This is a genomic window from Enterococcus dongliensis, from assembly GCF_031927985.1.
In the GTDB taxonomy this organism is placed as follows: Bacteria; Bacillota; Bacilli; order Lactobacillales; family Enterococcaceae; genus Enterococcus_A; species Enterococcus_A dongliensis.
Map to the genome: position 1 here is coordinate 57,672 of NZ_JARPZC010000001.1, position 57,671 is coordinate 115,342.

54 protein-coding genes, 1 tRNA gene and 1 other annotated feature (1 of these 56 only partly in view) are annotated in these 57,671 nt (G+C 38.6%); of the genes, 9 read left to right on the top strand and 46 right to left on the bottom strand.

The genetic code is table 11. From position 1 onward, the window contains the following. A protein-coding gene (gene nrdE / locus P7D84_RS00265) for a class 1b ribonucleoside-diphosphate reductase subunit alpha (protein WP_311804636.1) crosses the window boundary here: on the top strand, window positions 1-855 show its final stretch. 1,305 nt of this gene lie to the left of the window's left edge; only the last 855 of its 2,160 coding nucleotides appear in the window; its start codon lies off the left edge, out of view; its stop codon occupies window positions 853-855. Between the two features lie 73 nt (window positions 856-928). Then, entirely contained in the window at window positions 929-1,894 is a 966-nt protein-coding gene (gene nrdF, locus P7D84_RS00270; protein ID WP_137602989.1) for a class 1b ribonucleoside-diphosphate reductase subunit beta, read from the top strand. A gap of 32 nt (window positions 1,895-1,926) precedes the next feature. Here nrdF and P7D84_RS00275 read toward each other — a convergent pair whose 3' ends face one another. The 21 genes from P7D84_RS00275 to rplU all read right to left on the bottom strand — a co-directional run bounded on the left by P7D84_RS00275 (window position 1,927) and on the right by rplU (window position 24,571). Then, window positions 1,927-2,631 carry an MgtC/SapB family protein gene (locus P7D84_RS00275; RefSeq protein WP_137602988.1) on the bottom strand — a complete coding sequence of 235 codons (705 nt, stop codon included), beginning with the start codon at window positions 2,629-2,631 and terminating at the stop codon, window positions 1,927-1,929. 101 nt (window positions 2,632-2,732) lie between these two features. Then, window positions 2,733-3,440, bottom strand: coding sequence for a pseudouridine synthase (locus tag P7D84_RS00280; protein ID WP_137602987.1), 708 nt, complete (start codon window positions 3,438-3,440; stop codon window positions 2,733-2,735). A 165-nt stretch (window positions 3,441-3,605) separates the two neighbouring features. After that, on the bottom strand, window positions 3,606-4,307 hold the full coding sequence (nagB, locus tag P7D84_RS00285) for a glucosamine-6-phosphate deaminase (protein ID WP_311804637.1): 702 nt from the start codon (window positions 4,305-4,307) through the stop codon (window positions 3,606-3,608). A gap of 155 nt (window positions 4,308-4,462) precedes the next feature. Continuing rightward, on the bottom strand, window positions 4,463-5,602 hold the full coding sequence (locus P7D84_RS00290) for a mannitol-1-phosphate 5-dehydrogenase (RefSeq protein WP_311804638.1): 1,140 nt from the start codon (window positions 5,600-5,602) through the stop codon (window positions 4,463-4,465). A gap of 1 nt (window position 5,603) precedes the next feature. Further along, complete coding sequence (locus P7D84_RS00295; RefSeq protein ID WP_311804639.1) at window positions 5,604-6,041, bottom strand: PTS mannitol transporter subunit IIA; 438 nt, start codon at window positions 6,039-6,041, stop codon at window positions 5,604-5,606. 26 nt (window positions 6,042-6,067) lie between these two features. Further along, window positions 6,068-8,119 (bottom strand): BglG family transcription antiterminator, encoded by a 2,052-nt coding sequence (locus P7D84_RS00300; protein ID WP_311804640.1) that lies wholly within the window; start codon window positions 8,117-8,119, stop codon window positions 6,068-6,070. An 87-nt stretch (window positions 8,120-8,206) separates the two neighbouring features. Next, window positions 8,207-9,967: a PTS mannitol transporter subunit IIBC gene (locus P7D84_RS00305; RefSeq protein WP_137602982.1), complete on the bottom strand. Its 1,761-nt coding sequence runs from the start codon at window positions 9,965-9,967 to the stop codon at window positions 8,207-8,209. A gap of 152 nt (window positions 9,968-10,119) precedes the next feature. Then, on the bottom strand, window positions 10,120-10,491 hold the full coding sequence (locus P7D84_RS00310; protein WP_137602981.1) for a DUF956 family protein: 372 nt from the start codon (window positions 10,489-10,491) through the stop codon (window positions 10,120-10,122). A 109-nt stretch (window positions 10,492-10,600) separates the two neighbouring features. Continuing rightward, window positions 10,601-11,512 carry a PTS system mannose/fructose/sorbose family transporter subunit IID gene (locus P7D84_RS00315; protein ID WP_137602980.1) on the bottom strand — a complete coding sequence of 304 codons (912 nt, stop codon included), beginning with the start codon at window positions 11,510-11,512 and terminating at the stop codon, window positions 10,601-10,603. A 21-nt stretch (window positions 11,513-11,533) separates the two neighbouring features. Beyond that, window positions 11,534-12,337, bottom strand: a complete 804-nt coding sequence (locus P7D84_RS00320; protein WP_137602979.1) for a PTS mannose/fructose/sorbose transporter subunit IIC — start codon at window positions 12,335-12,337, stop codon at window positions 11,534-11,536. Between the two features lie 34 nt (window positions 12,338-12,371). Continuing rightward, the gene (locus tag P7D84_RS00325; RefSeq protein WP_137602978.1) at window positions 12,372-13,364 is read right to left on the bottom strand and encodes a mannose/fructose/sorbose PTS transporter subunit IIA; all 993 of its coding nucleotides are present in this window, start codon (window positions 13,362-13,364) and stop codon (window positions 12,372-12,374) included. A 77-nt stretch (window positions 13,365-13,441) separates the two neighbouring features. Further along, the gene (locus P7D84_RS00330; protein ID WP_311804641.1) at window positions 13,442-13,942 is read right to left on the bottom strand and encodes a PTS sugar transporter subunit IIB; all 501 of its coding nucleotides are present in this window, start codon (window positions 13,940-13,942) and stop codon (window positions 13,442-13,444) included. A gap of 191 nt (window positions 13,943-14,133) precedes the next feature. Beyond that, window positions 14,134-16,905, bottom strand: coding sequence for a sigma-54-dependent transcriptional regulator (locus tag P7D84_RS00335; protein ID WP_311804642.1), 2,772 nt, complete (start codon window positions 16,903-16,905; stop codon window positions 14,134-14,136). A gap of 248 nt (window positions 16,906-17,153) precedes the next feature. After that, window positions 17,154-18,593 carry a TrkH family potassium uptake protein gene (locus tag P7D84_RS00340; RefSeq protein ID WP_311804643.1) on the bottom strand — a complete coding sequence of 480 codons (1,440 nt, stop codon included), beginning with the start codon at window positions 18,591-18,593 and terminating at the stop codon, window positions 17,154-17,156. Window positions 18,594-18,605: 12 nt separating this feature from the next. Continuing rightward, entirely contained in the window at window positions 18,606-19,973 is a 1,368-nt protein-coding gene (gene trkA / locus P7D84_RS00345; RefSeq protein ID WP_311804644.1) for a Trk system potassium transporter TrkA, read from the bottom strand. A gap of 190 nt (window positions 19,974-20,163) precedes the next feature. Then, entirely contained in the window at window positions 20,164-21,507 is a 1,344-nt protein-coding gene (gene brnQ / locus P7D84_RS00350; protein WP_311804645.1) for a branched-chain amino acid transport system II carrier protein, read from the bottom strand. A 210-nt stretch (window positions 21,508-21,717) separates the two neighbouring features. Beyond that, window positions 21,718-22,911, bottom strand: a complete 1,194-nt coding sequence (gene queG / locus P7D84_RS00355; RefSeq protein WP_311804788.1) for a tRNA epoxyqueuosine(34) reductase QueG — start codon at window positions 22,909-22,911, stop codon at window positions 21,718-21,720. A 5-nt stretch (window positions 22,912-22,916) separates the two neighbouring features. After that, the gene (locus tag P7D84_RS00360) at window positions 22,917-23,414 is read right to left on the bottom strand and encodes a hypothetical protein (protein ID WP_311804646.1); all 498 of its coding nucleotides are present in this window, start codon (window positions 23,412-23,414) and stop codon (window positions 22,917-22,919) included. A 173-nt stretch (window positions 23,415-23,587) separates the two neighbouring features. Next, window positions 23,588-23,881 (bottom strand): 50S ribosomal protein L27, encoded by a 294-nt coding sequence (gene rpmA, locus P7D84_RS00365; protein ID WP_010745708.1) that lies wholly within the window; start codon window positions 23,879-23,881, stop codon window positions 23,588-23,590. A 12-nt stretch (window positions 23,882-23,893) separates the two neighbouring features. Beyond that, window positions 23,894-24,244, bottom strand: a complete 351-nt coding sequence (locus P7D84_RS00370; protein WP_137602970.1) for a ribosomal-processing cysteine protease Prp — start codon at window positions 24,242-24,244, stop codon at window positions 23,894-23,896. Between the two features lie 18 nt (window positions 24,245-24,262). Then, window positions 24,263-24,571, bottom strand: a complete 309-nt coding sequence (gene rplU / locus P7D84_RS00375; RefSeq protein WP_137602969.1) for a 50S ribosomal protein L21 — start codon at window positions 24,569-24,571, stop codon at window positions 24,263-24,265. A 20-nt stretch (window positions 24,572-24,591) separates the two neighbouring features. After that, window positions 24,592-24,663, bottom strand: a sequence feature (ribosomal protein L21 leader region). A gap of 195 nt (window positions 24,664-24,858) precedes the next feature. Here rplU and P7D84_RS00380 point away from each other — a divergent pair. From P7D84_RS00380 to P7D84_RS00395, 4 genes are all read left to right on the top strand, one after another. Further along, window positions 24,859-25,506, top strand: coding sequence for a uracil-DNA glycosylase (locus P7D84_RS00380; protein ID WP_311804647.1), 648 nt, complete (start codon window positions 24,859-24,861; stop codon window positions 25,504-25,506). Beyond that, window positions 25,506-26,174, top strand: coding sequence for an O-methyltransferase (locus P7D84_RS00385; protein ID WP_137602967.1), 669 nt, complete (start codon window positions 25,506-25,508; stop codon window positions 26,172-26,174). The genes P7D84_RS00380 and P7D84_RS00385 overlap by 1 nt, the downstream gene beginning before the upstream one ends. Window positions 26,175-26,312: 138 nt before the next feature. Next, window positions 26,313-26,386 (top strand) — tRNA-Arg (locus tag P7D84_RS00390). Between the two features lie 127 nt (window positions 26,387-26,513). Next, a complete protein-coding gene (locus P7D84_RS00395) occupies window positions 26,514-26,894 on the top strand; it encodes an ACT domain-containing protein (RefSeq protein ID WP_311804648.1) in 381 nt (126 codons plus the stop codon). A gap of 48 nt (window positions 26,895-26,942) precedes the next feature. On the opposite strand, the gene P7D84_RS00400 is transcribed toward P7D84_RS00395, so the two are convergent. Beyond that, the gene (locus tag P7D84_RS00400) at window positions 26,943-27,449 is read right to left on the bottom strand and encodes a signal peptidase I (RefSeq protein WP_311804649.1); all 507 of its coding nucleotides are present in this window, start codon (window positions 27,447-27,449) and stop codon (window positions 26,943-26,945) included. 333 nt (window positions 27,450-27,782) lie between these two features. Here P7D84_RS00400 and P7D84_RS00405 point away from each other — a divergent pair, with 333 nt between their 5' ends. Next, window positions 27,783-29,324, top strand: coding sequence for an MFS transporter (locus tag P7D84_RS00405; RefSeq protein WP_311804650.1), 1,542 nt, complete (start codon window positions 27,783-27,785; stop codon window positions 29,322-29,324). Between the two features lie 46 nt (window positions 29,325-29,370). Here P7D84_RS00405 and lplA read toward each other — a convergent pair whose 3' ends face one another. The 16 genes from lplA to P7D84_RS00485 form a co-directional block, all read right to left on the bottom strand. Beyond that, a complete protein-coding gene (gene lplA, locus P7D84_RS00410; RefSeq protein ID WP_137602964.1) occupies window positions 29,371-30,378 on the bottom strand; it encodes a lipoate--protein ligase in 1,008 nt (335 codons plus the stop codon). A 57-nt stretch (window positions 30,379-30,435) separates the two neighbouring features. Further along, window positions 30,436-31,173 (bottom strand): MBL fold metallo-hydrolase, encoded by a 738-nt coding sequence (locus tag P7D84_RS00415; protein ID WP_137602963.1) that lies wholly within the window; start codon window positions 31,171-31,173, stop codon window positions 30,436-30,438. Beyond that, window positions 31,170-31,535: a DUF975 family protein gene (locus P7D84_RS00420; protein WP_311804651.1), complete on the bottom strand. Its 366-nt coding sequence runs from the start codon at window positions 31,533-31,535 to the stop codon at window positions 31,170-31,172. The genes P7D84_RS00415 and P7D84_RS00420 overlap by 4 nt, the downstream gene beginning before the upstream one ends. Further along, window positions 31,501-31,944, bottom strand: coding sequence for a hypothetical protein (locus P7D84_RS00425; RefSeq protein WP_311804652.1), 444 nt, complete (start codon window positions 31,942-31,944; stop codon window positions 31,501-31,503). Before P7D84_RS00425 ends, P7D84_RS00420 begins: the two co-directional genes overlap by 35 nt. Before the next feature lie 42 nt (window positions 31,945-31,986). Continuing rightward, window positions 31,987-33,063 (bottom strand): M42 family metallopeptidase, encoded by a 1,077-nt coding sequence (locus P7D84_RS00430; protein ID WP_311804653.1) that lies wholly within the window; start codon window positions 33,061-33,063, stop codon window positions 31,987-31,989. Window positions 33,064-33,290: 227 nt separating this feature from the next. Beyond that, on the bottom strand, window positions 33,291-34,433 hold the full coding sequence (locus P7D84_RS00435; RefSeq protein WP_311804654.1) for an ABC transporter permease: 1,143 nt from the start codon (window positions 34,431-34,433) through the stop codon (window positions 33,291-33,293). Further along, window positions 34,434-35,528 (bottom strand): ABC transporter permease, encoded by a 1,095-nt coding sequence (locus P7D84_RS00440; protein ID WP_311804655.1) that lies wholly within the window; start codon window positions 35,526-35,528, stop codon window positions 34,434-34,436. Between the two features lie 8 nt (window positions 35,529-35,536). Continuing rightward, window positions 35,537-36,478, bottom strand: a complete 942-nt coding sequence (locus P7D84_RS00445) for an ABC transporter ATP-binding protein (protein ID WP_311804656.1) — start codon at window positions 36,476-36,478, stop codon at window positions 35,537-35,539. A 106-nt stretch (window positions 36,479-36,584) separates the two neighbouring features. Beyond that, on the bottom strand, window positions 36,585-37,697 hold the full coding sequence (locus tag P7D84_RS00450) for a sensor histidine kinase (RefSeq protein WP_311804657.1): 1,113 nt from the start codon (window positions 37,695-37,697) through the stop codon (window positions 36,585-36,587). After that, window positions 37,684-38,328: a response regulator gene (locus tag P7D84_RS00455; protein WP_137602956.1), complete on the bottom strand. Its 645-nt coding sequence runs from the start codon at window positions 38,326-38,328 to the stop codon at window positions 37,684-37,686. The genes P7D84_RS00450 and P7D84_RS00455 overlap by 14 nt, the downstream gene beginning before the upstream one ends. Window positions 38,329-38,512: 184 nt before the next feature. Next, entirely contained in the window at window positions 38,513-39,283 is a 771-nt protein-coding gene (locus tag P7D84_RS00460; RefSeq protein WP_137602955.1) for an ABC transporter permease, read from the bottom strand. Then, window positions 39,280-40,200: an ABC transporter ATP-binding protein gene (locus P7D84_RS00465; RefSeq protein WP_311804658.1), complete on the bottom strand. Its 921-nt coding sequence runs from the start codon at window positions 40,198-40,200 to the stop codon at window positions 39,280-39,282. Before P7D84_RS00465 ends, P7D84_RS00460 begins: the two co-directional genes overlap by 4 nt. Further along, the gene (locus P7D84_RS00470) at window positions 40,197-40,532 is read right to left on the bottom strand and encodes a DUF1048 domain-containing protein (protein WP_137602953.1); all 336 of its coding nucleotides are present in this window, start codon (window positions 40,530-40,532) and stop codon (window positions 40,197-40,199) included. The genes P7D84_RS00465 and P7D84_RS00470 overlap by 4 nt, the downstream gene beginning before the upstream one ends. Window position 40,533: 1 nt before the next feature. After that, window positions 40,534-40,857, bottom strand: a complete 324-nt coding sequence (locus tag P7D84_RS00475; protein ID WP_137602952.1) for a PadR family transcriptional regulator — start codon at window positions 40,855-40,857, stop codon at window positions 40,534-40,536. Between the two features lie 327 nt (window positions 40,858-41,184). Then, complete coding sequence (locus P7D84_RS00480; protein WP_311804659.1) at window positions 41,185-43,197, bottom strand: FtsX-like permease family protein; 2,013 nt, start codon at window positions 43,195-43,197, stop codon at window positions 41,185-41,187. After that, on the bottom strand, window positions 43,187-43,945 hold the full coding sequence (locus P7D84_RS00485) for an ABC transporter ATP-binding protein (protein ID WP_311804660.1): 759 nt from the start codon (window positions 43,943-43,945) through the stop codon (window positions 43,187-43,189). The genes P7D84_RS00480 and P7D84_RS00485 overlap by 11 nt, the downstream gene beginning before the upstream one ends. A gap of 367 nt (window positions 43,946-44,312) precedes the next feature. Here P7D84_RS00485 and nrdD point away from each other — a divergent pair, with 367 nt between their 5' ends. Continuing rightward, entirely contained in the window at window positions 44,313-46,505 is a 2,193-nt protein-coding gene (gene nrdD, locus P7D84_RS00490; protein WP_311804661.1) for an anaerobic ribonucleoside-triphosphate reductase, read from the top strand. A 103-nt stretch (window positions 46,506-46,608) separates the two neighbouring features. Beyond that, window positions 46,609-47,211 carry an anaerobic ribonucleoside-triphosphate reductase activating protein gene (gene nrdG, locus P7D84_RS00495; RefSeq protein WP_311804662.1) on the top strand — a complete coding sequence of 201 codons (603 nt, stop codon included), beginning with the start codon at window positions 46,609-46,611 and terminating at the stop codon, window positions 47,209-47,211. On the opposite strand, the gene dinB is transcribed toward nrdG, so the two are convergent. The 8 genes from dinB to P7D84_RS00535 all read right to left on the bottom strand — a co-directional run bounded on the left by dinB (window position 47,203) and on the right by P7D84_RS00535 (window position 57,550). Then, window positions 47,203-48,324, bottom strand: a complete 1,122-nt coding sequence (dinB, locus tag P7D84_RS00500) for a DNA polymerase IV (RefSeq protein WP_137602947.1) — start codon at window positions 48,322-48,324, stop codon at window positions 47,203-47,205. The genes nrdG and dinB overlap by 9 nt on opposite strands. Window positions 48,325-48,448: 124 nt before the next feature. Continuing rightward, entirely contained in the window at window positions 48,449-48,979 is a 531-nt protein-coding gene (locus P7D84_RS00505; RefSeq protein WP_137602946.1) for a type II toxin-antitoxin system Phd/YefM family antitoxin, read from the bottom strand. Between the two features lie 175 nt (window positions 48,980-49,154). Then, entirely contained in the window at window positions 49,155-50,201 is a 1,047-nt protein-coding gene (locus tag P7D84_RS00510; protein ID WP_311804663.1) for a DeoR family transcriptional regulator, read from the bottom strand. Window positions 50,202-50,290: 89 nt separating this feature from the next. Further along, window positions 50,291-52,378 carry a heavy metal translocating P-type ATPase gene (locus tag P7D84_RS00515; RefSeq protein ID WP_376716902.1) on the bottom strand — a complete coding sequence of 696 codons (2,088 nt, stop codon included), beginning with the start codon at window positions 52,376-52,378 and terminating at the stop codon, window positions 50,291-50,293. A 12-nt stretch (window positions 52,379-52,390) separates the two neighbouring features. Next, window positions 52,391-54,565, bottom strand: coding sequence for a heavy metal translocating P-type ATPase (locus P7D84_RS00520; protein ID WP_311804664.1), 2,175 nt, complete (start codon window positions 54,563-54,565; stop codon window positions 52,391-52,393). After that, on the bottom strand, window positions 54,566-54,775 hold the full coding sequence (gene copZ, locus P7D84_RS00525) for a copper chaperone CopZ (RefSeq protein WP_137602943.1): 210 nt from the start codon (window positions 54,773-54,775) through the stop codon (window positions 54,566-54,568). It abuts the gene before it with no gap. Window positions 54,776-54,868: 93 nt separating this feature from the next. Then, complete coding sequence (locus tag P7D84_RS00530; protein ID WP_376716903.1) at window positions 54,869-55,312, bottom strand: CopY/TcrY family copper transport repressor; 444 nt, start codon at window positions 55,310-55,312, stop codon at window positions 54,869-54,871. A 186-nt stretch (window positions 55,313-55,498) separates the two neighbouring features. Beyond that, window positions 55,499-57,550 carry a heavy metal translocating P-type ATPase gene (locus P7D84_RS00535; RefSeq protein WP_311804666.1) on the bottom strand — a complete coding sequence of 684 codons (2,052 nt, stop codon included), beginning with the start codon at window positions 57,548-57,550 and terminating at the stop codon, window positions 55,499-55,501. Window positions 57,551-57,671: the final 121 nt, after the last annotated feature.

Consider the following 57,671-nt stretch of genomic DNA (forward strand, 5'->3'; position numbering starts at 1 on the left):
CTGACTTTTGTGACAGATGAATCAGATATCGACGTTGTTCCTTCAATCCAAAATGGTAACAAGTTAAATCATACAATCGGACTTGGAGCGATGGGCTTGCATAGTTTCTTTGCTAAGCATTTGATGGAATATGGTTCAGCAGAATCCATCGATTTTACAAATATCTATTTTACATTACTGAATTATTGGACGTTAGTAGAAAGTAACGAACTTGCCAAAGAACGGCAAACGGTCTTTCATAACTTTGAAAAATCAGCTTATGCCGACGGTTCATATTTTGATAAATACACAGCCGGCGAGTTTGTACCAAAAACTGATAAAGTCAAAGAGATTTTCAAAGAAATCTTTATCCCTACAGCTGAAGATTGGCAAGCCTTAAAAGAAGCTGTCCAAAAAGATGGTTTGTATCATCAAAATCGGTTAGCCGTTGCTCCAAATGGTTCAATCTCTTATATCAATGACACGAGCGCTAGTTTACATCCCATCACTCGTCTGATTGAAGAACGCCAAGAAAAGAAAATCGGCAAGATTTATTATCCTGCGCCTTACTTAAATAATGATACACTGCCGTATTACACTTCAGCTTATGATATGGATATGCGCAAGGTGATTGATGTTTATGCAACCGCACAACAGCATATCGATCAAGGCATGAGTTTGACTTTATTTATGCGTTCTGAGATTCCTGAAGGCTTATATGAATGGAAGACAGAAAGCAAACAAACGACACGCGACTTGAATATTTTACGTAATTACGCTTTTTACAAAGGATGCAAATCAATTTATTACGTCCGCACCTTTACCGATGATGCAGAAGAAATTGGTTCGAACCAATGTGAGAGCTGCGTCATTTAACAACGTCCCTCTTGAGTAAATCTCAAGAGGGAAAAATTTGTGTGTTAGCAAAAGAGTGATAGGAGGAAAAAACATGGCAGAAACTTATTATGAAGCCATTAACTGGAACGAGATTGAAGACATCATCGATAAATCAACCTGGGAAAAATTAACGGAACAATTTTGGTTGGATACACGGATTCCGTTATCAAATGACTTAGATGATTGGCGGAAACTATCAGACTTAGAAAAAACGGTTGTTGGATATGTTTTTGGTGGATTGACACTATTGGATACTGTCCAATCTGAAAGCGGCATGGATCAGTTACGCAAAGATGTCCGTACTCCCCATGAAGAAGCCGTTCTTAACAATATTCAATTTATGGAATCTGTTCACGCCAAAAGTTATTCATCTATTTTCAGTACATTGAACACTAAATCAGAGATTGATGACATTTTTGAATGGACCAATACGAATCAATACTTGCAAAAAAAAGCGGAACGAATCAATGAAATCTACAAAAATGGTACGCCGTTAGAAAAAAAAATCGCCAGTGTCTTTTTAGAAACATTTCTATTTTATTCTGGTTTTTATACGCCGTTGTATTATTTAGGAAATAATAAATTAGCCAATGTTGCAGAAATCATTAAATTGATCATCCGTGACGAATCGGTACATGGAACGTACATTGGTTACAAATTCCAACGCGGTTATAACGAATTGCCTGAAACCGAACAAGAACGTCTGAAAGAATGGATGTATGATCTGCTTTATGAATTGTATGAAAATGAAGAACATTACACCGAAGAATTGTATGACGAAATCGGTTGGACAGAAGAGGTTAAAACATTTCTGCGTTATAATGCCAACAAAGCTTTGATGAACCTTGGGATGGACCCATTATTCCCAGACACCGCAGATGATGTGAACCCTATCGTTATGAATGGAATCTCTACCGGGACGAGCAATCACGACTTCTTCTCACAAGTGGGCAATGGTTACTTGCTTGGTCATGTTGAAGCGATGAATGACGATGATTATTTGATTGGTTTAGACTAAAAAAAGAAACTCCTTTTCTGGAGTTTCTTTTTTTAGATATTAATCATTCGTAATTTTGTAATGTTTTTATACATCGATAAATCTTCGATCACATCCGTGTAATTCATCCCACGTGGCATATCAATGGTATAAACATTGGTATAGATTCGATAATCATCCATAAAATCGACATCAAAATCGACATCTTCTACTTCGATTTTTTTACTGTCAAAGTAGTTCATAATGAACTCTTTCGTTGCTTCTCGATGAATATAGCGTATCTCAAGTTTTTTACTAGCATTGATTCTCACGACACGTTTTACAACAGTCAACGCCAAAATGATTCCAACAAAACTGCAAACAGCGATTGTATAATAGCCCATTCCTATCGCAATTCCTAATCCAGCCCCTGCCCAGATCGAAGCAGCTGTCGTCAATCCTTTGACCGACCGATTGCTGACCATAATCGTCCCAGCACCGAGAAAACCGATTCCGCTAACGACTTGTGCAATCAACCGAGCTTCATCTGCTCGAACGACTCCAACATATTCTGGCTTCGCCGCGGCGTATTGCAATGCTTGATCGGCAATCTCTACTTGGATCAACGCAATGATGGTCGCTCCCATACAGACCAAAATATGCGTTCGGATTCCTGCTGGTCGGTTTTTGTATTCACGTTCCATTCCAATGGCGCCACCCATGATCATGGCTAAAAATAAACGCAACATAATTTCATAAACAGATAATTTCAGATCCATTTGAGCATCGCCTCCTCGTTTCTGCTAACAACATCTTTATTAGATATGTTCCAACTCGCTGATACTTTTAGTATAGCACGGTCAAGAAAAAAATGAGTATCTTAACCTTTTAACTGGTCTACTTCAGCCGCACTCAACGGTCGGTAGGTTCCTTTCGTCAATGCATTTGGTAAAGTCAGCTCTCCCATTCGGATTCTTTTCAAATAGGTCACTTCTTTTCCACAAGCTTTGACCATCCGCTTCACTTGATGAAATTTTCCTTCGTGTAAAATGATTCGAACTTTGGATGTTTTTTCTGACGTTTCATCGATCAATAATGTTGCCGGTAACGTCAACGTCCCATCCAATACAATCCCCTCAATAAACCGTCGTTGATCTTCTTTGGTCATTACGCCATCAATCTCAGCATAATATTCTTTTTCTATATGTTTTTTCGGTGACAATAGCTCGTGGGCCAATTTACCGTCATTTGTAATCAGCAATAAGCCTTCGGTATCTTTATCAAGTCGTCCAACCGGAAACAAATCACTACGAAAATCTTTTTCATCAAATAAATCGATGACTGTTCGATCGCGCTTATCTTCCGTCGCACTAACGACCCCAGCAGGTTTATGCAATAAATAGTAGTAAAATTCTTGATAATGCAATCGTTCATCTTGAAACATGACGAGATCTTTTGCTGGCTCAATCTGCCGCTTATCTGATTTTTCAAGCTGTTGATTGACAGTAATCTGACCTCGTTTGATCAATTGTTTAACTTCTTTGCGACTTCCTAAACCAACTTCGGCTAAAAATTTATCTAAACGCATCGCTTCTGCTAGCCTCCTAAAAATTTCTCTAGTTTTCACTATAGCCAAAGAAAGAATAAGAAGCAAGGTGTTCTGTTTAAACATTTTTACTAAACGGTTGTTTGTCATCGGATTTTTTAAATAAAAAAGTACCAAGGAAATATCCTTGGTACAAACCGTTACATTTTATAATTTGCTGGCTGCATCTTCGTCAACGATTACTGTTACATCAGCATGATTTTGCAGCACACTTGCTGGAACATCTGTTGTTACTGAACCGTTGATCATATCTTTGATTGCGTCGGCTTTATCAGTACCAAAAGCCATCAACAAGATTTTTTTGCTCTGCATGATTGAACCAATTCCCATTGACAATGCATGAGTTGGAACATCTTCAACTTTCTCGAAATTACGTTTGTTGGCTTCAATAGTTGATTCTGTCAATTCAACGACATGAGTAGTCACGTCAAATGGTGTCCCTGGTTCATTGAAACCGATATGAGCGTTGCGGCCAATCCCTAATACTTGTAGATCGATTGGATGATTAGCAATCACGCCATCGTATCGTTTGCATTCAGCAGCTAAGTCTTCAGCTTTACCATTAGGAACAAAAGTTTCTTTAAATGGTTTTTGGTTGAATAGTTGATCATTCATGAAGTAGCGATAACTTTGAACATCGTCGCCAGCTAATCCAACATATTCATCTAAGTTTACAGAAGTCATTTCTGAAAAATCTAACTCACTAGACGTCATTTCTTTATATAAAGTTTCAGGAGTACTACCAGTTGCTAATCCTAACACTTTTGCACCGTTTGCCATTCCATCTTTGATGATTTCAAATGCTTTTTTTCCGCCTTCATTGGCATCTTTCACGCGAATTACTTTCATGGGTAAACGCTCCTTTATCATTTTGGTATACACCAATCCTATCATCATTTCCTATTTTTTTCAACAAGTCTAGACCAAAAATTAATTTTTTATCATTTTTACAACTAGACACAGAAAAACTCCCGCTCAAAATATTGAGCAGGAGTCAGAGAAGTTTATTTTTGATAGTTTGTCACGATCTCTGTAATCAGTTGATCATCTTTTAAGGCAGTGACTTGTTGAATGACTTCTGAAACAGTTTTTTCTTTTAATAAGCTTTGCAATTCAACACTTTGCTCGTCTTTTGGATCATCGTATTTCAAGATCATCGCTACGACATCAACTAGATTCCCATAGGACAAATCCCGTTCTTTTAATTCACGAATCGGACGAATAAAGCGTTCGTCATAGCCTAATTTACGAATCGGCGTGCGAGCGACACGACTGATACTGTCTGAAATATATTTGTTTTCAAAACGGCTAACAATTTTATCAATATAAGCAAAATGTTTTTCCTTGTCAAAATCCCATTTATTGATTAATAAGCTGCCTGTTTCGCCTAGTACGGCACGTAATTTTTCTAACACTGTTTCATCTGCGATTGCTTCATCGATTGTTTCGTACCCTTTGTATGCACCAGTATAAGCTACTGTCGCATGACCTGTATTAACTGAAAATAATTTTCGTTCAATATACGGTTCTAAATCTTCGACATATTCCACATCCGTTAGACGCAAGTTTTTATTTTTGCTTTGCGTTGCATCAATGACCCATTCGCTGAAAGGTTCGACAGAAACAAATAACGGATCATCATGATGTTGGACCGGTACAATCCGGTCAACAGCTGCATTGGGGAAACCTACATATTGTTCAACATACGCCAAATCTTCAGCAGACAAGAATGTTTGCACTTTTTCAAACAAAAATTGGCTCCCGCCGATCATATTTTCACAAGCAACGACATCTAAAAAAGCTGTGTTCCCTTCACTACGACGTTTTTGGATGCCTTTTGCAATCAATTCTGCGATAAACGGCAAAATATTTGGTCCGATTGCAGTCGTAACAATATCGGCTTTGCTGACAGAATCGATGACTGCCTCCGGATTAGTTTGATTATTCAAGCCATCCACGTTTGTGACCTGGATTTCTTTTTGACTTTCATCTGCTAACTGGATTGTATATTCTTTTCGCTCCTTCAACGCATCGATGATTGTTTCATTGATATCGACAAAATCAATGGAAAAACCATTCTTCGCTAAAATCTCTCCGATAAATCCACGTCCAATATTTCCTGCACCAAAATGTGTTGCTTGCATGTTATTCTACCTCCTGAAGATAGCCAATGACTTCTTCTTTTGTTTTTGCATCTGCTAATTTTACTACATTTTCAACATCTGAACAAAAAATCGCAATCTTTTGCAAAATGTCTAAATGCTCATTCTCAATCCCGGCGATTCCAAATAATACCATCGCTACGTCCTCTGTATCATCTTTCCCAAATTGAACACCTTTTGGAACTTGGATGACTGAGATTCCACTTTTTTTCACGTAATGTTTTGCTTCATCTGTTCCATGAGGAATCGCGATAAAATTGCCCATGTAAACAGAAACCAATTTATTTCTTTCAATCATCGCATCGACATAACCTTCTTCAACGCAACCAGCTTCTACCAACAACTGACCGCTTGCACGAATCGCGTCTTCCTTATTTGTGTATCCTTGATCTAATAAAATCATTTCTGGCTTTAATTCCATTACAATTCCTCCCGCTTTTTCTAGCTCTACTCTTCTCGAATCTCTTTAACAAATAAAGAACTTAATAATTGATAAATGATCTCTTTGTTCCCGAATTTATAGATTTCTGTATTCAAGTCACTTTCGATCACTGAACTACTGATTTTTCCTAGTAAACTTTGTTGACTTTCTGGCATTGGATCAGGTGCGAGCAATAACAATACTCGCGTCAATTCAATACTTTTTTTATCCATCCCTTGGATCATAAATTTCTGATCTAAATCATAAATGGTAAATAGCGGCTCTTTGACATGGACATCTGCACAATGGAACAATGCAAAATTTGTTTTGGGGACACCAATCGGCGCAACCAAATATCGATCAATCACTCTATCTGTCACTTTTTTAGCATCGGTGACGATCGTTCCTTGTAATTGTCCAATGATATCAGCTAATGTCTGCTCAATCGTTTCTTGCGATTTTACAGATCGGACATCAAAATTTTGCAATAGATTATTTGCGATTCGCATCGTTTCATAGATTTCATCAAAGGCTGCGCTTGGTTCTTGTTTGAGCTCATTGATATTTTCGTTGATTTTATCTGGATGCAATGACTGGATATATTCTTTAATCTCTTTGATTTCATCTTCTAGCAGCAGCGGTGAAATCACCTTATATGGCAAATGAAAACCCGGTAGAAAGACCGTTGCTAATATCAGGTCATAACTTTTATAATCCAACTGATTCATTTCAGAGATTTTAGCTACTTGAACATTTTGAATCTCATCTAAATATCTGTGAATCCGACTCTCTAAGATCCGTGCCGTCCCGATTCCGCTTGAACATAACACCAAAGCTGAAAGCGCATGGCCGCTAGGGTGACGTTCTAAAGATGTCGCAAAATGGATTACGACATACCCTAACTCATCAAGAGTAAATTGATGATCAGGAAAAACTACTGCTAATTCTTGGATGATTGCGGTAGTCAATTGTTGATATTTTTCGCGGATCTTTTGCAACAATGGATTATTCGCACCTTGGATGACCGTCAAATTTCGTTTCAATGCTGCGGCCATATGTGCTGATAAATCATTAAACAATTGTTCATCTTTCCGAAAATCGATTGCTGTCGTTTCAGAAACCAGCCGAATCAATTCTTTGATTTTATACGATAACTCCACATCAAAACTATCAATAAAGATATTTTGAGGTTTTTTATAATTCACGCCTTCTAATTGAAAAGCAAAGAAACGAACTTCTTGCGGGGGAATTGATTTTTCGATCGTTGTGGCTACTTGAATCATCACCTGACCTGCAATCTGCATACTGTCAGGCTTGGCCTTGTTTTCTTGTTCAACTTCTACAAAGCGCTCTTGTTTCATTCGATCAATCGACAAAGCAAGTAAAATCAACACACGCTGCAATTGATTGTCCGTCACTTGTTCAAAAGCTTGTTGAGAAATTTTTTCAAAGATCTTACGTGCCAATAATAAACTTGATTGGCTCAGTAATTTTAAAAAGAAGTTATTGGTCATAGTTTCTGATTCATCCAGTAAATCAATGAAATGGAAAAAATCAAATTCACTGACACCGTTGTAAATCAAATTACTCAATAACTGGCGGCGCTGTTTCTCACGTCCAATGATTCGAATCCCGCGACCTTTTAGCCGCTGCAATTCTAAACGATAGTCAATCAAACTTTTTTCAATCGCTGCTAAATCGGAAGTAATCGTCGCCGGGCTGACCTTAAAATCAAGCGCCAGTCCTTCAATCGTCTCTTCTTCGTCCATTAATAATAAAGAGCAGACAATCGCACTTTGTCGTTGAACATTATCTGTGAATAATTCTGCTTGTTTTTCACCAAGCTGCTGCTGCAACTGTTCCAGGTTCAGCGATTCTCCAACGATACGATAGCCTTCGCCTCGTGGTTTGATGATTTGGATGTCTTGCGATTTGATGGTCTTTTCAATACTTGAAATCTCGCGATAGACCGTTCGCTTGCTGACTCGTAAAATATCTTGCAATTCCTCCGGCGTGATACCGTTGGGATAATCTAATAAAAGGGAAAGTATCTTTTTTTCACGAATCGAAAAATACACATTATCTCCTCCAATAATGTCAAAAGGATAAAAGCAGTGAGAATCCTCACTGCTTTAAGAGTAATACGATTCTGTGAAAAAGACTACTTATTTCTTTAAGTTTTGAATGACTTTGTCGTATTTTTCCGAAGCAACGAAATCGGTCAAAAGTACATGTGTCGCACTTGGTGCTTGTTGTTCTGCTTTGACTGTCTCACTTTCATTAGTGATGATTAACGCCGTTGTTTCATCTTGCAATTCACTGATCGGCACTACTGTTACAGGATAGTTCAATTCATTTTCTTTCAATAGTTTTTTCAAAGTCACTGCCCCCATGTTTGCGGAGCCTTTTACTTGATCATAACCAAAGACAATGTGATCTATTTTTGAATAATCAGCAAGACCTTGAACTACATCATCGGTCAAAGGTTGTTTTTTCACTTCTTCTGCAACCGGTGCTGAAGATAACGTTTCTACGATTTCATCATAACGTGGGGAGTTCATAAAGTTTTCAACTTGGACAAAGGTTGCATTCGGTGCTTTTTGTGCCGCACGTTCATGCAATTCTTCTTGCGTTACGATTAGTGCATTTGGATCATCAGTCAGATTATTGATTGCTGAATTAGAAACTGGCAACGATAATCCTGCTTTTTTCACTTTGTCGCGTAAAACTGAAGCACCCATTGCACTTGAACCCATACCAGCATCACAAGCAAAAATGATTTTATTTACTTTGCCAAATGTTGCTTGATTGTCTGCTTTTAATCCATCTTGCCCTTTACTTTGAGCTTTCGCATTGGCAACTGCTTCTTGTGTAGCTGCTAAATCGTCATCTTCACTGTGGTCTGATTTAATGATGACCATCGCTACTAAGAATGAAACCACACAGCCAACGATAATCCCAGCTAAGTTTGCAACAATACTTTCGGGAGGTGTCATTGCCATGATGGCAATAATCGAACCGGGTGAAGCTGCAGCTCGTAAACCAGCTCCTAATAATTGGAAAGTAAAGGTTCCGGCAACACCGCCTGCCATAACAGCTAAGAATAAAAGTGGTTTCATCATTACATATGGGAAATAAATTTCATGAATCCCGCCTAAGAATTGGATAATGATTGCACCGGGTGCAGAAGATTTTGCTGCTCCTTTACCAAATAACGTGAAGGCCAACAAGATCCCTAGACCTGGTCCAGGATTTGCTTCTAGCAAGAATAGAATCGATTTCCCCGTTTCTGCTGCTTGTTCAATTCCAAGCGGTGTCAAGATTCCATGATTGATCGCGTTGTTTAAGAATAAGATTTTTGCAGGTTCAATGAAAATATTGGCTAATGGCAATAGATGCATATTGATGATCGATTCAACACCAGATGCCATTAAATTCGTCAACGCTTCAACAACTGGTCCGATTCCATAAAATCCAAGTATTGCTAACGCAAAACCAATCAATCCAGAAGAAAAGTTATTGACTAACATTTCAAATCCGGCCTTGATTTTTTCTTGGAAAGCCTCGTCAAATTTCTTAATGCACCAGCCGCCTAATGGTCCCATCATCATAGCTCCGATAAACATCGGTACGTCTGATCCGACAATCACTCCCATCGCAGCGATTGCTCCCACGACTGCACCACGTTGTCCATGTACCATGCTACCACCGGTATAAGCGATTAATAATGGCAATAAGTAAGAAAGCATTGGTCCGACCAATGTGGCAAGTTGTTCATTAGGGATGTAGCCATCTGGGATAAATAGTGCCGTGATTACGCCCCAGGCAATAAAGCCTCCGATGTTGGGCATCACCATTCCCGACAGGTGACTACCTAGTCGTTGGACTTTGGCTTTTAATCCACTTTTCTGTCCAGCATTTTCCATTTTCATTTCCTCCTTGATATAAAATGATTTCGTTTACATTTTTATCATACCTTGTTGATAATCCGCTTTCAATTAATTGTACCTAGAGCTTTGGCACAGAGGTCTGTGCCAAAATTAAAAAGCCGTCTATCTTTAAGATAAACGACTCCTTCTTATTTATTTAATTTGTTACGGACACCACGTTTGATGACATCAAAAAAGCCAAGTGATCGAACCATGTGATCAGGATCGACGTGTTCACGAATCGCACGCAACACTTTTTTAGGTTCTTTTGACGCAAACGAGTACGTGCCGTTCTTTTTTGTTTGGATCGCATAACGCGGTATCCATTTTCCCTTAAACACAACAGAAGCAACGACATAATCCACTTCTTCCCATGGGATCTGAACGAATTTTCGGGCATCGCGATTATTGAAAAATTCAAAACCTTTATCACCGATCATGATTTTTCCGTAATCAGCAACACCGAGGTACGAGGTAGCATCGATCGTCAAATCGACCTTTGTATTGATTGACTGAACCATTAGACCTACTCCATTTCCATATATGTATCTGTTTCTCATTATACTTATTTTTCAGCTATTTAGCAAAAAAATGCCCGGGCAAGCCCGAGCATTTTACTGGTTGTTTCTCTTACATTACGCCTAATACGTGTAAGCCAACACCGACTACAAACAGACCAAGAATGATGATGATTGGAGAAACTTTTTTCTTCAATAACCACATGCAAAGTAATGTCAATAGTAATGCAGCAAGACCAGGAATCAATTGATCCAAGTTGTCTTGTAAAGTTGTAACTTTATGACTATCTAATGCTAGACCAGAAGCTTGTTGTGACAAAGCTTCTTTGATTCCTTGAGCACCAGCAGGTAATTTATCCCATTCGATATATGCACCTTCGTCTAGCTTAACAGTAGAAACAACTGGCGTGAATTTCACGTTTACCCAACGTTCTACTAAAGCTCCTAGCACGAACATCCCTAAGATTGATGCACCTTTAGTAACTTTTTGTAACAAACCGCCTGAAAGGTCATCTGTGATTTTAGAACCAGCTTTGTAGCCAAATTCTTGTGTATACCACATGAATGCCCAACGAATGATATTCCAAGCAAGGAAGAAGATGATTGGTCCCATGATGTTACCAGCTAATGCTAGAGAAGCTCCTAGAGCACCTAACATCGGACGGACAGTAAACCAGAAGACTGGGTCACCAACACCGGCTAAAGGTCCCATCATACCAACCTTAACCCCTTGAATTGCTACATCATCAACTGGTGCACCATTGGCACGTTCTTCTTCAAGTGCTAATGTAACCCCAAGAATTGGTGAAGCGATATATGGGTGCGTATTAAAGAATTCCAAGTGACGTTGCATTGCTAACGTACGGTCTTCTTTAGTTTTATATAATTTTTTGATTGCTGGCATCATTGCATAACACCAACCACCATTTTGCATACGTTCATAGTTCCAAGAACCTTGAATGAAGGTAGAACGCCATGCAACGGCTAAACGATCTTTTTTCGTTAATTCGATTTTTTCTGCCATTTTATTTCTCCTCCTTCAAGATTAATAATCATTCAAAATGTCGCCTAATGGGTCGCCAGTATTGCCTCCGCCACCATTAGATGAACCGCCAGAACTTTCTTGTAAGTTCAAGTAAATCAAAGCGAATGCGACTGCGATAACACCAAGTGCGATCAATGTTAATTGAGAGATAGCTGCGATAGCAAAACCAATTGCGAAGAATGGCCATACTTCTTTTGTAGCCATCATGTTGATAACCATTGCGTAACCAACGGCAACAACCATACCACCACCGATTGCCATACCGTCTGTTAACCATGCAGGCATTGATTCTAAGAATCCACGAACAGTATCAGCTGGGATAACTAATAATGCACCAGCTGGGATTGCAATACGAATCCCTTGCATACATACAGCGATGATATGCCACATTTCAACTTTGCGCATTTCACCTTTTTCAGCAGCAGTATCCATAAAGTGAACGATTGGCACAGCCAATGTACGAACGATCATTGTTAAGAACAAGCCGGCAACAGCTAGAGGAACAGCGATTGCGATAGCTGAAGAAACACCCTTAACTCCTTGACCACCTAAAACTAAAATAATTGCAGATGCAACAGATGCCAACGCAGCATCCGGTGCTACGGCAGCCCCGATGTTTGCCCAACCTAAGGCGATCATTTGAAGTGAGCCGCCAAGGACGATCCCAGCTTCTAAATTACCGGTTACTAAACCAATTAATGTACATGCTACTAGCGGTTGGTGGAATTGGAATTCATCCAAAATCCCTTCCATACCTGCTAGAAAGGCAACGATTACTACTAATACCATTGAAATACCAGACATTATAAGCCCTCCTATTTAAGTTAATTTTCGTTACTTAAGCTTTTTTCAATTCAGCTTTTGCTTTGTTTAGGATTTCATCCATGTTGTCTTTAGAATCATTTGGTACTTTACGTACATCAAATTTGATTCCTTGTGCTTTCAATTTTTCGAAAGTATCAACATCTTCTTGTCCCATTGACAATACTTTGCTTACTACGACTTTCCCAACTGAGTGAGCCATTGAGCCAACGTTGACTTCTTTAATATCAACACCGCCATCTACAGCTCGTAATACATCTTCAGGGTTTTCAAATAACAACAACGCTTTGGTATTACCGAAACGAGGGTCTTTTGAAATTTCAATCATTTTTTCAACAGGGATAACATTTGCTTTAACACCTGGGGGAGCAGCTTGTTCGATCAATTTTTTACGAAGATCGTCTTTTGCTACTGCATCTGAAACAACGATGATCCGGTTAGGACCTGTTGTTTTTGTCCAAGCAGTTGCAACTTGTCCATGAAGTAAACGAGAATCCACACGAGCCAATACAAATTTGATGTGACCATCACCAAGGACTGTTCCTTCTGGGATTGAACCTGTTGGTTGATTGCTTTCTACTGCAGCTGCAGGAGCTGCTTCAGCTGGTTCTAATTCCTCTGGACGAATTCTTACGCCTTCTTTAGCTGTACCTAAAATATGTGCAGCAATCTCATGCGCAGTTTCCATTGAGAAACGTGAAGCATATGCTTCAATCAACATTGGTAAGTTCATACCAGCAACGATTGCCCACTTGTCTTTGTGTTCTTCAAACAAGCTGTTTGCTTGGTTGAACGGAGTTCCACCCCAAAGATCGACTAAGAACAATACTTCGTCTTGGTTTTCGAAAGAGGCGATTGCTTCTTTCATTTTTGCTTTAATGTCATCCGGTCCTTCACTTGGCATCAAAGTAACAGCTTTGACATTTTCTTGTTCTCCAAAGATCATTGCTCCGGATTGCAAGATACCATTAGCGAATTCACCATGACTAGCAATGATAATTCCTACCATCTTTATACCTCCTACTTATTATTGTTACAGCTCAAAAATATAAATAAGTTCTTAAAAAACCTGTAACCAAAATTCATTTACTGCAGCATCTTTTCTTTTTTGATCAATTGTATCAAATCGGTCTTTCTGTCTGTCGGTACTTGGCGAATCTCTAATTCAATCCCTGCTTCTGCTAATCTAAGAAAAGACTGGATATCTTTTCCATCAACAGAAATAAAATTAGTGATCATTTTCTTGCCTTCACTAAATCGCATCCCGCCAATGTTGATTATTTGTAAATCAACACCTGCTTCAACGACATCCACCACATCTTGTGGCGAAGCAAACAGCAACATAATCTTCATACCATCAAACAATTGATCTTGATACACTTCAATCAGTTTTCTTTTTGTGACAACATTGGACTTGATTCCAGGTGGTGCAGCTTGTTTCAATAGGAACTTACGCAACTCATCATTTGCAACCTCATCACTGACTACTAAGATTCGCTCAATCCCTGTTGCTTTGGACCAAACCGTTGCTACCTGACCATGAATCAAACGATCATCGATACGAGTAAGTCGAATATCCATTACCATCCCACCACCTCCTGTTACTACAAGGCCAGATGCTAAAAGACTTGCTACAATTTTGAGCACTCTGTTAGCGTACTCACTTATAATAAAGCAAGTACTGTGCCAAAATACACTAATAAGAAATTCTTCAGCTAACGCCTTTTATAGCGATACACAAAAAGGATACAGTATACTGTATCCTTTTTGTGTATCATTTATGCGTTTATTTCATCATTGTTTTTTAGTAATTGGTAAATATAATAGCGCTCGGAAGTAGGAATTGTAATACGCAACTGGCTCTCCAATTCATTCAATCCCCGATTCATCGCGACATTATCTGTCACATTTTGATAGAGCTGTTTTGCTTTTTCGTCAACCTTCAATGGTTGTTTCAATATTCCGCGTTCAAGTGTCCCTGCCATATGCATCACAAAATTCACCATCAGTGCATAATCGGCGGAGTCGCCATCGTTTTTGATTACTGTTTTAGCTAATCGCCAAAGCGGCTCAATCAACTTATTGGGGTTGATGAAAGTAAAACTTTCTTCCATAAATTTGATACACAACTCACGCGCTTTATTCTCATCTAACATGACTTCTTCTTGTTCAGCTAAATCATTTTCCAGCAGCAATTCATCCAATACTTGATCGGCATTTTGATTGATGAATTTTTCCATCGGGATATAAGGGGCACCGACCTTAGGATCCACGATCCCAGTTGTTGCTAAAATCTTGAACTCTTGTTTGAAAAGAGGGACTTTTGTTTTGATATCTGTCACTGCTAACGTCAATACTTCGATGTGTTTTAAATTACGTTGTTGCAACGGCCGTTCAATAATTTCTTTCAATCGTTGCGCAGTTCCTTCACCAGAAGCACAAATTGCTAAAATCGCTTGTTTTTCTTGCGGTTCTTCTTTTTCTACGATTTGTCCGTAGCCGCGAAAGCCTTGTAACGATTCATACAATTCATTTACACCAGATCCTAAAACACTTGATTTACGTGCTGCTTCAATCAAGAGTGGGGTCGTGACCATGTCTAAGGTACAAACTTCAATCCCTGTTTCTTTTTGGATTTCTTCATTGAAAGTCGCCAGTGAACCCATATCCACCATGATTAAGACACCGCTGCCTTCATCAATCTGAGTGACTGCCTCTCGAATTTTTTCATAAGCCACGCGCGGATGCATATCCAATGGCATATCAACAGCAATGATATTTGTCACATCCAACAATTCCCGAACAACTTGAGCCATCGAGGACGCTGTACTGTTTCCATGTGCCGCTACTACTACCCCGATTTTTCCAGAAGATTGATCTTCTCGCAAAGAGACTAATAATACCGTCAAATAGTAATCTTCACTTTCCGGAATCTTTACTTGAAACTCTTTTTCGACCATGCGACGAATCTCTTGAGCCGCAGAAAATTCAGTTGGATAGTCCTTTGCCATCTCACGAATATTGGCATTGGTTTCACGGGTCTCACCGACGTGAATCTTTTTCAAAAAAGAAGAGATATGCAAACTCATCGCATAAATAAAGTTTTGTTGAAAGTGTGTTCGCAAACGTTCACTAACTAACACGGCAATTTTATTGCTGACTTCGATTACATGTTTATCGACAAACTCTGTCAAACGTGTCTCAGTGTCAAAAGTAAACCCATGATCTTTATAAAAAGATTTCAAATGGACATTGATATCTGTTGAAATAAAGTGGTTGATTGTTTCTTGATCCAGCCCCTCTGTTTTTAACAAAGCCGCTTTGTCGCCAATAATATCATACAGATTATAAGGCAGTTCATAAGTATCAGTTTTGATTAATTCATCAATTTCGTTAGGTGTGACGACCATCTCAGGTTCAAGATAAGGCGAAATATCAGTTGATTTGATTCGGTCGGCAGAAAGTTGGACTAATCCTGCTTTGATTCCTTCTGTCAAATCATTCAATGTGATATGGATTTCTTCATTCATCATGTGATTCATAAATCCCCGTGCACAAATCAATTGAACATTGGATTTTAATTGCCCAACATTTCCATAGGAGACACTGCCTAACAAAGCCTTTACAACATCTTCTGTCAATGTGATCTTGCGTTGAATCCGATTGGCTTCCATCGCCACCATCACACGAACCAGATCCAACTGTTCAGCTGCTGGTCGACTGCTAAAAGCCGGCATTTGAATATTGATTGGGATACGCCGCACAAAGGTATCTAATAACGCTGAATGAGGATCTTCTGTCGTAGCACCGACGATTCGAACGTTCGCAAAACGATTTTTTCCTGTTTCACCCAGTCGGCTGTAGGTTCCATGATCCATAAAGTAGAAGATCATTTCCTGACCTTCCGGCGGCAAACGATGAATCTCGTCTAAAAACAACATCCCGCCATCTGCTTGTTGGATCAACCCATCTTTTTCTGTATCAGCACCGGTAAAGGCGCCTTTTTCATAACCAAATAAATGGCTCATCAATAACTCCGGATTATTTGCATAATCCGCACAGTTAAAGACTACCAACTCTCGATCAGCTTCTACTACACCTTCTGTTTGAGCAAAACGAAACATGGCGTGCGCAAAAAAAGTTTTACCAGAACCAGTGGGCCCTGTGATCAAACAATTTAAGCCACGCGGCGGATATAAGATTGCTGCTTTTGCTTGTTCCACAGCGTTTCGCATACTACCAGTCGAACCGATGATTTGAGTAAAGACATTGTTGGAATTCTGTTTTAAGATTTTTTTTTCTGGCGACACTACTGAAGTTGATTTTACAGGAGCAGTGTTTGTGTCAAACGACGTATTTAGTGATTGGCTCGAAACAAAATAGCGAACAGGCCGGCCTTCGCTTTTACTTAATCGGCCTTCTTTAACAAGGAGATTCAAATCTTTACTAGCATTTGTTCGTTGGATGTCCAATGAATCTGCTACATCTTTTGTTGTGACATTTGCATTCTCCAAAACAAAGCGATAAATGCGGTCAATCCGTCGTTCCATTTAGCCACCTTCTTTATTAGTGTATTCATACTACCAATCATCTATAGTTTTCATTAAAATGTCAACCATTTCGCTGTAAAGCAATACACTATACGTTTTTATGTATTTAACTATTTGATTGAGTTTCTACTATTATATATTCAAAAAAGCAACTCGAAATTTTCTAGCAAGCAGTAAAGCAATAAAAAAAATTATTACCAGCTGGTAAATTATACTAAAAAATCTTATCCAAAAACAGGATAAGATTTTTAACTTTTCCAAAAGGGTTTGGAAAAGAGCAATAACATAGGAAACATCTCTAAACGACCCGCTAACATCGCAAATGATAGTGTCCATTTAGAAACATCAGATAAAAAGCCGAAGTTTCCAGTCGGACCAACACTCTCAAAACCTGGGCCGACATTATTGATACAGGTAGCAACAGCCGAAAAAATCGTTTGAAATGAACTATTCTCCAGTGATAAAATCAGCAATGAGCTGATAAAGACCAATGAATAAAGAACCAAATACGCATGGATACTTCCCATCGTTTTTGCTGAAATCGTCTCACCTTCATAGCGTAAAGATGTTACGCTATGAGAATGAAGAATTTTTTTCAATTCTTGGACTGCGTGTTTAATCAAGATCTGGATTCGTGAAACTTTGATTCCACCACCGGTCGAACCGGCACAAGCTCCTACAAACATCAATAAAAGCAAAATCACCTGTGAAAACATCGGCCAAAGATCATAGTTCGTCGTTGTAAATCCTGTTGTCGTAATAATGGACGCTACTTGAAATGCCGCATACCGAAAAGCTTTTAGATATGATGGATACTGCGACGAGATGTTGATAGTGATTAGGAGCGTCGAGATTGCAATGATTGCTAAATACCCGCGTAGCTCTTCACTTTTTAATACTAAAAGGATCTTTCCAAAGATAAAAAAATAGATCAAATTGAAATTAATCCCAAATAAAATCATAAAGATTGTCAAAACACCATCGATATATGCACTGTTATAGCCGGCAATTCCGGCATCACTCATGGCAAATCCACCTGTTCCTGCTGTTGCAAAAGAATTCAATATACTATCAAAAATCGGCATATCACCAAGCATTAAAAGAAGGATCTGAATCAGGGTCAACACGGTGTAGATTACATACAAAATCCGAGCAGTCACACTAACTTTTGACACTAATTTACCGATGATTGGTCCAGGCATCTCAGCTTTTAAAATATGCATCGTTCGACCAGAAGCTATCGGAATAAACGCCACTGTAAACACTAAGATTCCCATTCCACCGATCCAATGAGTGAAACTGCGCCAAAATAAACTTGCCTGACTGATGCCACTTAATGTTGGTAAAATTGATGAGCCTGTCGTGGTAAAACCAGAAACAGTTTCAAAAAAAGCATCTGTAAATGAAGGAATCTCCCCAGATAACATGAAAGGAAGTGCCCCAAACAATGACAACAAGGTCCAACTAATCCCGACGATAAAGAACCCTTCTTTAGCAAAGATATTTTGATTTTTAGGTTTTTTCCAACTCAATAGCGTTCCTACCAAAAAAGTAAAGACTGCTACAACTAGATAAGCTATCGCCGCTTGCTCATGATAGATTACCCCGATGATACAAGGCAATAGTAACAACAAGGCTTCTACTTTCAACAATTTGCCGATCGTAAATACGACCATTTTTCTATTCATAGTGATCCACCGTTATCTCCTCACTAGATCGTTCAGACTGCTGATTTTTCGATCTGTCGTAATAATTACGATATGATCTTTTAATCGAATCTCTGTATCCCCTTTCGGAATAACAAATCCTCGTTCTCTAGAAATCGCCGCGATCAATATATTATTTTTCAGTTTCACGTCAGAGACTTTCTGATTCAAAAAACAGGTTTGCGGTGTAACGACAAACTCCATCGCATCCATGTCATCATTGAATAGGTGATGCAGCGTTTTAACACTGCTGTCATCATCTTTATTATTTTTCGCTCGAACATATCGCAAAATATGTGTAGCGATGATATTTTTCGGTGAGACCACACTGTCGATATCCAGTTGATCTAAGACGTTCATAAAATTGGTTCTCGTTACTTTAGCAACCGTCTTTTTTGCCTTCATTTGCTTGGCATATAGCGAAATAACGATATTCTCTTCGTCAAGACCGGTCAAGGCAACAAAGGCATCCACTGACTCGATTCCTTCTTCAATCAAGACTTCTTCATCACTTCCATCTGATTCAATAATCGTTGCTTTTGGCAGCATGATGGAAAGTTCTACACAACGCTTAGGATTATTTTCAATGATCTTGACTTGGATACCATGCTCGATCAATTGATGCGCTAAATAATACGCGATCCGGCCGCCGCCGACAATAATGATCCGTTTGGTTTTTTGTTCAAATAAATTGATGTCTTGACAAAAGCGGACTAAATCACGGTGTTGCCCCATTACGTGGATACGGTCTCCTTGTTCAAGAACGACATTCCCATCAGGAATAAGCAACTCGCCTTTTCGCCGAATTGCACAAATCAGGACATTGGCTTTAGATACTTTGTCCAGTCGATTCAACGAGACACCGATTAGTCGGGCATTTTCTTTTAAGCGAAATTCCGCCAATTCAATCTTTCCGCTAACAAATGTATCTACTTTAAAAGCAGAAGGAAAAAGCAAAATCCGACGAATCTCGTTAGCAGCCTCTAATTCTGGATTAATAATCATGGATAAGCCAAGCTGATCACGCATAAAGGAACGCTGTTTCAAATATTCCGGATTCCGAACACGAGCAATCGAATTTTGTGCTCCCATTTTTTTTGCCATTAAACAGGCCAAAATATTCAATTCATCTGACTGTGTTACTGCGATGATGATATCTGTTTTGTTCACACCGGCCTCTAATAAAATATCATAGGTCGCGCCATCACCTACCACACCTAAGACATCAAACTGATTGACGATTGCCTCAACTTTTTCCGCATGCAAATCAACGACCACTACATCATAATCATACTCTTCATTTGACAGATACTGCGTCAGAGCTTTCCCGACTTTTCCAGCACCTAAAACAATAATTTTCATTTTATTCTCCTACATATTACTAATGTTCTCGTTTCCCCATTCTAGCTCTTTCCAATTGAAAAGACAACGACAGTCCAAGAAAGATTTCTTCCTTCATCCAAGTCAAAAAAACAGATGATGACCTTTCAGCAAATCATAAAAAAAAGCCCATCACATGATGGACTACTAATTGCTAGATACTTAAAAGAACTTATTGTTTTTGAATGACCCGTGAATATATCAAGCCAAGCAAAAATCCTACCAATGCTGGTAAGATCCAGCCCATCCCAATGGTGAAAAAAGGCAAGTATTTTCCAGCAAACGTTAAAAGTGTTTCTACTAACGGCAGTCCTGAAATCCCGGCTGGACTTGCTGCTAACGCATCGAAAATAGCAGCGATAACTGTAAATGCGGTCGTTGTTTGATACACAATTTTTTTATGTTTGAATAATGGGCTGATAATCGACAATAAGATCAACGTCATCGCCAAAGGATAGATAAACATCAAGACTGGCAAAGAGATTTCGATAATTTTTGTCAATCCAATATTCGCAAAAAGACAAGGGAGCGCACTAGCTATGACGATAAAAAATTGATAACTCCGCCGAGGAAATAATTCAACAAAGGTTTCAGAAAATGCTGTAACTAAGCCAATAGATGTTTTCAAACAAGCGGAGATAACAATCAAGGCTAACAAAATGCTCCCAGCAGTTCCAAGATAATAATTCGCTATTTGTGCTAAAGCAACACCACCATTTTCACTAATAGCAAATTTTCCTAGACTCATCGCTCCTAAATAAGCCAAAGAGGTATAGATAAGTCCCATCAAAACAATACTGATTGCACCCGATTTAATCGTGTCTCGTGCAATTTGATTTGGATTTTTTATCCCCATGGAACGGATCGTCGTTACGATGATGATACCAAATGCCAGAGAAGCCAATGCATCTAATGTATTATATCCTTCAGTGAATCCTTTAAAAAATGCCGTCGTTTGATAGGCCGGTTGGATTAATGCTGTGTCTACTGAACCTAAGGGATGTGAAAAACCAAAAACGAGCAAAATCCCTAATAATAGCAAAAAGATCGGATTTAAAAATTTCCCAACATAATCCAAGATTTTCGTTGGTTTTCGTGAGAAAAACCAGGTCAGCACAAAGAATACAATACTGAAAATCGTCAGTGTGATTCCACGCTGATCACTTGAAACAAAAGGGGCAACACCAATTTCAAATGATGTTGTCGCTAACCGCGGCAAGGCAAAAAAAGGACCGATTACCATATAAATCAAAAATGTAAAAACAAACGCATATTTTTTACCGATTTTAGATGCTAAGTCCAAAACACCTTCACTTTGAGACACGCCGATTGCGATTACTCCTAAAAATGGCAACCCAATTCCTGTAACTAAAAAGCCAAGATTGGCTAAAAATACATTACTTCCAGCAAGTTGTCCCATATTGACCGGAAAGATCAAATTTCCAGCACCAAAAAAAAGACCAAAAAGCATTGAACCGATGTACAAATATTGTTTTAATGAGAGTTTTCTTTCCATAATGTCTCCTGACTAAGTATTTGATTAAAGTTGTATTAGCTAATTGTACACAAATGTTTTCACTCTGACAAAATATTACTATCAAAAAATTTATTATTCTCATAAACAATCCAACTTTTAAGCTGATTTACTCATGTAAAAAATAGCGGTACTCTGCCAGTGATGGTCAGTACAAAAAAAGGCAGCTCAGAGCCACCTTCTGCTTAAAATTTATTCGTTATCGATCTTTTTCTTTCGTGTTCGTTCTTTTCTTGCTGTTTTTTTGTGCAGTTGTTCCATCGCTTGTTCAATTTCCATTAAAGCTTCCGGATCAGTCTCCTGCTTTTTCAATTCTTCTAGCTGGGCAAACCATTTTTCAGGCTCTCGTTTGCCTAAACGACCAATCGCCCAAGCGGCAGTACCACGAATAACTGGACGAACATCTTTTTGTGCACAAGTCAATATTTCTGGCAATGCACTGCGATCACCTAGATTAGCCAGCGCAATCAACGCGTTTCGTTGCAACGTTTTTTTCCCACGCCACGAACCCGCCAAATGACCAAACTGACCATTGAACTCTTTGTTAGAAAGGGTAAGAATTGGTTTTAATTTAGGATAAACTTCATCGACTTTCGGCTCCATCTCTGGATGAAAATGGAAATCTTTCCCTTGATTGTATGGACAGACTAACTGACAGATATCACAACCGTAAACGACATTTCGAATTTTTTTACGATATTCTTCCGGCATCATGCCCTTTGTTTGCGTTTGATAAGAAAGACAGCGTTTCGCATTCATCCGGCCATCTCCTAGCAAGGCATTCGTTGGACACGCCGTCACACATCTCGTACAATCACCACAACCAAACGGAACTGGTTCATCTGTTTCAAATTGAATATTGGTGATGATTTCTCCTAAATAGACAAATGAGCCATATTCTTCTGTGATCAACAGACCATTTCTCCCGATAAAGCCTAGCCCCGCGCGTTGTGCGACCGCTACGTCGACCAATTCACCCGTATCTACCTGCGGAGCAAAACGCCAATTTTCTTGTTCTTGCAGATCGGCCGCTTGTTCTTTGATAAATGCGATCAGTTTCTCCAAACGATCGCGTAAAATATCATGATAGTCAATCCCCCAAGAGGCACGTGCGAACATCCCGCGTTTTTCATCATTAGGGATTTCTTCATGGATTTTTGTCGGATAAGCTAGTGCGATCGCAATGATTGTCTGGGGATTTTCAAAAGTCTTTTCAGGATAGATTCTTTCTTCTACGACTTTATGTTCGAACCCAGAGTTGTAGCCGCGTGCTTTTTGCTCATGCAAAGATTCTTCCAATTCATAAAAAGGTTCTGCCGAAGCAAAACCGATCTTATCAATCCCAATCCGTTTACTTTCTGCAATAATTTTTTCCTTTAAAGACAACATGTTCACACACTCTTTTCTCTTCTTTGATATCGCTGAAATATTTTAATCAACGGTTTGTTCAGTAACATATAAAAAACAGCAGTTCCAATTCCATGCATCACGTCAAAAGATACACCTGCTAAGTAATAAGGCAGAAACTGTTTAATCCCCCAAAACGGGGCCAACATAAGCGAAACAAGCAGTCCATACAGCAGACTCAGCAGAAAACTAACTACAACTTCACCTAGTAAAAAAGATTTTAACGGTGTCCACTTTTCCAATGCACCCATCAATAAAATAATAATAGCAAAAGAAAAAATCTGAGCAATCGTCCAAATCCCCATCCCTAAATAAAGATTTGTGATCACAATCGACAATGAACCAATGAGCAACGCCGGCAATACGCCAATATTTAACGTAACAATCAACAAGATTGCAGTGATTGGCTGGACATTAGGAATCAATGAAGTCAATAATCGGCCAACAACACAAACAGCTGTTAGTAAAGCATAGAGTGCCAATTCACGAGTAGAAAAAAATTGTTTTTTAATGGTTTATTCCTCCAAATCACTTTGAACTTATTTTAGCATAAAAAACTAGCTAGTAACTTTTTAAACGAATCCGATTTTCGAAATAACCAGCCAAACAAAAAAAGCTCCATCCCTTGAGCAACAAGGGATAGAGCCGATTGTAATTAAGCTTCTTGAGCGACTGGGTATACAGACACTTGTTTTTTGTCGCGACCTTTACGTTCGAAACGTACTACGCCGTCAACTTTAGCAAACAATGTGTCATCGCCACCGATACCTACGTTAACACCAGGGAAAATTTTAGTACCACGTTGGCGATAAAGAATTGATCCACCAGTAACAGTTTGACCATCAGCACGTTTAGCACCTAAACGTTTTGATTCTGAGTCACGACCGTTAGAAGTTGAACCGCCACCTTTTTTGTGGGCGAATAATTGTAAGTTCATATTCAATAACATGAGCTGCACCTCCTATGATTTAGATTCTGTTTGGATCATGATGTAATCCAAATATTCAGTTTCGATTGATTGCAGACCTAACAATAAATGCTCTAACAAAATTTGCGAGATATTCATCTGCTCTTGAGTCATCGAATCATCTAAGTTCAATGTTACATGAAGATAACCACCTTCACGATCATTGGTTTCGACGGTAGGAATGACACCTGCTAGTGCATCTAAGCTATTTACAGTGCTGATGGCCAGTGCAGAAACAGCGGAACAAACGATATCACTACCGTAAGGCCCTGCTTCAGCATGACCGGTCAATGTAAATTCATTGATTTGACCTGCTTGATTTCGAGCGAATGTACCTTTGATCAACTTAGGCACCTTCTTTTTTTATGCTTTGATTGAGTCAATGACAACTTTAGTGTAAGGTTGACGATGACCTTGTTTACGGTGTGAATGTTTTTTAGGTTTGTATTTGAAAGTAACGACTTTCTTTTGTTTGCCGTGTTTTTCAACAGTTCCTTCAACAGTTGCACCTTCAACGATAGGAGCTCCTACTTTTGTAGTTTCGCCGCCTACTAAAACAACTTGATCGAAGACAACTTTTTCGCCAGCTTCAACGTCTAATTTTTCAATGTAGACTGCTTGACCTTCTTCAACTTTAATTTGTTTACCGCCAGTTTTGATGATTGCGTACATGCTTGTGGCACCTCCTTATATTAGATACTTAGACTCGCCATCCCAAGTGACCGAAGTTCTTACTAACTTGTTCTGTGCGGTTGTAGCTGTGGGTTCCACAATTACAACATTCATAGTTTACTAAAAAAGATTAGTCAAGTCAATGATTAATTATTGACGGGCGCGCCGCTTTTTTCTACTATTAGTAAGACAATCAATTCATATCATCTACTTGCTGTCTTAATAAGTATGGCAAGATGATCCGCATAAGGATTAAAAATTTTGTGATCAATAAGTGAGGAGACATCATGGATTATCCAACAGAGCTAGTCGATTTAGTAGCAAAACGATCAAAAGATTTCCAGCTTGAAGGTTTTATCGCAGGGCAAGGACCACTTCAGCCAAAAGTGATGTTAGTGGGTGAAGCACCAGGACGAAATGAAGTCATCAATCATATCCCTTTTTCTGGCGCAGCTGGAAAAGAATTGATCCAAGTGATGGCATCAATCGGTCTGACTCGAGAAAATACTTATATCACCAGTGCGGTCAGAAGTCGTCCGTATAAAATTATTGAACGGATTAATAAGAAAACAAAGGAAAATGAGACTGTTTATCCAAATCGAACCCCGAACAAAAAAGAAATACTAGCACATGCCCCGATTTTAGATTATGAAATTGCCACTGTTCGCCCAAAGATCATTGCAACCTTAGGCAATATCGGTCTACAACGACTGCTTGGACCAAAGCGGCAAATCAGCGAATGTCATGGTGAAATTTATCAGGGTCCTATATTTGAATTGACCACTGAAAAAAATAATTATCAATTATCTGAAAAAACTTACACTGTCGTCCCCTTATTTCATCCAGCAGCGATTTTTTATAATCGTTCTTTAAGTGAGACAATCAAAAAAGATTGGCTGATTTTAGGGAAATTACTAGAAAAAGAGGAAAAATAATGCGTAATGAAATGATGTACCGCCCAATAATCAATGAAGATATTTTGCACTATTTACGAACAGAACAAAAATCTCTAACTGGTGCTTTAGGAGAATTGGAAGAGCTTGCCCATGAAAATGGCGTCCCTGTAATCCCTCATGAAACTGTCGTCTTCCTACAATTTTTATTGCGACAAAAACGGCCGAAAACTGTTTTAGAGATTGGTACTGCGATTGGTTTTTCAGCTAGTCTAATGGCGGAAACCCTTGGAGAAGACGCAAAAATAACGACCATCGATCGTTTCCCTGTGATGATCGAAAAAGCAAAGAAAAATTTTGAAAAACTTGATTTAACTGAGCAAATTACTCTATTAGAAGGAGATGCGGCAGATTTACTCAGCAGTCTAGAAGGGCCTTACGATTTTATTTTTATGGACAGTGCCAAAGCAAAATACATCACCTTCTTGCCTGAATGTTTGCGTTTGTTAGCAGATGATGGCATTTTGATGGTGGATGATATTTTTCAAGCCGGGACGATTTTACAACCTATCGAAGAGATTCCCCGTAAAAACCGTGCAATCCACCGCAAATTAAATGAATTTTTAGCAGAGATCACTAAATCTCCCGAACTTTCATCGACATTGCTTCCTTTAGGTGATGGTGTTGCTTTGATCTCAAAAAATAAATAGACCGTAATTGGAAAAAATTACTCTAATTGTTATCTTTCTCTATGATATCTTTCAAAAGCTGCTTTTAAAGTAAAAGCATGGATTGGGATTGACAAGTAATGGTAGTTTTTCTATAATAGCAGTTGTTGCAAAACTACTGTCACAGTAGCTCAGCTGGATAGAGCATCCGCCTTCTAAGCGGACGGTCGGGGGTTCGAATCCCTCCTGTGATATAAAAAACCGCTAGAGACTCGATCTCAAGCGGTTTTTTAGTATTTTTTGAACTACTAAAACGTAGACAGCAACAATCAGAGGAAACTATCTTTGATTAATCTGGCTATGACAAAAAGGAGTTTTTAAATGAATCTAATAACCTTACCGCAAAAATTATCTGTGTACCAAGTGAGTAATCTACATGCAGTTGATCTGACACAACAGCCGCTTTTTATCGGTATAAATGATGAAGAAATTTCAGTTGTTTCTGCTACTGATACGGTACCTGCCGATACGATTGAGCGCGAGGATGGTTGGAAAGCTTTTAAAATCGAAGGAATTTTAGATTTCAGTTTGGTTGGGATCTTAGCAAAACTCGCTACTTTATTAGCAGAAGTCAAAATCAGTATTTTCGCTGTCTCAACATATAATACGGATTATATTTTAGTCAAAGCCGACGACTATGTTGCGGCCATCACGGTCTTGCAAGAAAATGGATACACTATCAAACAAACATTATCAGACTAAGTTTGGCTCGCTTTCTCTTTTTTACATTCTGATATTAAGACAAAAGATTCAATCAATTGGCTGCCGAAACTTTTGTCTTATCTCAGTCTGAAAAAACAAAGTTGAAAGTGTCATTAAAATAGCACCGACAAATAAACCTATCTTTAAAATATTCATCACTTTTGTATTTGCTAAAAATCCTATGTACGGTAAATAAAAATATGGACGACCAATCAAGTTTCGTTCATGTACTAAGCCCATCTCAGCTTTATCAGAGTTGTCGCCTTTGACAAAATACCCATCAATTTTATTATCGATAGCTAAGACGCGTCGTGTTTTAATCGTTTTCCCTTGATTTTCATAATAAGTGATGGTATTCCCAACATGAATGGGCTCTGAGACATCTTTTACAAACACTAATCCCCCTTTACGATATCCCGGTGCCATTTTATTGTCTGAAATCACATAAGGTGTCACATTCAATACTTTTGGAATAACAATTGTTAGGATAGCTAATAAGAATAGACAAAAAATTAATACAGCATAAACAAATGTTATTTTTTTATTTCTTGGCACTGACTTTCGCCTCCTCTAAAAAAAGAAATCCTCTTTATATCCATCATATCATATTACTCAAATTTTTCTATTTTTTAACGAATCATTGAACAAAATCTGCATTTGATTTGACTAGAAAGCGCAATATGTTACTATCATTATAGTTTATAGATAATTTATTTTATTTTTTTAATAAAAGGAGGCGCCTTTGTCATCAAATTTTTATTCCACAAAAATACTTTTCGATTGTCTAATAAAACGAGATTCCTTTTTATAATATCAGTTATTTTAATATTTATTTTAACCATTGGTTTTAAAGTGATAGAAGAAATAAAAAAAACAAGTGTCGTAGAATTGGATAAACATTGGACCTTTATCGTCAAGGGTCATTCTGATCATTACATCGTGGGGCAAACAGATCAACGGCTAAAAAATATCCCGCCTAATACTGCTTTGATCATGCAACAGCCTTTAGATATGACACTAAAAAATCCGCAAGTCGTCTTACGAGCCAATCATCAATGGGTATTCGTCTATATCGGGGAAAAACTTATTTACAGCTATGATGCTACAAATAAACAGAGCAGACCTGGATTATTACAAACAACGATTCATCTGCCAGATAATTATCGCCAACAAAAACTGCGAGTCGTTACGAAAACACCTTATGATTATTATTCTGGCATTCCTGCACAAATTTTTATTGGAGAAGCAGCTGCTGTCAATCGCTTTTTTATTCTACATGCCTTACCTCAGTTTTTACTTTTCAGCCTGTGCCTAACGTTAATTGCACTGATGTTTGCAGTCATTTGTTTGAAACCAGCGCAATCAAAAAAACAGCTCCTTTCGTCGCTGCTTTTGATTGGTTTTATTTTTCTTATCGGTTTGCAATCGCTTGCTTTGAATGTTCCTGCCAGTGCCTTGTTTGATCCAATCATTTTATCAACGCTCTATAATCTGACATCCATTCTTATTCCGGTTTTTTTGACTAGTTATTATTGGTTGCGGACAAATAAACATCGCCAGTATTACCTTTATGGCGTTGGATTGCAGATTTTATTGCTTATTTTTGGCTTAGTTTCTCTAGCAGTCGGTAAATTATCTTTACCTGTTGCGATGCAGATTTTTAGTGGTTTTAACGTCTTTATGACTTTATTTACTTCAGCGATTGCTTTAGCCGAATCTGCCAACGATAATCGCTTTTATACGATTTGTTCGCCGGCAATTATTATGGCCGCATTCGTCCACTGTTTCTTCTATATTCAACTTTTTGCCGGATCAGCTAATTTGACTACGGATTGGCCGTTGATCTTATTCAGCGGACTAATGATCTTGATTTCCGGCTACCACATAACAGAAGAAATAAGTGTTAGTTATTATCAGCGAGTCCAGCAACAAAAGCAGCTTGAACAAGGATTGATAATGAGAGAAAAACAAAAAAATTTATTAGAAACCTTCAATTTAATGGCAGAAAAAGAGGCGGATGAAGTAGATCAAACGCCTTCTTTGACCCATTTCTTGTATCAAATGGAGAATTATTATCAAAAAAAAATTCGTAAACAAGCAAAATTCTTTTCTTGCCAGTTTTTAACTAGTCCAGAAACGAAGAAGTTAGATGATGAAAAACTCACCTTTTTGATTCAATTATTTGAAAAGTTTCTGACAGATCCGATCTTCGGCACCATCGATATTTCGATCCAACAAAAACAGGACCAATTAGTGATTGAAAGCAAAACTAGCACTTTGGCGCGCCACTCTTTCGACCAATTTGCCGCCACGTCTACTATGATCGAGCCATATCAAGAATTGGAACAAGCCGTCAAACGTTCTAATGGGCAATGGCAGTGGCAAGAAAAAGAGAAGCAACAATATTTTAAGATTATTTTAGATCTATAATTTTTTAGTAACGCTTAAAGGCTGCGATAGTTATCGCAGCCTTTTTTTAATAGATTAATTCTAAAAATTCTTCTTTTGTAATATTTCCAAAGTAATGAGTTAAATCGATTTGATCAATACTATCTGCTAAAGCTTTTTTCTCATAACGAGTACCAATCAATTGATTTTCAACATCTTTGATTTCGCCTAGGCCGAAAAAGTCACCGAAAACTTTGGCTTTTTCAATCACGCCATTGACCACAGCAAGCCGTACTTCAATCGAACCGATTGAAAAACGTTTTTGACGCTCTAGATTGAATTCTGGTGAACGTCCATAATTCCAGTCCCAATTTTTATAATATTCATCAGAAATTTGATTGATGGCTTTCCAATCTGCTTCGTTCAATTCATGGGTCTTGATCTGTTCGACACTATCCACACCAAAAATCTGCAATAAAATCGCTTGACGGAATTCTTCAGTTGTCATGTCTTGTTTATCCGCAGGTAAGAAATCTTTGATATTCGTTACTCGCGAACGGATTGATTTGATTCCTTTTGATTCAATTTTGTCTTTTTTCACTTTTAAGGCATTAACGACTTCATCGATGTCACTATCAAACATCAGTGTCCCATGGGCAAACATCCGACCATTCGTTGAGTACATCGCATTACCGGAGAATTTCTTATCATCAATCACTAAATCATTCCGGCCCTTTAATTGTGCTCCTTCGATTCCCAATTTATGAAGCGCTTCAACAATTGGTTCCGTTAATTTTTTAAAATCTCTAAAAGAATTACCGTCATCAGGCATGATGAAACTAAAGTTTAAATTCCCAAGATCGTGATAAACCGCACCGCCGCCGCTTAGACGTCGAACAACGTGGATACCATTTTCGTCTACATATTCTTTATTGATTTCTTCGATCGTATTTTGGTTACGGCCGATGATAATAGATGGTTGATTAATATAAAAAAGTAAAATCGGCTCATCTAAAGGCATGTTTTGCAATAGATAGGTCTCGATGGCTAGATTCACTCGTGGGTCGCGTTCTTTATCATTTGGTACATATAACATCGTGTCAGCTCCTCGTTTTCTAATAAAATACTCTTTATTATTTTATCTCTTATTTTTCTAAATTTCAAAAATTTTGTGTGGTTGGGCTAATTCAACGGGAATTCCTCCACTTGTAGCTAACGCTTGTTGACGTAATTTCTCTAAGTCGCCATGCTGCGGCAGATGTGTCAATACTAACTTATTGACTGCTGCCTCTTTAGCAAAAGTTCCTGCCTCTCCTGCTGTAAAATGGGCTTTATGCCGTTCATTACCGTCAAATAAATAGGTATCTGCTAAAAACAAATCCGCTTCTTTAGCAAACTCATTGAATGACTCCAAATAACCCGAATCACCAGTAAAAACAAAAACAGCTCCCGTTTTTTCTTCAACAAAACGCATCGCATAACAAGGGACCGGATGAATAGTCTTCATAAATGTCACTAGAAATGGCCCAAGTTTTAATTCTTCCGCTTCAAAATAAGCATGTCCTTCAGTGACGCCTGCTAGTGTTAAATCCTCAAAATGGAACGAATCTTCGGTATGACCATAGATTGGCAAGATAGGCTTAGGCGTTTTAGTTGGATAAAGCTGCCAATAATATTGCAAGACACCAAGATCTGCGATGTGATCATGATGATAATGCGTCAAAATCACCGCATCCAAATCTAATGGGTCTATTTCTTTTTCTAACTCCACCAGTGTTGAACTGCCGGCATCTAATAAAAGATTGAATCCTTCTGATTGTAACAAATAACTAGTAGTTCCTTGACCTTTATACGGATAAGCACCCAAACAACCAAGAACGGTTAATTTCATACTGATCCCTCCTGATCCATTTTTTCTTTCAAGGCTTGATCATAAAAAGCTGCACTTGCTGTATTTACGTAGACAGCAACAAAAAGCAAGCCGACGAGTAATGCAACGATTCCTAAAATATACCAGCCAATAAAAGACAATTGTAATAGAATATATTTTCCCCAACGATCACTTAGCAAAAACCATGCCCGTTTGATACATTGACCTACACTTAATTCGGGGTAATCAAATTTCACCCAGACAGCAAATCGAAAAAGAATGCTGATGATGGCCGTCACTAGTAAAAAGACGAGCAATAAAATAAAATACAGTGTGAACAGGCCGATGTTAAACAACGTCCCCATATTCTCTACATTTGTCACACCACCTGAAGAAACAAGAGACAAGTAAACACTGCTTCCTGCTTGGTAGCAACAACGGCAAGAAAAAGAGCGCTGCTAAGACGTATTGGACAACTTGTGCGAGAATATTAATCAGCATTAATGGCACGTAATAACCTTTTTGAAAAACAACAAAGATTTGTCCCAGCTGGGCTCTGCCTCCGCGTACAACATATAAACTGATATAGTAAAGAGCAAAGCTAAATGCAAACAAGACAAAAATATTCAATAGAAACGTTATTCCCAACTGAATATTCTCATTACTAGAAACGGATGAGACGCCGCCGATTGCTCCTGTCAATAATCCGATGATCACGATCAATCCTACGTTGATTCCCCATTGATTATTTAAACGTTTTTTGGCTAATTGACGATAGTCACTAAGACGCATATGTTCACTCCTTATTTGTAAGAAATTATTCTCTTACGATTTTTAATAATTCTTGATTTCACCAACTGTATCATAGTCCAAACGTGCTACGACCTCTGTGACTAATTTAACTGTATTGAAATAATCTTCCTCATGGATGATTGATGTATGTGAATGCAAATAACGAACAGGAACTGTGATAGCTAATGAAGGAACTCCATCACGCGTCAAATGCATTTGACCAGCATCTGTCCCACCACCGGCGATTACTGTATATTGGAAGGGAATCTCTAATTCTTCTGCAACATCAATAACAAAATCTAATAGTTTTTTATACGGCACCATCGATGCGTCATAAATCAAAATTTGCGGACCCTTTCCTAAAATCGAATCTGCTTCTTTAGGCGTCATTCCTGGAGTGTCGCCTGCAGTTCCTGTGTCTAACGCAAATGCGACGTCTGGATTGACGATGTGAGAACTCGTTCGTGCACCGCGCAACCCGACTTCTTCTTGTACATCACTGCCAGCAAACAGTACATTGTGATGTTCACGCTTAGCTAGATTTTCCAAAACTCGTAAAGCTACAGCAGTACCAATACGATTATCCCAAGCTTTTGCTAGTAAAAATTTTGAGTCATTCATCCGTTGATATTTGATGTACGGGGTTACCATATCACCTGGTCGAATGCCCCAGTTTTTGGCTTCCTCAGCACTAGTTGCACCAATATCGATGAACATTTCTTTGATCTCAAATGGTTTTTTGCGGGCTTCAGGGGTCAATACATGGGGCGGTTTTGATCCAATCACTCCATGAATCAGTTTGCCTTTACGCGTTTTGATTTCTACTTGTTGTGCCAGCATCACTTGATTCCACCAGCCACCAATCGTTTGAAATTCTAAAAATCCTTTTTCTGTGATCTTTGTGACCATGAAACCAACCTCATCCAAATGACCAGAAATAAAAATTTTTGGGCCACCGCTGCCCTGCTTAGCGATCACACTACCTAAGCCATCAAAAAAAATATCGTCAGCAAATTCCTTTGCATAATTTTTAAATACCTCTCTGACTTCTTCTTCATTGCCGGCGATTCCTCGTGCTGAAGTCAAATCAATCAATAGCTGTTCTTCTTTTTTTTCCACACTTACTCCTCCTGTTTTACTTTGACTAATCTTACTTGTTGCAGATTCCTATTCATAAAAAGCGAAATAGCAATCTTTTTCATAAGCTCAGTATACCATTGTCAAAAAATTCTGCGTAGTAAGTTACTCCCTGTAAAAGAATCGCTGGCCGAACTTTTAAAGCAAAAAAACACCTCGCGATATCAATTATCGCAAGATGTTTTTCTTATTAACGATTTTTATTGTTTTTAATCAAAGACTTCCAAATTTTTCTTTTTCATGAAGCCATAGGTGGAAATACTGAAGAATAACAATAAAAATGCAGTCAAAACGACTAAGTTAAGCCATATATTGGCGTTGTTTTGATTTTGTAGTTGTTTGATTCCATCTAAAACCCAATATTGGGGGGTGATTCGTGCGATTTGTTGCATGAAATCCGGCATGATTTCATTAGGAATCAATGCTCCAGAGATCAAACTCGTAATCGTAAAAAGAATACTTTGTACGCCAGAAGCAAAAGATTGACTAGGTGAATTGATACCAATTGCGATTGACCAAGCGACAGCTACTAATCCGAAGGCTGCTAACATACCGATGAGCTGAATTGCGGCTAATCCGATATCGATGCGAAAAGCTAGGGTCATCAAACTGACAGTAAATACGACTTCAAATATCATCGCTAAAAAAGCAAACACAGCTGTTCCAATAAAATAAGCAGTTTTGGATACAGGTGTCGTCATCAATCGATGATAGATTTTGTTTCGTCGTTCATTTTGAATAGAATTAGCCCCAAAATTTCCGGATTGATAAAGCAATATCATCAACATGAAACCTAAAATTTGTAGTGTCATTTCCTTGCTGACGCTGTCTTTGGCAAAGGAACGAAAACGAATCGGTGTATTTTCTGCAGCAAAGTCAAAAGCAGTCTCTTCATCGCTGGCTGCGGCAAACTCAGCAATCGTCTGGACCTCATGGTAGACAGTTTTGGTTGTTTCTTTCAGAGAATCGATTGCTTCGCCTGCTTGAAAAGAACGAAATCTCACTGGAGCTAAGTCACCTTGGCGGATTTTCTCTGAAAAATCTTTTGGTAAGAATAACGTCGCTGTGACTTGCTGATCGGCTAATGCTTTATCCGCCTGTTCTTGATTTTTAAGCTCTTTTACCTGGATTCGTTTATCAAATGTATCGATAAAATATTGACTGTATGACGACTGGTCTTGATCAACGATTCCGACCGTCAAAGAATTGGCCGAGCCTGTACCAGAAGAGTTATAAATAAACAAATACATCACGATACTCAGTAGAGGAACACCGAGTAAAAATAAAACTTGCAAGGGATGATTTTTCCAAATAATGAATCGTTCACGAATGATCCACAAAATATCTTTCATTTAGAATTCCTCCCTACGATTTAGTACAATCGACATGCTAAGAAACATCAAAACGGCAAAGAGTAGATTCAAAATGATTCCCCGCCATTGTAATGCATTATTGGTCCATAACGCTTCTCGGATTGGCCCCATCACCCAGCCCATTGGTGAAAAATTCATCATTTCTTCGCTGACAGGAAAATACCCACCACCTAAAAAAGCAGCTATTTGAATGATGATTTGGGTGATTCCCATACCCACTTCTTTGCCGATTGTTTCTAAAAATGCCCCTAACGCTAAAAATAAGATCATCAGCGAAGACAAATTGAGAAAAGAAAAGCCAAATTGTTGCTGCCACGGTACATCAAAGACTGTTTGAGTAATCACCATCAAGACAAAGACTGCACAAAGCCCTAATAACACATGACCTAAAAAGGTAGAATTGATGATCGTTTGACGACTTACTGGACTGATTGCTTCTCGTTGAAGCGTTTTGTGACGACGGCTTTTACCAAACATTTCTAAGCCATTTTCTGCCATATACAAGATAAATAATGCAATCATCGCAACAGAATAATATTGATAAGATGTTGCCGGTTTTTTCAAATTGGTTTGATCAACAACGAGTGCTTTATCCAATTTTTCAGACACGTCAGAAATCTCTTCCGGTGCTTGACCGAATCGCTGAGCCCCTTCTAAACGGTGCATAGTTTGGAATAGTTCGACTAGATAGCTTTTCAATAACGTAAATTGGATATCTGACAGTTCATTCATTTCAACATCAATGTTTTTTCCAATTGATAGATACACATCTGCTTGTTTCTCTTTCAGCGCGTTGATTGCCTGTTTTTCATCCGAACTGGCTTTAAAAACTAGCTTAGGTGTTGAGACTTCTTGTAAGATTGCTTCAAATTGCGCACCTTTTTTCTGATCTGTGGCAACATAGCGGATTTGAATCGGATCGATCTTGTTTTCAATTTCAGAGGTCCCAAATGCCCCTTGTAATATCGAACCTAAGACTAACATCAGTGCCAATGGAAAGAGTAAAAAATAAATATAAGTAGATTTGTCACGGATCTGCTGAACAAATGCGCGAATAATAATTGTTCGATTCATCGTCTCACCTACTTATCCCTTAATTTGCGACCAGTCAAATTCAAAAAGACTGTTTCCAGATCGATCCGTTGTTGTTCAACACTATCAACTTCGACACCTTGTTTGATTAACTGCATCAGTAAATGATTCAGCGCGTTGCTTTCGACAGACACGGTAACGACCAACTGCTGATCTTGCAAACTAACTTGCACTACCCCTGCTTGCTGCTCCAATTCAGCTAAAACAACGGCTTCTGGATTGGCAACAGTGATCCAAATATTTTTTTGATCCGTCACAAGATTGACTAGCTCCGCCTCAGTCCCTTCGGCAATGACTTTGCCATGATCGATAATAACAATCGTATCGGCTAAACGTTCAACTTCTTCCATATAATGACTTGTGTAGATCAGAGACTTGCCTTCTTGACGCATTTTTTCAATCGTTTCCATGATATAGTTTCGTGACTGAGGATCGATCCCTACCGTCGGCTCATCCATAATGACTAATTCCGGACCATGAACGATTGCCATTGCGATGTTCAATCGTCGTTGCATCCCGCCAGAAAAAGTCGCCGGTTTGGCTTTTCGATGTTCCCACAATCCAACAACACGCAGCGCTTGTTCGGTGGCTTCTTTTAAATTTTGTCCGCGCAATCCATAAAGGCCGCCAAAATAACGAACATTTTCCTCGGCACTCAGATCATAGTAAAGAGCCAATTCTTGCGGCACAACGCCCACTTTTTTTCGTAATTCACGATTTTTTTCGGAAACAGCTTTATCAAAAAGCTTGATCTCTCCAGATGTTTTTCGCAACAATCCAGTGATCATATTGATCGTTGTCGATTTGCCTGCACCATTTGGGCCCAACAAACCTAAAATTGTTCCTTTTGTCACTGTAAAACTGACATTGTCGACAGCAATATGTGTACCAAATTTTTTGGTTACTTGTGTAAGCTCCACGATATGTTCCATAGTTGTCCCCTCCAACTTTTCTTACACTAAGCATACGCAAAAAAAAGAAACCACACCAGTGTAGTTTCTCATCATTTATCCATGAGATTTCTCATGTTAGTAACAGTCATCGTATTACTATTGGCAAAATCGTCGTTACTGTGAAGCCATTAGTTGTATCGATTACTAATTGTCCAGAAAGCATTGCGGTTCGCTCTTCCATCCCTAAAATTCCCAAACCTTTTTTATAACTTTTAGTCGTTTTGCCGTTGTTGCTGATTTCAAAACGCAAAAACCCTTTAAAGACATGTAACCGAACTGCTACCTCGGTGGCTTCGGCATACTTCAATGTATTTGTCAGGCTTTCTTTTAGATTTCCTAACAAAACTTGCCATTGAAAACTGCTCAGCTGATCAACTTTGCCAAAATAATGAAACGATGTTTTGAGTTGATAGCGTTCAGTAAAGCGTTGCAGTTCTGTCTTGAGTCGATTCAAGTTTAATGTTTCTTGCTCAGGCGCTTCGGCATGCAGAATTTTTCGTATGTCGTCAATACCTTCTCGCGTCGTGACAATCGCCTGATCCAATAATTTTTCTGCTTGTTTTTCATCTTTTTGATAGACAGCTCTGGCTGCTTCCATCTGAATCAATCCACCAGATAATTTATGCCCCAGTTCATCATGAATCTCGTGAACCAATCGCTGACGTTCCGATAAGATTGCTTCTTTTTCTCTAGCCTCACTATTCATGATACTTTGTTCAAATAAACTCGCCAATCGGTTGCGCTCTACTCGCAGCATGTCAGAAGAATCATTGAGCCCTCTTTTTTCTTGTGACAATTCCGCAATTGTTACTGATACATAAAAAACAAAAAGTGCCCAAAGGAACCCGCTAATCTGCATAGCTGAATTTGGCAAATGAATCCCATAAAACAAGAGCAAGGCACTTCCTGCAAATAGTATCAGCCGCTGATTTTTTTTCAGAATTAGGAAATTCATAATCGTTCCTGGTAAGAGATAAAAGGACCATGGTTGAAAAAAGGAGACAATTAAAACAATCCCCAATTGAAGCAATAGAAAAATAAATCGATATTTTTTGAAACTAGCACTCAATAACAATAAACTCAACCATAGTAAAAGCACAATGATAGCAGTCGTCAAAACAGGTGACTGCTGTACAAAAAGCAGCGTCAGCACACTTCCAACAGTCAACACACTGAAAAATAAATTAAAACGTTGCATCATGATCTCCCGCTTTACCAGTCAAATAATAAATAGCTACTTGGGTACGATGCTCCAGTGCCAACTTGTGAAGAATCGTCGATAAGCTATTATTAATCGTTCCTTCAGTCAAATACAATCGATTAGCGATTTGTTTGTTACTCAACCCGGCTGCGACTAGTCGTGTAATTTCAATCTCTCTTGGCGTTAAACTAGATAAATCTGCCGTCTTTTGTGCTGGATGGAATCCTTGCTTGGCTTTTTCCAATACATCTTGGGAAAGGATACTTTGACCTTTCATCACACTTCTGATTGCTTGGACCAATTGTTGAGGTTCAGTATTTTTCAATAAATACCCAACCGCACCATTTTTGATACCTTCGATAATATACTTATCTTCATCAAATGTCGTCAAAATGATTACTTTGGCGTTCGTCGTCTCAGTGATGATCTTGGTTGCCTCAACACCACTCATTCCTGGCATGCGGACATCCATTAAAACAACGTCGATTGGTTGGTGTTGGCAAAGTTCTACTGCCCGTTCTCCACGATCTACACAGTCAACGATGGTAAGATCTGTTTCGACACCTAATAAAACAGCCAATCCCCCAGTGATCAATTCGCTGTCATCTACCAATAATAGTTTGATCATATTTTTTCTCCCGCAGTTTTTCTTTATTGTAACGAAGTAGGGCCACTTTGCAAACGATTGATTGTAGTAAAAAGAATTTTTTATAATAAAAAAAGAATCAGAAAAACCACTACGAGACCAAACGATAAGATCAATTGATGATCCTCATAACATTTGTCAAATAGTGATCGTTCTGATTTTTTTATTAAAATACTTTTTGATATTTCCGATAAGACAAGATAGCAAAAATCACAACTAGTGCCATCAACCAGCCAAAGGCTTGCAATAGATTCCCGTTGTTTACTCCGATGTCCATCAATAATGCACGTGCGGCTTCCACGATTGGTGTCATTGGTTGATGATCAGCAAAGATCTCAATCGGTTTTGCCATTCCATCTGTCGGAACAAATGCTGAGCTGACAAACAGCAGCATGATTAGTAAATAAGAGAAACTGCCGGCACTTTCCCAACTTTTAGCTGAAATCGAAAATGGGATAGAAATCATTGTCATAGCAAAAGCAAACAGAACCGAAAGCAGTAAAAAGAGGAAGAAACTGCCAATCGAAAGTTCTGGACGAAAACCCATGATCAGTCCAATGACAAATGTCGTCAATTCAGATAGCAGCATAAACACAACCGAAGCCACGATATGCGATCCTAAAACAATCCACCGTTTGATGGGCAGTGTATGCAATCGATCCAAGAAACCACTTGTTTTGTCCATGTTGATACGCAGCGACGTATAAGCCGAACCCATCGTCATCGTAATCAACATAAAGCCTGGCAATGCATAGTTCAAGTAATCCGAAGTATTGGTCTGAGTACCGTTTAAACTGATACTGCCGCCAAAAACATAGACAAAAAACAATAACATAAAAATCGGTGTTCCAAAAACAGTGATCAATGTATCTGTGTTTGTCAAATTTTGTTTTAAAATCCGCTTGGTTAACGCGAATAATTGGGTAAAAGTTTTCATTTGTTTTGCTCCTTTGTGATCATTAAGAATGTTGTTTCTAAACTGATTTCTTCTGCTTTGAGTGCTAAGATCGTCAATTCATGAGCAACAAATAATTCAAGTGCTTGTTGTTGATCGGCTTCTGAGATGATTAGCCCTTCCTCGTCTGTAAACTGAATTCCAGCTTCTTCCAACAATGCTTTTCCTTGTTCTTGTTGAGCTGTTTCAAGTGTAATCTTAATTTCTTTACTCGTATTTTTTTTCAGTTCAGCAGGGGTGCCGGTCAAGACGATCTCTCCTTGATGTAAGAAAGAAATATGATCTGATAGACGATCTGCTTCATCTAGGTATTGAGTCGTCAAAAAAATAGTTTTTCCAGAATCACGGATTTCCCGAATAATCCGCCAAATCTCTAAGCGATTTTTAGGGTCGACGCCTGTCGTTGGTTCATCTAAAAAGACGATCTCCGGATCACCGACAAGTGACATGGCAATATCTAGTCGGCGCCGCATGCCTCCTGAATATTCTGCAACTCGTCGGTCGATAAATTCTTTTAATCCCAGTCGTTGAGTCAATTGTTCGATCTCAGCTTTAACATCTTTTACTCCTCGTAGACGTGCGATTAGCTGCAAGTTTTCATAGCCGCTAAAAAACATATCCACAGTTGTTTCTTGGGCATTTAGACTAATCAATTCTCGAACTTTGTCTGGCTGATCCTTCACTGACAATCCAGCGATGAGGATTTCACCACTGTCTTGTTGGAGCAAGGTAGTCATCATTTTGATTAGAGTGGTTTTCCCAGCCCCGTTTTCTCCTAATAACGTATAGATTTCACCTTTTTGTACCGACATAGAAATATCTTTTAAGACACTGACTTGATCGAATTGTTTTTTTGCATGCTTGATTGTAATAATAGGTTGTGATGAGAGTATGTTCATTTATCTTCGATCCTTTCAAATTCATTTTTTAATTTTTTGCGTGTTTTGCTGTACCAAAGAACTTCAGGATATTCTGCCATGATTTCATCTGCAAATTTCACTGGATCATTTCCTACTAATTCACTGATTGATCGTCCTTCAGCAGCGCCATCTGCAAATAATTGCAATAGATCTTCAAAAATCCCCATGAAATCTCCGCTGCCGACAAAATTCATCATATAATGATCCAATGCTGTCAAGGCTTGCCCGTACTCTTTAGGTAATTCCTCTTTTGCTTTTAAATAATCTTTGTATCTTTTTTTCTCATTGCGCATTTTTTTATACCATTTCATCTTAGTTCTCTCCTTTTAATTCCCGCAGTCGTTCTTCTAAAAAATTCCATTTTTCCCAAAATTCTTTTAAGTAGGCGTGACCAGCTGCATTCAACGTATAGAATTTACGTGGGGGTCCTAATTCAGACTTCCGTTTTTCAACAATCAATAATCCTTTTTTCTCCAGTCGAAGCAAAACGGTATAAACCGTTCCTTCAACGATGTCTTCAAAACCAAGATCTACTAAATAATTGGTGATCTCATATCCATAAGTCTCTCCTTTAGCGATTTTTTGAAGAACAATCCCTTCTAATACACCTTTGAGTAATTCTGTTAATCCTTTCATCAACATTTCCCTTCTTTTAGCCAATTTGATTACATCTCGTATATAGTTATACTAAGTAGTGAACATACATCAAATACTTTGTTTCAGTCCGTATTCCCGGTACTCGCTATTACTAGGTTCTGGTATATAATATTACTATGTAGTAGAAAGGTCAAGGACTTTGCTTAAATTTTTTTGTTTTTATCTTGCTGTACAGCCTCTAAATAATTTAAACAAAGTTTTGTTTCTTTGCTTTGACTGGAAAAAATTTATTCAAAAAAAATAAGCGTTCTTATTAAGATACGCTTATTTTTTGTGTCATTGGTATCAAAAACAACGAGTCTTTTTTTAAAGCATTTTTTTCTGATAAGCACAAGCTGCCCAGTAAAAAAATGCATATACGACTAGCATCAAACCGCAGAAAAGATAAACAAATCCATAATTTGCATTTCTTGCTACGTGAGCAATCACCGAAAGTGCCAACATACTGTGGATCAGTGCCAACATTGCCGGTATGAAAAATACGACACGATTTTCGCGGCGGATCTCTTGATAGATTGTTTGGTTCGGTATTCCCATCTGCCGCAATAAATGATATTGTTTTTTCTTTTGTTTAAACTCTGAAAGCTGACGCAAAGTCACCATGCTAGCTGTTGTAATAATAAATGTCGTCGTGACAAATGTCACTACAAATAAAACTAACCCTACACTACTTCGCGTGTTTCGATACGTTTCTTGATAAGATGTATATTCTGTACGATAAACAGTTGTTTCTGTCTTTTTAGTTGTTTTTCCTTCAACGATTTCTCCGATGATCTGCTGATTTTTCCAAGCTAGCTCATAATGGATCGGATTATCCCACTCGCCTTTTAGATTTTCACGAATCAATTGATTCAATTTATTTTCATAGTGATCTTCTACATCAATCACTTCAGTCGCATAAGATAAGCCAGTTGTTTCGTTAAATAGTTTATCTGAAACTACGATCAACCCGGTGCCATAACGTAAATTCGGATCCCCAAAGTAGTTAGGAAAAATAGCCTGAACAGTCAACTTTTGTTCTTTTAAATTGATAGTTTCGCTATAACGAGTATAGTCATTCAAATAACGCTGATAAGAACTCAAAATAACGGTCGAATTCTCAGCATTTAACTGAATATCAGGCAAAGTAGAATTTGTTTTTTGAAATGCTCGATAATCTGAAATAGCCACCATATCCATAACTTCTGGTCTGTCATTCACACCTTCTCCCCAGATTTTAACATTTTGTTTAGCAGGTATTGCTTTAAAATGCAGCGTTTGCCGCTGATAAGGAAGCGCTTCTTGCAATTTCGGTGCAAACTTTTCGTAACTTTCTTGTGTGATCATCAATGAAGCTGGCGCACTTTCGTCAACTGACCGCATCTCTAGTGAGACAAGGGCGGTCATTCCTCCCAGGAAGGCTAAAGCTAGACCTAAAGCGACAGTAATTGAGCCAAAAAAGCGCCATTCACTGAACAACCGCAATTGCCATTCGCTTCTTGATAACATGCCAAGATTTTTATTTAATCGTTTTGGACGATAGGAATTGTACCAACGCAGTGTAAACGCAAAAAAGAGATAACTTCCTACTATACATAAAAATAAGATGATCCCCATTACCAATAGATTTCCTTGCAGTAAGCCGAAGGAATCGCTCAATTTACGGTTAAAAACAACGTACGTTACAGCCATCGTCCAACCGCTGAGTAAAAACAAGCCACCAAGGAATCCTAACATTTTTTGCCAAATCGAGATCTTCATTGCTTGAACCTTACGAAGTCGTTGTTTTTTTAGATGAGAAAATTTATATCCTGATACTAACCACAAAATTTGAAAAGAGACGACACCAAGAATAAAAAGAACGACGATACCAGTCGTGAGGATCGCATCGGGGGAAAAAAAGAAATGGACTTGTAATGCCAGTCCCATCGCTTTGACTAAGATCATACTAAAAAGTTTGGATAACAATACACCCAATCCGATCCCAATCCCAAAAGAGAAGATCCCGATTAAAAAAATCTCTGAAATAAACCAAAGACAGATTTGATAATAATTCAATCCATATAAATGGAAGATGCTGATGTCTTTACGGCGATTTTCGATAAAAAATCGATTGGTATTAGCCATAAAGAATAATAAAATCAAAACTACCGCAAAACTACCAAATCCCAGCATCCCTACAAGTTGAGTATTCTTACCAGCACTGCGGATCAGCGGCTGTTCGTAAGTCATCGCCGTAAAAGAGTAATAGACCATCACCGCAAAAATCAAACTGAAGAAAAAAACCAAATAATTGGTTAATTGTTTTTTGAATCCTCGCCAGATAATCCTAATCAGCATTGGCCTTTCCACCTCCACCGATAGTTGCTTGCATATCGATCACTTTTTCAAAAAATTCCTTGCGAGAAGAACGACGAACGACTTCGGAAAAAAATCGGCCATCTTTGATAAACAACACTCGATTGCAATAACTAGCCGTATAAGGATCATGAGTCACCATTAAGATCGTCATTTCCTCATGAAGATTTACTTCATCCAAGTAGTTTAAAAATTCTGTAGCCGCCTTTGAATCTAGTGATCCTGTGGGCTCATCTGCAAAAAGAACCAACGGCTGACTAATCAATGCCCGCGCAGCAGCAGTACGCTGTTGTTGTCCAATGGAAATCTCTTCTGGGTAACGAGCCAAGATATGTTCGATTTTTAAAATTTTCGTTAGACGAAGGACTCGTTCTTCCATTTCATCATAAGAAAGTTTACTTACAGTTAATGGTAAGATGATATTGTCTTTTACTGTCAAACTATCAATCAAATTAAAATCTTGGAAAATAAAACCTAATTTTTCCCGCCGAAAATCGGTTAAGCGATGCTCCCGCATCTGAGTGATATCAGCTCCTGCAATTTTAACAGATCCCATCGTCGGCAATAAAATTATCGACAGGATATTCATCAACGTTGTTTTTCCTGCACCACTTGGTCCCATAATGCCGACGAATTCCCCTTTTTCGACGGAAAAATTCAAATCATTTAAAACTGTGACTTTATTGCTACGAGTGCCAAAACTCTTACTAAGATGTTGTACATCGATCATTTTTTTTACGGTCTCCTCCTAACTTTGAACACTCAGTTTTGATTAGTAAATTATAAAAGAATAACAAATCAATTTTTATCATCTAAATTTTTTCTTTTATGGTATCATATAAAGGTCGGTTTCTTCTGTGAAACGTCCTTTGATAAACTTACAATTTTTTCACTTTTTGTCAAAATTCTTTTTTAGTTATTTTATCTTGGATAGAAACTTGACCTTATCAGCTTCTTTTGATTTCTTATAAAACAAACACACTATATATGGTGTGTTTTTCTTTTTATATAAAAAAATAATACTATATATCGTTGCAACGATATCAGAAATACTATATGATTGATAGTGAACTTTAAAGGAAACGGAGTTGTTTGTAATGATGGAAATCCACACTAAAGATTCATTAATCAGTAAGTATCAACCGTCACTAAAAAATATCAAGGTCATCAAACGCGATGGTCGACATGCCTCATTTGATGATCAAAAAATCTATGACGCCTTGATCAAAGCAGAGACTAAAATCAAGGGATCGGTTGATCCATTAGCTCATGAACGGATTCAATCGATCGTTGAACGAGTAGATGCCGAAATCTCAGAGCGTTTTACAAATGATGTCAAGATTTATGAAATCCAAAATATTGTGGAACATACCTTATTAGAACACAACGAATATGCTTTAGCCGAAGAATACATCAATTATCGGACACGTCGCGATTTCCAACGGAGCAAAGCTACAGATATTAATTTCACAATCGGTAAATTGATCAACAAAGATCAAACGGTTGTTAATGAAAATGCAAATAAAGACAGCGATGTTTTCAATACACAACGAGATTTGACTGCCGGAATCGTCGGCAAATCGATTGGATTGAAAATGTTGCCGGCTCATGTTGCTAACGCGCATCAAAAAGGGGACATCCATTATCACGATTTAGATTACCATCCGTACACACCCATGACCAACTGTTGCTTGATTGACTTTAAAGGCATGTTGAACAATGGATTTAAGATCGGCAACGCCGAAGTCGAAAGCCCTAAATCGATTCAAACAGCCACTGCACAAATTTCTCAAATCATCGCCAATGTCGCTTCTAGTCAATACGGCGGTTGTTCATCTGACCGAACCGATGAATTATTAGCTCCTTTTGCACGCTTGAATTACCAAAAACATTTAAAAGATGCAGAAGAATGGATCGATACTCCTGAAAAACAAAAAGCCTTTGCAAAACAAAAAACACGCAAAGATATTTATGATGCGATGCAAAGCTTAGAGTACGAAATCAATACTTTATTCACTTCAAATGGTCAAACCCCATTCACTTCTTTAGGTTTTGGTCTTGGGACTGACTGGTTTGAACGAGAGATCCAAAAAGCTATTTTACAAATCCGAATCGAAGGATTAGGCAGCGAAAAACGGACAGCGATTTTCCCTAAATTGATTTTTTCATTACGTCGCGGAACCAACTTAGAGCCAAATGATCCAAATTACGATATCAAACAATTAGCTTTGGAGTGCGCCACGAAACGGATGTATCCAGATGTCTTGAATTATGATAAATTGATTGAATTAACTGGAAGTTTCAAAGTACCGATGGGCTGCCGCTCCTTTTTACAAGGATGGAAAGATGAAAACGGCGAGGAAGTAAATGTCGGCCGGATGAATCTAGGCGTTGTAACTTTGAACTTGCCGCGAATTGCTATGGAATCTAATGGCAACAAAGATAAATTCTGGTCTTTATTAGAAGAACGGCTACAAATCGTTAAAGATGCATTGGTCTTTCGAATTGATCGCTGCAAAGAGGCCACTCCAGCAAATGCACCAATCCTTTATCAATATGGCGCCTTTGGCAAACGTTTGAAACGGACAGATTCTGTTAACGAACTATTCAAAAATAAACGTGCAACGGTTTCTTTAGGTTATATCGGTCTTTATGAAGTCGCTAGTGTCTTTTATGGTGGCGAATGGGAAACAAATCCTGAGGCAAAGGAATTTACTCTAGCTATCATGAAAGATCTAAAAGAACATGCTGATACTTGGGGAGATGAATACGGATATCATTTCAGTGTTTACTCAACACCAAGTGAAAGTTTGACTGATCGTTTCTGCCGTCTAGACACTGAACGTTTTGGCCTTGTAGAAAATATTACCGATAAAGATTATTACACAAATAGTTTCCATTACGACGTTCGGAAAAATCCGACCCCATTTGAAAAATTGGATTTTGAAAAAGATTACCCGACGTATTGTTCTGGTGGATTCATCCATTATTGTGAATACCCGGTATTACAACAAAATCCTAAATCATTAGAAGCTGTTTGGGATTATGGCTACGACCGGATTGCTTATTTAGGAACAAATACACCAATCGATCACTGCTATGAATGCGGCTTTGAAGGTGATTTTAAACCAACCAAACGCGGCTTTGAATGTCCGCAATGTGGCAATCATGATCCAAAAACTTGCGACGTTGTCAAACGGACTTGTGGTTACTTAGGAAACCCCCAAGCACGTCCGATGGTCCACGGCCGTCATGAAGAGATTGCTTCTCGTGTCAAACACATGAAATAAACTTTATAAATAACTTCAGTACTTGCAAACCCAGCAAGTGCTACTAAAAAAGACGGGGACGGCGCGCTTTGCCGCTCCCTGTTTTACTTGAAAGGTGAAAAATATGCGGAATCCAAAACCTAAAGAATGGCTGGCTAGCGAACTCAGTCAACAATACATCGCTGATTACAAACCCTTTAACTTCGTTGATGGCGAAGGTGTCCGCAATAGTTTATACGTCAGTGGATGTCCTTTTGCCTGTGAAGGCTGCTTCAATGCAGCGGCTCAAAATTTTCATTATGGCAAACCATTTACTCAAGAATTAGAAGATCAATTACTCGCTGATACTGCTCATGATTATGTCCAAGGCATCACTTTTTTAGGTGGTGAACCTTTTTTAAACACTCAAGTTTGTTTGAAAGTAATCGATCGAGTTCGTAGTGAATTTGGTGATAGTAAAGATATCTGGTCATGGAGCGGTTATACTTTCGAAGAGTTATTACTAGATAGCGATGACAAATTAGAGATGTTGCGTAAGATTGATATTCTCGTCGATGGCCGGTTTGAGCTTACACAAAAAAACTTGATGCTGCAATTTCGCGGCAGTGCTAATCAACGCATCATCGACGTCAAAAAATCATTAGCACAAGGTGAAGTCGTGATCTGGGAAAAACTCCATGACTCGGAACAAGCCTTTGAACAAATCAAAAAGAGCGCTCTAATTTGAACGCTCTTCCCATAAAGGTAAGACAATGTTTTCATATGCAATCGGATCTAGATTGGTCAAAGTAATCCCGACTAATCGGATCCCTTTTTCAATTCCACCGATTTCTTCCCAAATTAAACTCGCTTGAGAAAACAATTCTTCTTTTTTTTCTATGTAATAAGGCAACGTCACTCGTCGTGTCACGGTAGTATAATCTGCATAGCGAATCTTGACGACAACTGTTTTACCATGGCGTTGTACGCGCCTCAAAGCAGTCTCGACTTTTTCTGCTAATTGGCGTAACTGGCGCAATACTTCCTCTTCAGTTGATAACGGACGGCCATAAGTATGTTCTTTCCCAACTGATTTTCGTTCCCGAGTGACACTGACAGGTGAATCATGAATCCCGCGGACTTTTCGATATAAGGAATAGCCCATCTTACCAAACTCTTGAATTAAGAACATCTCACTTTTTCCATAGAGATCGGCCCCTGTGAAAATACCTAATTCATTCATTTTCGGTACCGTCTTTTTCCCCACACCATGAAATTTTTCAATCGGCAATCGTTTTAAAAATACAACTGCCTCCTCTGGTGAAATCACCGTCATGCCTTGCGGTTTTTGGTAATCAGAAGCCAGCTTAGCTAGAAATTTATTATAGCTAACACCAGCAGAACAAGTTAATTGTAATTCCTGCCAAATATCTTGTTGGATCAAGCGAGCTACTTTGATCGCTGAACGTGCGTTTATTTTATTTTCAGTCACATCAAGATAGGCTTCATCAATCGAGACTGGTTCAATAATTTCTGTATAGCGGCTAAAAATCTCGCGAACTTGTTTTGAGACGGCTCGATATTTCTCGTGATCGCCTGGCTTAAAAATTGCTTGCGGACATAATTCAAAGGCCTTTTGTGCACTCATCGCCGAATGGATACCATAGATTCGCGCTTTATAATTTGCTGTTGTCACAACACCTTTACCGCCAGTATCCGAGGGATGACGAGCGATCACTAGCGGATGTTTTGCCAACTCAGGATCATCCCGCTCCTCCACTGATGCAAAAAAAGCATCCATGTCGATATGGATAATTTTTCGTGAGGTGTCATTTTTTAACGGAAAAATCAACTCAGCCATCCAATTCGTCTCCTTTGAAAACTTTTTCTCCATCCATTATAACCGAACATCCGTTCACGAACAATCACTTGCCAGTATCATTCAATAGCAAAAAATCAAATAAAAAATAGACAGTCCTCACTGTCTATCGCTCGATCAAATTTACTTTACGAATCATCAGTTTATCAGCTGCGGCCCGTTGGAATTCCTGCAACTCGCCAAAGATCTCGGCATAGATGATTTTGTTGTGCTCACGACGACGTAATTGATAGATGATCTTTCCTGTATCTTCCAATTCTTTCATCATCTCTGTCACGCCGCCAAATCCCGTCTTCTTAGTAATAAATCCGGTCGCTACCATGCGTTCATCTAAATAGCGTGCTGTGATGACCGATCCTTTTACCAATGTTGTTCGTAAGGCAGTCGCCAGCTCTTCTAATTCTTCTGGAACGGGTAATTCGCGTTCTACAGGCTGATACAATGTGTCACGTAATGTATCCAGCTCTTCTACTAGCGCTTCATATTGTTCTTTAGTCAGCATCACACCAGCGATCTTTTCACGATTAAAGATATAAACACCAGTCTCTGCTTTACGAGCTTGAGCAAAAACATCCATTGGTGATTTCTTTACCTCAGTAATTGAAGATGTCGGAACATCTAATTTTCGTAATCCCATTCTGCTCTCCTCCTGCTTTTTATTAAATGGAATTAGTTTTTCAAATGAAAGAACTCACTCCGGTCTTTATCTGTGGGCCATCGTACTTGCTGAAAGAAAATCTGCAATGTCACGGCTACTTTCAACTTAGTCTTTATTATTATAGCATAACCTTTCTCTAAGAAAAATCTTCTCCTTACTTTCCCTCGCTAAATGGTAAAAAAGCTTGATACCGCTCTTGGATCAATAAAGAAGATTTCAATTCTGGATTCAGCGCCAGGACACTCCAATGACTAGCAGAAAAAATAGTATGCATTACCACGGCTAATTCATCTACCCGACAATTTCTTAATATCGGAAGTCTTTGTTTCATTTTCTTGCTCAGCAGGCAAAAAATCTCAGCAACTTTCATTTCTTTCAACGGATAATAACTGATAGTCAGCGGCAGTCCTTGATATATTCCTAAAAATAATTCAAACAATTTTGTTCTAAAAATCGTTTTTGTCAATTGAATCTCCCAATCTACTACTTGTTCAACTATCGTTAGTGCCTGTGATACTTCCTGATACAGATTTGTTTGATAGCGTTGATGGTCTAAATAAAATGTGGAACAAATTTGATAATGATAGCGCGTATAATCTAAGAAAAAATAGCTGGCAACCAGATCAAGCAATTCAAATTTTTTTATAAATGTCTCTAGTCTTTTAGTATTAGGAAAGAGTTCCTTTTCTAAGAAATTTGATGAGCTGAAACGATGATATTCTTGCACTTGTTGATAAATTTCTGCCTCATTGCATGGATAAAAATCTCGTAAATAACGAATCTGCAAATGAATGATTACCGCTTTTTCCCCCATCAAACTCCCTGTTTGAAGATTGACTGAAAGATTCCACTCAAGTAAGAGTTGATTTAATTTCTTCACCTGTGAATAATTCGTATTTTTTGATCCACACTGCCAAAGATATTGTTGAAACAGTTGAAAATACGGATCAGACAAAATTATTTTTCGATAAAGTCTTTCATATGTTCGTTGCTGCGGCCAATTAATTTGCCATAATTTTTTCTTTATCACATAGTTTTTCTGCTGCAATTCACGCAGGTCGCGAAGAATCGTCTTAGAACTTACTTTTATTTTTGCAGCTAGTTCACTGACGCAATAACATTCTTTTTGTAATAACTCGATCAGTTGCAATTGGCGTTGACATTTTTTTCTCGTTATTCTTTGCCAAATCACGCGTCTCACCTACTTTGACACCTTTTCTTTCAAAATAGCATAAGTCTCGGCATTCATTATGATCAATTTTTTTACGAAAAAAAGAAACGCCTGAATCATCAGACGTTTAAGGTCATCGCATTGATTGCTACAATGATTGTACTTAATGACATCAAGATTGCACCAACTGCAGGACTCAACAAAATCCCAATTGGGGCCAAAACACCTGCAGCCAACGGAATAGCTAAAATATTGTAGCCAGCTCCCCACCAAAGGTTTTGGATCATCTTGCTGTGTGTTTTTTTGGCTAGACGAACAAATTTCAAAATATCTTGTAAATTACTGTTGGTCAAGACAACATCAGCTGAATCGATTGCAATATCTGTTCCTGCACCGATAGCCATTCCGATGGAAGCTCGCGCTAAAGCAGGAGCATCATTGATTCCATCACCGACCATCATGACTTTCTTGCCTTTATCTGTATACTGTTTAATGATTTTTTCTTTATCATCTGGCAGTAATTCACTATAAAATTCTTTAATTGATAAATATTCTGCCACAGCTTTTGCAGCTTCTTGATTGTCTCCTGTCAACATCACAGGTTCGATTCCAACTGCTCGCAAATTTTTAATAAAGTCTTGGGCTTGGTCTTTTAACGTATCTCCCATCGCAAAAAAGGCGATTAATTTTTCATCAATCAGTAAGAAAGAGATCGTATTCCCTTGTTCTTGATAAGCTTTCAATTTTTCCTGGTCAAAGCTCAACTGTCGTTTTTCGACTTCTTTTTGATTAGCCAAAACAACCTGATGCCCTTCGACCGTTCCGCTTACTCCAACGCCCTTGATTGTTGAAACATCTTCAGCTTGGTAAGGATCAATTTTTTCTGATTTCAAATAATTCATGACACCAACTGCCAAAGGATGGTTCGTCTGTGCTTCCAAAGCACCGATATATTTTAGAGATTCTTCCCGACTGCTATCAGCCAATACTTCAACACCAGTCACTGTAAACTTGCCTTCTGTCAGTGTTCCAGTTTTATCAAGGAAAATATAATCCAATTGATTGCCTTGTTCTAGAGCTTGGCGACTTTTTAGCAACAAACCATTTTTAGCTGCTAACGAAGTGGAGCGAGCAATTACTAATGGAATGGCTAAACCTAACGCATGGGGACACGCAATAACAAAAACAGTCACCATTCGATCAAGTGCTTGTGGCAGATCTTCTAAAATCAACCAGGCCGCAAAGGTTACGATACCGGCTATCAATGCGATATAAAACAACCACTTTGCCACTTTGTCCGAAATAGATTCTAATTTTGATTTTTCTTGCTGTGCCTGTTTCACCATCGTCATCACTTTAGCAAGATAACCATCTGCACCAGTTCCTGTTACTTTCAACTTGATGGTACCATCTCCATTGACAGATCCGCCAATAACTGAATCCCCAATATTTTTTTGTACACCTTTTGATTCACCAGTGACCGCAGACTCGTCTGCTATTGTAGAGCCATCAATAATCTCACCATCTGTAGGCATCTTATCCCCTGCACGAACAAGCAACTGATCTCCATGATGAATCTCTTGGAGTTTTACTTTTTTAGTCGTACCGTCTGCCTCAATCTTATTGACTTCATCTGGCAATAATTCCGCCAATTTTTTCAATGCGTTGCTGGCATTTGAAACAGCATTCATCTCTACCCAATGACCTAACAACATGATCACGATCAATGTCGCCAGTTCCCAGAAAAAGTCCATCACATGTTCATGAGGATTGATTTTATTGGCAATAAATGAATACACGCTATAAATATAGGCTACCGAAATCCCCATTGCGATCAATGTCATCATCGCAGGACTTTTCATTTTCAATTCCATCTTCGCACCACTTAAAAATGGCTGTCCGCCGTAAATGAAAAGAATCGTCGCTAATACCAATACTACCCACTCAGAACCTGGAAAAGTAAATTGGAAAGGAAGCTGGATTCCCATCATCGGTGAAAGGATGATGATGGGAATCGACAAAACAAGAGAGAGCCAAAATTTCTGCTTAAAATTTCCCATGTGCATCGAATGATCCATATCACCATGATCGTGTCCATTCATTTCATGTGTCATTTCGTGGTGTTTGTGTCCGTCCATTGAAGAATCTGGATGATGCTTTGAATGGTCCATTTCCATCGAGTCATCCTTTTGTTCTCCTTGTCTCATGCTAAACGCCTCCTATAATTTTTTTTGATTCAAGCTAAGAGAATTCAATAGTACACTGACTGAACTAAATGCCATCGCACCGCCAGCAATGATTGGATTCAAAAATCCAGCTGCGGCAAATGGAATACCAATTACATTGTATAAAAATGCCCAAAACAAATTCTGTTTGATTTTTCTGAGCGTTACTTTTGATAAACGAATACTTTTTTCAACTGATAAAAGATCGCTATTCATCAATGTAATATCGGCTGTCTCCATTGCGATGTCCGTCCCGCTGCCCATTGCAATTCCGATATCGGCTAAAGCTAGTGCGGGTGCATCATTGATTCCATCACCGACCATCCCAACAGATTCATTTTCAGTCTGTAACTGCTTAACAACCTGTGCTTTATCTTCAGGCAGCACTTCAGCGATGATATCGTCAGCACCTAAGCCGACTTGTTCGCCGATATATCGAGCAGTTTGCGGATTGTCCCCAGTCAGCATCTTTACGTTAATCCCTAATTGATGCAATGCGGCAATCGCTGCTTTAGAGGATTTTTTCACTTGATCAGTCACTGAAATCAGCGCAAGCAGCTTCACTTGATCAGCCAGAAACATCACTGTTTTTCCTTCTCCTTCTAACGCTACCACACGTTCTTTAGGAAATGAAATTTTCCGCTCTTCTAACCCGCGTTTTGATCCGACAAAATACTCGACGCCTTCAATCGTTCCAATTACACCTTGACCTGTTAAACTTTCAAAATTTTCAACTGGCAAGATTGCGGCCTTTTCTTTTCCATATTGATAAATTGCTTTTGCTAAAGGATGTTCTGATTGTTGTTCTAGACTGGCTAGATAAGACAACGCTTGTGGATCAAACGATTCAAAATCGGCGACAACTGGTTTGCCTTCTGTGATTGTGCCGGTCTTATCTAAAACAATCGTTGTTAAATGTGCGATTTTTTCTAACGCACCTCCACCTTTAATCAAGATCCCAGTCTTTGCACCTAAACCGGTTCCTACCATAATAGCAGTCGGAGTAGCTAGACCCAAGGCACAAGGACAAGCGATTACTAAGACAGAGACGCTATGGACGATTGCTAGTTGCCAATCTTGTGTCAGAAAACCGGTCGCAAGTAACGTGATGAGCGCGATTCCTAAAACTACCGGCACAAAAATTTTAGAAATTTTATCGGCAATTTGTTGGATCGGAGCTTTTTCACCTTGCGCATCTTCCACCATACGGATAATCCGCGAAAGAATCGTCATGCTACCAACTTGTGTTGCGGTAAATTGGATACTGCCAGTCGTATTAACTGTTCCGCCAAAAACTTGATCATCGGCTTGTTTATCAACAGGCAAACTTTCTCCAGTCAGCATACTTTCATCGATTGTCGTCTGTCCAACAAGGATTTTTCCATCAACAGGAATTTGTTCTCCTGGACGTACTCGTAACAGGTCACCAGCTTGAACTTCTTCAATCGGTACTTGTTTTTCTTGACCATCTACAATAAGTGTTGCTGTTTTTGCTTGCAGGCTCATCAATTGTTTGATCGCGTCACTTGTTTTGGTTTTTGCCTTTTGTTCTAAATATTTTCCTAGTAAGATCAATGTGATAATCATACCGCTGCTTTCAAAATACAAATCGGAATTATGAGCATTGAAAAAGCCGTTATACACGCTTAAAGCAAAAGCGGCGGTCGTCCCCATCGCAACTAAAACATCCATGTTCGGTGCCTTAGTTTTCAAGGCATGATACGCGCCACGATAGAATCGCATGCCGACACCAAATTGAACGGGTGTCGCTAAAATCAGCTGAACAAGGGACAGGTGAAGAAAATGTACCCATTCTGCATGACTGCCTAATAACATCGCGATCATTGCAATCATTAAAGGTGCCGTTAAAATTGCACTCAAAATTAAATCACGTTTCATTCGCATGAGATAGGCTGCTTTTTCTTGTTCAATCTTTTGTTTATGATCATCATCGAAAAGGATTGCACCATAACCGATTGCTTCTACTCGTTGAATCAATTTATCTGCTGTGAGGCTATCGTCAAATTGAACCGTCGCTTTTTCAGTGGCTAAATTGACATTTGCCTCCAACACACCTGTTGTTGATTTCAATTCTTTTTCCACACGAGCAGAACAATTGGCACAAGTCATCCCAGTGATCGCAAATGTTTCTACTGTTGCTTCTGCCAATTAGATCACCTCAGTTTCGTATCCTGCATCAGTCACAGCTTTTGCAATTTGTTCTGCTGAAACTTGCGCTTCATCAAATTTAACGACACCTTGATTTTTCTTTAGATTGATCTTTACTTTATCGATGCCATCCAATTGATTGATCGCCTTTTCTACGCTTGCCACACAGTGATTACAGCTCATTCCATTAATTGTAAATTCTTTTTTCATTTTGATTCGCTCCTTAGTTGTTTTTAGTTTTTTTTGGTGAAATAATTTAGTTTTTACTACTCCATCTTTCAAGGAGCAGTAAGTTAGATTTTTTTATTTATGATGATTGCACTCACACTGTCCAGGAATACAATTGCATTCAATTGTCGGGACAGTTTTTTTGTTCATTAACTGTTCATTGATCAGAGCTACGTCCGCATCAGTCAGTGCCGCTTCTGCTACTAATTCTGCGATCGTTTCACCAATTCGTTTTGCACATATATGGGAAAATAAACTTTCCGTTGCGCTCTTAACAGTTTCGCCTTCACTAATAGCTGGATAATAAATATATTTTTTTCCAGATTGTTCTGTCCGCACTGCCTCTTTTTTTACTAAGCGACCCAATAGTGTCTTGATTGTCGCTGCTTTCCAGTCCATTGTTTGCCCAAGAATTTCGACGATCTCTTGAGCTGTCGTAGACTCCTGTGTCCAAATCACACGCATGACTTCCCATTCCGAGTCACTAATCTTAATCGGTGTACTAGCCATTTCTCTCATTCCTTTCGTTTACGTTTGTAATCTACTTTTTAAGTTTACAATTGTAATCGGAATTCGTCAACCCTTATGCTGCAAATTTCTGTAATTTTTTTCTGAAGCTCTTTTTAATTGATCAATTATTAACGAGAAAATCATTTTTCAAATACAAAAAGCAGCCTTCATTTTTGAAGACTGCTCTTAAACAAATTAATTTATTTTTAAACACCGCATTGCATTTAAGACTGCAATCACAGTCACACCTACATCGGCAAACACTGCAGCATACATCGTTGCAAATCCTAATGCACCTAAAATCAGCACGAAAATTTTTATCCCAATTGCAAAGACGATATTTTGTTTAACGATTTTCATCGTCTTACGAGCAATTCGAATCGCTACGGGAATCTTAGCTGGTTGATCATCCATGATTACCACATCAGCCGCTTCAACCGCAGCATCTGATCCAAGTCCTCCCATAGCAATACCAATATCTGAACGAGCCAACACTGGTGCATCATTCATCCCATCTCCGACAAATGCTGTCTTTTGTTGCAATTCTTCTTCTAGATGAAGAACCTTATCTTCTGGTAATAGTTCACTGTAAACTTGATCGATTCCAATTTTTTTACCGATTGCATCAGCAATTCTATGATTATCACCAGTCAACATTACTGTTCGTTTGATACCGAGTTCTTTTACTTTTTTCAACGTTTCAGCGACATTTTCTTTCAATTCATCAGCAATCACCAAATGACCGATCAATGTTCCATCCATTGTGACATAAACGATTGTCCCAATCTCATCGACTGCCGAAAAAGGAATATCATATTTTGACAATAGTTTCTCATTTCCGACTAAGAAATGATGCCCCTCAATCTCAACTGAAATCCCAAAACCAGCAATTTCTTCTAATTGACTGACTGGCAATAGCGGTTGATCTACATAGTTCACGATTGATTGGGCAATTGGATGACTTGAACTTTGTTCAGCACTTGCGACATAACGTAAAAAATTTTTCTGATCAATCGTTGTTTCCACTTTTTGAACGGCAAAAACACCTTTTGTTAACGTTCCTGTTTTATCAAAGACTAGCGTTTCGACATTCGCCAATGTCTCAATGTAATTGCTTCCTTTGATCAACACACCATCTTTACTTGCCCCACCGATTCCGCCAAAGAAACTCAAGGGAACAGAAATAACTAGCGCACATGGACAAGAAATAACTAAGAAAGTCAATGCTCGATAAATCCAATCATAAAACGGATCTCCTGTGACAAGTGGTGGAACAACTGCTAATAAAACTGCCAATCCCACCACAATCGGTGTGTAATACCGTGCAAAACTAGTGATAAAATTTTCAGCCGGTGCTTTTTTGCTGCTGGCATTCTCAACTAAATCCAAAATCTTGCTGACTGTCGATTCGCCAAATGTTGTCGTTACTTCCACAGTCAATTGTCCGCTCTGATTAATAAACCCGCTGAGAATCTGTTCTTCTGGATAGATACTGCGAGGCACAGATTCTCCAGTCAAAGCTGACGTATCCAGCATCGACTCTCCTTTTCTAACGATACCATCTAAAGGAACTTTCTCACCCGGTTTGATTAAAATTTGGTCGCCCACTTTAATCGTCTCAGGTGCCACTTTTTTTACGTGACCATCTTGAATCACGTTAGCATAGTCTGGACGGATTGCGACTAACGAACGAATTGATTTTCTTGATTTTTCAACGGCATAATCTTGAAAAAATTCACCTACTTGATAAAACAACATGACAGCTACTGCTTCTGGGTATTCTCCAATCACAATTGCTCCAATCGTTGCGATCGCCATCAAGAAGTTCTCATCGAAGATCTCGCCATGAAAACTATTTGTTATCGCTGTTTTAAGTACATCATGGCCGATCCACAAATATACAATCAAATACGCAATTAGTTTCCACGGCATAGCTGGTGAAAAAATGACCAACAAACCTAATGCCACAAGGGCTACGACAATCTGAATGATTTTTCCTTTAGAATTTTCTTCTTTTTTTTCAGTCTGGATATTGTTTACTTCAACTTCTGGTTCTACTTTATGAATAACTTCTTTCGCCTCTTCACTGATTCGTTCAATATCTTTTTCAGGGGCAATAATCGTTAATTTGGTGCTCATAAAATCAACTTGTGCCTTCTCAACACCATTGATTTGTTGAACAGACCGTTCAATTTTAGCAGCACAATTGGCACAATCCAATCCATCTAATCGATATATTCTTTCCATGAGATTCCCTTCTCTCTATTACATATGAATGATTTTTCATATTTATTATATATGAGTATGCATTCATATGTCAAGTGAAAATGAAAGCTTTTTCAACAAAATCAGCTGGCAGATTTTTCCT

Bases quoted from the DNA above. Each gene is read 5' to 3' on its own strand.
- nrdF (WP_137602989.1), top strand. From the start codon at position 929: ATGGCAGAAACTTATTATGAAGCCATTAACTGGAACGAGATTGAAGAC.
- P7D84_RS00275 (WP_137602988.1), bottom strand. From the start codon at position 2,631: ATGGATCTGAAATTATCTGTTTATGAAATTATGTTGCGTTTATTTTTA.
- P7D84_RS00280 (WP_137602987.1), bottom strand. From the start codon at position 3,440: ATGCGTTTAGATAAATTTTTAGCCGAAGTTGGTTTAGGAAGTCGCAAA.
- nagB (WP_311804637.1), bottom strand. From the start codon at position 4,307: ATGAAAGTAATTCGCGTGAAAGATGCCAATGAAGGCGGAAAAAAAGCA.
- P7D84_RS00290 (WP_311804638.1), bottom strand. From the start codon at position 5,602: ATGCAAGCAACACATTTTGGTGCAGGAAATATTGGACGTGGATTTATC.
- P7D84_RS00295 (WP_311804639.1), bottom strand. From the start codon at position 6,041: ATGGAATTAAAGCCAGAAATGATTTTATTAGATCAAGGATACACAAAT.
- P7D84_RS00305 (WP_137602982.1), bottom strand. From the start codon at position 9,967: ATGGAAAATGCTGGACAGAAAAGTGGATTAAAAGCCAAAGTCCAACGA.
- P7D84_RS00310 (WP_137602981.1), bottom strand. From the start codon at position 10,491: ATGGTTCAGTCAATCAATACAAAGGTCGATTTGACGATCGATGCTACC.
- P7D84_RS00315 (WP_137602980.1), bottom strand. From the start codon at position 11,512: ATGGCAGAAAAAATCGAATTAACGAAAAAAGATCGTTTAGCCGTTGCA.
- P7D84_RS00320 (WP_137602979.1), bottom strand. From the start codon at position 12,337: ATGTCTGGTATTTCAATGGTATTAGTAGTAATCGTTGCCTTTCTAGCA.
- P7D84_RS00325 (WP_137602978.1), bottom strand. From the start codon at position 13,364: ATGGTAGGAATTATCATTGCTAGTCATGGTGAATTCGCTAATGGTATC.
- P7D84_RS00330 (WP_311804641.1), bottom strand. From the start codon at position 13,942: ATGGTAATGGATATTCGACTTACTCGTATCGATGATCGTTTGATTCAT.
- P7D84_RS00335 (WP_311804642.1), bottom strand. From the start codon at position 16,905: ATGGAACGACGGATTGACCGCATTTATCGCTTTGTTTTGGAGAATGCA.
- P7D84_RS00340 (WP_311804643.1), bottom strand. From the start codon at position 18,593: ATGAATAGAAAAATGGTCGTATTTACGATCGGCAAATTGTTGAAAGTA.
- trkA (WP_311804644.1), bottom strand. From the start codon at position 19,973: ATGAAAATTATTGTTTTAGGTGCTGGAAAAGTCGGGAAAGCTCTGACG.
- brnQ (WP_311804645.1), bottom strand. From the start codon at position 21,507: ATGGAAAGAAAACTCTCATTAAAACAATATTTGTACATCGGTTCAATG.
- rpmA (WP_010745708.1), bottom strand. From the start codon at position 23,881: ATGTTATTGAATATGAACTTACAATTATTCGCCCACAAAAAAGGTGGC.
- rplU (WP_137602969.1), bottom strand. From the start codon at position 24,571: ATGTACGCAATCATCAAAACTGGCGGTAAACAAATTAAAGTTGAAGAA.
- P7D84_RS00380 (WP_311804647.1), top strand. From the start codon at position 24,859: ATGGATTATCCAACAGAGCTAGTCGATTTAGTAGCAAAACGATCAAAA.
- P7D84_RS00385 (WP_137602967.1), top strand. From the start codon at position 25,506: ATGCGTAATGAAATGATGTACCGCCCAATAATCAATGAAGATATTTTG.
- P7D84_RS00395 (WP_311804648.1), top strand. From the start codon at position 26,514: ATGAATCTAATAACCTTACCGCAAAAATTATCTGTGTACCAAGTGAGT.
- lplA (WP_137602964.1), bottom strand. From the start codon at position 30,378: ATGTTATATGTACCAAATGATAAAGAACGCGACCCACGAGTGAATCTA.
- P7D84_RS00415 (WP_137602963.1), bottom strand. From the start codon at position 31,173: ATGAAATTAACCGTTCTTGGTTGTTTGGGTGCTTATCCGTATAAAGGT.
- P7D84_RS00425 (WP_311804652.1), bottom strand. From the start codon at position 31,944: ATGCGTCTTAGTGACTATCGTCAATTAGCCAAAAAACGTTTAAATAAT.
- P7D84_RS00435 (WP_311804654.1), bottom strand. From the start codon at position 34,433: ATGAAAGATATTTTGTGGATCATTCGTGAACGATTCATTATTTGGAAA.
- P7D84_RS00440 (WP_311804655.1), bottom strand. From the start codon at position 35,528: ATGAATCGAACAATTATTATTCGCGCATTTGTTCAGCAGATCCGTGAC.
- P7D84_RS00445 (WP_311804656.1), bottom strand. From the start codon at position 36,478: ATGGAACATATCGTGGAGCTTACACAAGTAACCAAAAAATTTGGTACA.
- P7D84_RS00450 (WP_311804657.1), bottom strand. From the start codon at position 37,697: ATGCAACGTTTTAATTTATTTTTCAGTGTGTTGACTGTTGGAAGTGTG.
- P7D84_RS00455 (WP_137602956.1), bottom strand. From the start codon at position 38,328: ATGATCAAACTATTATTGGTAGATGACAGCGAATTGATCACTGGGGGA.
- P7D84_RS00460 (WP_137602955.1), bottom strand. From the start codon at position 39,283: ATGAAAACTTTTACCCAATTATTCGCGTTAACCAAGCGGATTTTAAAA.
- P7D84_RS00465 (WP_311804658.1), bottom strand. From the start codon at position 40,200: ATGAACATACTCTCATCACAACCTATTATTACAATCAAGCATGCAAAA.
- P7D84_RS00470 (WP_137602953.1), bottom strand. From the start codon at position 40,532: ATGAAATGGTATAAAAAAATGCGCAATGAGAAAAAAAGATACAAAGAT.
- P7D84_RS00475 (WP_137602952.1), bottom strand. From the start codon at position 40,857: ATGAAAGGATTAACAGAATTACTCAAAGGTGTATTAGAAGGGATTGTT.
- P7D84_RS00480 (WP_311804659.1), bottom strand. From the start codon at position 43,197: ATGCTGATTAGGATTATCTGGCGAGGATTCAAAAAACAATTAACCAAT.
- P7D84_RS00485 (WP_311804660.1), bottom strand. From the start codon at position 43,945: ATGATCGATGTACAACATCTTAGTAAGAGTTTTGGCACTCGTAGCAAT.
- nrdD (WP_311804661.1), top strand. From the start codon at position 44,313: ATGATGGAAATCCACACTAAAGATTCATTAATCAGTAAGTATCAACCG.
- nrdG (WP_311804662.1), top strand. From the start codon at position 46,609: ATGCGGAATCCAAAACCTAAAGAATGGCTGGCTAGCGAACTCAGTCAA.
- dinB (WP_137602947.1), bottom strand. From the start codon at position 48,324: ATGGCTGAGTTGATTTTTCCGTTAAAAAATGACACCTCACGAAAAATT.
- P7D84_RS00505 (WP_137602946.1), bottom strand. From the start codon at position 48,979: ATGGGATTACGAAAATTAGATGTTCCGACATCTTCAATTACTGAGGTA.
- P7D84_RS00515 (WP_376716902.1), bottom strand. From the start codon at position 52,378: ATGAGACAAGGAGAACAAAAGGATGACTCGATGGAAATGGACCATTCA.
- copZ (WP_137602943.1), bottom strand. From the start codon at position 54,775: ATGAAAAAAGAATTTACAATTAATGGAATGAGCTGTAATCACTGTGTG.
- P7D84_RS00530 (WP_376716903.1), bottom strand. From the start codon at position 55,312: ATGAGAGAAATGGCTAGTACACCGATTAAGATTAGTGACTCGGAATGG.
- P7D84_RS00535 (WP_311804666.1), bottom strand. From the start codon at position 57,550: ATGGAAAGAATATATCGATTAGATGGATTGGATTGTGCCAATTGTGCT.